The sequence below is a fragment of the Chitinophaga sedimenti genome, from assembly GCF_023156195.1.
In the GTDB taxonomy this organism is placed as follows: domain Bacteria; phylum Bacteroidota; class Bacteroidia; order Chitinophagales; family Chitinophagaceae; genus Chitinophaga; species Chitinophaga sedimenti.
In genome coordinates, this window is the sequence record NZ_JAKUKA010000001.1 from 4,915,613 (window position 1) to 4,972,472 (window position 56,860).

The 56,860-nt window shown below is 48.1% G+C and carries 58 protein-coding genes and 8 pseudogenes (2 of these 66 cut by a window edge); 26 read left to right on the forward strand and 40 right to left on the reverse strand.

Features of this window, described 5'->3' with window-relative positions; translation table 11 throughout:
• Positions 1-476: the 5' portion of a tRNA uridine-5-carboxymethylaminomethyl(34) synthesis enzyme MnmG gene (gene mnmG, locus MKQ70_RS28175; RefSeq protein WP_248076798.1), read on the reverse strand. It extends 742 nt beyond the left edge of the window; 476 of the gene's 1,218 nt are visible here — the first part of the coding sequence; the start codon lies at positions 474-476; its stop codon lies beyond the left edge, outside the window.
• Positions 477-1,743: 1,267 nt separating this feature from the next.
• Positions 1,744-2,168: pseudogene (ybeY, locus tag MKQ70_RS28185) on the reverse strand (rRNA maturation RNase YbeY).
• Between the two features lie 140 nt (positions 2,169-2,308).
• On the opposite strand from ybeY, the gene MKQ70_RS28190 reads away from it, so the two are divergent.
• Positions 2,309-2,536, forward strand: coding sequence for a FeoA family protein (locus tag MKQ70_RS28190; protein ID WP_248076843.1), 228 nt, complete (start codon positions 2,309-2,311; stop codon positions 2,534-2,536).
• 202 nt (positions 2,537-2,738) lie between these two features.
• On the opposite strand, the pseudogene nadA reads toward MKQ70_RS28190, so the two are convergent.
• Positions 2,739-3,685, reverse strand: a pseudogene (nadA, locus tag MKQ70_RS28195) (quinolinate synthase NadA).
• Between the two features lie 922 nt (positions 3,686-4,607).
• Here nadA and MKQ70_RS28205 point away from each other — a divergent pair.
• The 4 genes and pseudogenes from MKQ70_RS28205 (at position 4,608) to MKQ70_RS28220 (ending at position 7,282) form a co-directional block, all read left to right on the forward strand.
• Positions 4,608-5,408 carry a SurA N-terminal domain-containing protein gene (locus MKQ70_RS28205; RefSeq protein WP_282456840.1) on the forward strand — a complete coding sequence of 267 codons (801 nt, stop codon included), beginning with the start codon at positions 4,608-4,610 and terminating at the stop codon, positions 5,406-5,408.
• Positions 5,409-5,518: 110 nt separating this feature from the next.
• Complete coding sequence (locus MKQ70_RS28210) at positions 5,519-5,911, forward strand: peptidylprolyl isomerase (protein WP_248076886.1); 393 nt, start codon at positions 5,519-5,521, stop codon at positions 5,909-5,911.
• Complete coding sequence (locus tag MKQ70_RS28215) at positions 5,908-6,666, forward strand: hypothetical protein (protein ID WP_248076889.1); 759 nt, start codon at positions 5,908-5,910, stop codon at positions 6,664-6,666. The genes MKQ70_RS28210 and MKQ70_RS28215 overlap by 4 nt, the downstream gene beginning before the upstream one ends.
• Before the next feature lie 113 nt (positions 6,667-6,779).
• Positions 6,780-7,282 (forward strand): annotated as a pseudogene (locus tag MKQ70_RS28220) (DUF2480 family protein).
• 40 nt (positions 7,283-7,322) lie between these two features.
• On the opposite strand, the gene corA reads toward MKQ70_RS28220, so the two are convergent.
• Complete coding sequence (gene corA, locus MKQ70_RS28225) at positions 7,323-8,165, reverse strand: magnesium/cobalt transporter CorA (protein WP_248076892.1); 843 nt, start codon at positions 8,163-8,165, stop codon at positions 7,323-7,325.
• Complete coding sequence (locus tag MKQ70_RS28230) at positions 8,162-8,419, reverse strand: hypothetical protein (RefSeq protein WP_248076895.1); 258 nt, start codon at positions 8,417-8,419, stop codon at positions 8,162-8,164. The genes corA and MKQ70_RS28230 overlap by 4 nt, the downstream gene beginning before the upstream one ends.
• A 143-nt stretch (positions 8,420-8,562) precedes the next feature.
• Between MKQ70_RS28230 and MKQ70_RS28235 the strand changes: the two genes are divergently transcribed.
• Both MKQ70_RS28235 and MKQ70_RS28240 read left to right on the forward strand, forming a co-directional pair.
• A complete protein-coding gene (locus tag MKQ70_RS28235) occupies positions 8,563-9,708 on the forward strand; it encodes a PhoX family protein (RefSeq protein ID WP_248076907.1) in 1,146 nt (381 codons plus the stop codon).
• Positions 9,709-10,127: 419 nt separating this feature from the next.
• The gene (locus MKQ70_RS28240) at positions 10,128-11,936 is read left to right on the forward strand and encodes a cytochrome c peroxidase (protein ID WP_248076909.1); all 1,809 of its coding nucleotides are present in this window, start codon (positions 10,128-10,130) and stop codon (positions 11,934-11,936) included.
• 94 nt (positions 11,937-12,030) lie between these two features.
• On the opposite strand, the gene MKQ70_RS28245 is transcribed toward MKQ70_RS28240, so the two are convergent.
• The 5 genes from MKQ70_RS28245 to MKQ70_RS28265 form a co-directional block, all read right to left on the reverse strand.
• Positions 12,031-13,281 (reverse strand): DUF3472 domain-containing protein, encoded by a 1,251-nt coding sequence (locus MKQ70_RS28245; RefSeq protein WP_248076912.1) that lies wholly within the window; start codon positions 13,279-13,281, stop codon positions 12,031-12,033.
• A gap of 96 nt (positions 13,282-13,377) precedes the next feature.
• On the reverse strand, positions 13,378-13,773 hold the full coding sequence (locus MKQ70_RS28250) for a hypothetical protein (RefSeq protein WP_248076915.1): 396 nt from the start codon (positions 13,771-13,773) through the stop codon (positions 13,378-13,380).
• 391 nt (positions 13,774-14,164) lie between these two features.
• Positions 14,165-14,572, reverse strand: a complete 408-nt coding sequence (locus MKQ70_RS28255; RefSeq protein ID WP_282456841.1) for a septal ring lytic transglycosylase RlpA family protein — start codon at positions 14,570-14,572, stop codon at positions 14,165-14,167.
• A gap of 43 nt (positions 14,573-14,615) precedes the next feature.
• Entirely contained in the window at positions 14,616-15,119 is a 504-nt protein-coding gene (locus tag MKQ70_RS28260) for an SRPBCC family protein (protein ID WP_248076925.1), read from the reverse strand.
• A 31-nt stretch (positions 15,120-15,150) separates the two neighbouring features.
• Positions 15,151-15,645, reverse strand: a complete 495-nt coding sequence (locus tag MKQ70_RS28265; protein ID WP_248076928.1) for a GNAT family N-acetyltransferase — start codon at positions 15,643-15,645, stop codon at positions 15,151-15,153.
• Between the two features lie 99 nt (positions 15,646-15,744).
• Between MKQ70_RS28265 and MKQ70_RS28270 the strand changes: the two genes are divergently transcribed.
• A complete protein-coding gene (locus MKQ70_RS28270) occupies positions 15,745-16,554 on the forward strand; it encodes a lipase family protein (protein WP_248076931.1) in 810 nt (269 codons plus the stop codon).
• Positions 16,555-16,583: 29 nt separating this feature from the next.
• A complete protein-coding gene (locus MKQ70_RS28275) occupies positions 16,584-16,820 on the forward strand; it encodes a hypothetical protein (RefSeq protein ID WP_248076943.1) in 237 nt (78 codons plus the stop codon).
• Positions 16,821-16,869: 49 nt separating this feature from the next.
• Here MKQ70_RS28275 and MKQ70_RS42830 read toward each other — a convergent pair.
• From MKQ70_RS42830 to MKQ70_RS28330, 11 genes and pseudogenes are all read right to left on the reverse strand, one after another.
• A pseudogene (locus tag MKQ70_RS42830) lies at positions 16,870-17,366 on the reverse strand (neutral zinc metallopeptidase).
• 7 nt (positions 17,367-17,373) lie between these two features.
• Positions 17,374-17,748 carry a neutral zinc metallopeptidase gene (locus MKQ70_RS39830; RefSeq protein ID WP_282456842.1) on the reverse strand — a complete coding sequence of 125 codons (375 nt, stop codon included), beginning with the start codon at positions 17,746-17,748 and terminating at the stop codon, positions 17,374-17,376.
• Positions 17,749-17,909: 161 nt separating this feature from the next.
• A complete protein-coding gene (locus tag MKQ70_RS39835; protein ID WP_308199218.1) occupies positions 17,910-18,536 on the reverse strand; it encodes an FAD-dependent oxidoreductase in 627 nt (208 codons plus the stop codon).
• Between the two features lie 4 nt (positions 18,537-18,540).
• Positions 18,541-18,945: an NAD(P)-binding protein gene (locus MKQ70_RS39840; RefSeq protein WP_308199219.1), complete on the reverse strand. Its 405-nt coding sequence runs from the start codon at positions 18,943-18,945 to the stop codon at positions 18,541-18,543.
• A gap of 5 nt (positions 18,946-18,950) precedes the next feature.
• Complete coding sequence (locus tag MKQ70_RS28295) at positions 18,951-19,388, reverse strand: hypothetical protein (RefSeq protein ID WP_248076948.1); 438 nt, start codon at positions 19,386-19,388, stop codon at positions 18,951-18,953.
• Between the two features lie 41 nt (positions 19,389-19,429).
• Entirely contained in the window at positions 19,430-20,116 is a 687-nt protein-coding gene (locus tag MKQ70_RS28300) for a GltB/FmdC/FwdC-like GXGXG domain-containing protein (RefSeq protein ID WP_248076951.1), read from the reverse strand.
• Complete coding sequence (locus tag MKQ70_RS28305; RefSeq protein WP_248076961.1) at positions 20,038-21,666, reverse strand: glutamate synthase-related protein; 1,629 nt, start codon at positions 21,664-21,666, stop codon at positions 20,038-20,040. Before MKQ70_RS28305 ends, MKQ70_RS28300 begins: the two co-directional genes overlap by 79 nt.
• Before the next feature lie 41 nt (positions 21,667-21,707).
• Positions 21,708-23,445, reverse strand: a pseudogene (locus MKQ70_RS42835) (glutamate synthase central domain-containing protein); the annotation flags it as partial.
• The gene (locus tag MKQ70_RS42840; protein ID WP_372490155.1) at positions 23,328-23,696 is read right to left on the reverse strand and encodes a hypothetical protein; all 369 of its coding nucleotides are present in this window, start codon (positions 23,694-23,696) and stop codon (positions 23,328-23,330) included. The pseudogene MKQ70_RS42835 and the gene MKQ70_RS42840, both read right to left, overlap by 118 nt.
• A 16-nt stretch (positions 23,697-23,712) precedes the next feature.
• Positions 23,713-23,982, reverse strand: a complete 270-nt coding sequence (locus MKQ70_RS28325) for a hypothetical protein (RefSeq protein WP_248076976.1) — start codon at positions 23,980-23,982, stop codon at positions 23,713-23,715.
• A gap of 424 nt (positions 23,983-24,406) precedes the next feature.
• Positions 24,407-25,945 (reverse strand): glycoside hydrolase family 10-like protein, encoded by a 1,539-nt coding sequence (locus tag MKQ70_RS28330; RefSeq protein ID WP_248076979.1) that lies wholly within the window; start codon positions 25,943-25,945, stop codon positions 24,407-24,409.
• Positions 25,946-26,113: 168 nt separating this feature from the next.
• Between MKQ70_RS28330 and MKQ70_RS28335 the strand changes: the two genes are divergently transcribed.
• The gene (locus MKQ70_RS28335) at positions 26,114-26,464 is read left to right on the forward strand and encodes a DUF1508 domain-containing protein (RefSeq protein ID WP_248076982.1); all 351 of its coding nucleotides are present in this window, start codon (positions 26,114-26,116) and stop codon (positions 26,462-26,464) included.
• Here the strand turns inward: MKQ70_RS28335 and MKQ70_RS28340 are convergent.
• The 3 genes from MKQ70_RS28340 to MKQ70_RS28350 form a co-directional block, all read right to left on the reverse strand.
• On the reverse strand, positions 26,446-27,186 hold the full coding sequence (locus MKQ70_RS28340) for a DUF72 domain-containing protein (RefSeq protein WP_248076995.1): 741 nt from the start codon (positions 27,184-27,186) through the stop codon (positions 26,446-26,448). The two genes, MKQ70_RS28335 and MKQ70_RS28340, sit on opposite strands and share 19 nt — an antisense overlap.
• A gap of 98 nt (positions 27,187-27,284) precedes the next feature.
• The gene (obgE, locus tag MKQ70_RS28345; RefSeq protein WP_248076999.1) at positions 27,285-28,331 is read right to left on the reverse strand and encodes a GTPase ObgE; all 1,047 of its coding nucleotides are present in this window, start codon (positions 28,329-28,331) and stop codon (positions 27,285-27,287) included.
• A 212-nt stretch (positions 28,332-28,543) separates the two neighbouring features.
• A complete protein-coding gene (locus tag MKQ70_RS28350; protein ID WP_248077014.1) occupies positions 28,544-29,053 on the reverse strand; it encodes an adenylate kinase in 510 nt (169 codons plus the stop codon).
• Between the two features lie 283 nt (positions 29,054-29,336).
• Between MKQ70_RS28350 and MKQ70_RS28355 the strand changes: the two genes are divergently transcribed.
• On the forward strand, positions 29,337-30,620 hold the full coding sequence (locus MKQ70_RS28355) for a glycoside hydrolase family 3 protein (RefSeq protein WP_248077026.1): 1,284 nt from the start codon (positions 29,337-29,339) through the stop codon (positions 30,618-30,620).
• Complete coding sequence (locus MKQ70_RS28360) at positions 30,536-32,320, forward strand: serine hydrolase (protein ID WP_248081700.1); 1,785 nt, start codon at positions 30,536-30,538, stop codon at positions 32,318-32,320. The genes MKQ70_RS28355 and MKQ70_RS28360 overlap by 85 nt, the downstream gene beginning before the upstream one ends.
• A 58-nt stretch (positions 32,321-32,378) precedes the next feature.
• Here MKQ70_RS28360 and MKQ70_RS28365 read toward each other — a convergent pair whose 3' ends face one another.
• The 5 genes and pseudogenes from MKQ70_RS28365 to MKQ70_RS39855 all read right to left on the reverse strand — a co-directional run bounded on the left by MKQ70_RS28365 (position 32,379) and on the right by MKQ70_RS39855 (position 37,933).
• Positions 32,379-32,813: a p24 family protein gene (locus MKQ70_RS28365; protein WP_248077030.1), complete on the reverse strand. Its 435-nt coding sequence runs from the start codon at positions 32,811-32,813 to the stop codon at positions 32,379-32,381.
• A 426-nt stretch (positions 32,814-33,239) separates the two neighbouring features.
• Positions 33,240-34,373 (reverse strand): RagB/SusD family nutrient uptake outer membrane protein, encoded by a 1,134-nt coding sequence (locus tag MKQ70_RS28370; RefSeq protein WP_372490156.1) that lies wholly within the window; start codon positions 34,371-34,373, stop codon positions 33,240-33,242.
• Positions 34,374-34,406: 33 nt separating this feature from the next.
• Positions 34,407-35,005 (reverse strand): annotated as a pseudogene (locus MKQ70_RS28375) (RagB/SusD family nutrient uptake outer membrane protein); the annotation flags it as partial.
• Between the two features lie 11 nt (positions 35,006-35,016).
• Positions 35,017-36,330: pseudogene (locus MKQ70_RS39850) on the reverse strand (SusC/RagA family TonB-linked outer membrane protein); the annotation flags it as partial.
• Positions 36,331-36,394: 64 nt separating this feature from the next.
• Positions 36,395-37,933 (reverse strand): SusC/RagA family TonB-linked outer membrane protein, encoded by a 1,539-nt coding sequence (locus tag MKQ70_RS39855; RefSeq protein WP_308199222.1) that lies wholly within the window; start codon positions 37,931-37,933, stop codon positions 36,395-36,397.
• Between the two features lie 783 nt (positions 37,934-38,716).
• Here MKQ70_RS39855 and MKQ70_RS28385 point away from each other — a divergent pair.
• Positions 38,717-39,145 carry a hypothetical protein gene (locus MKQ70_RS28385; protein ID WP_248077057.1) on the forward strand — a complete coding sequence of 143 codons (429 nt, stop codon included), beginning with the start codon at positions 38,717-38,719 and terminating at the stop codon, positions 39,143-39,145.
• On the opposite strand, the gene MKQ70_RS28390 is transcribed toward MKQ70_RS28385, so the two are convergent.
• From MKQ70_RS28390 to MKQ70_RS28405, 4 genes are all read right to left on the reverse strand, one after another.
• On the reverse strand, positions 39,142-40,527 hold the full coding sequence (locus MKQ70_RS28390) for a D-alanyl-D-alanine carboxypeptidase/D-alanyl-D-alanine-endopeptidase (RefSeq protein WP_308199551.1): 1,386 nt from the start codon (positions 40,525-40,527) through the stop codon (positions 39,142-39,144). The genes MKQ70_RS28385 and MKQ70_RS28390 overlap by 4 nt on opposite strands.
• Positions 40,472-41,491 (reverse strand): Gfo/Idh/MocA family protein, encoded by a 1,020-nt coding sequence (locus MKQ70_RS28395; protein WP_248081704.1) that lies wholly within the window; start codon positions 41,489-41,491, stop codon positions 40,472-40,474. Before MKQ70_RS28395 ends, MKQ70_RS28390 begins: the two co-directional genes overlap by 56 nt.
• Positions 41,485-41,862, reverse strand: a complete 378-nt coding sequence (locus tag MKQ70_RS28400; protein WP_248077059.1) for a hypothetical protein — start codon at positions 41,860-41,862, stop codon at positions 41,485-41,487. The genes MKQ70_RS28395 and MKQ70_RS28400 overlap by 7 nt, the downstream gene beginning before the upstream one ends.
• Before the next feature lie 121 nt (positions 41,863-41,983).
• Entirely contained in the window at positions 41,984-42,946 is a 963-nt protein-coding gene (locus MKQ70_RS28405) for a formylglycine-generating enzyme family protein (RefSeq protein ID WP_248077062.1), read from the reverse strand.
• A 195-nt stretch (positions 42,947-43,141) separates the two neighbouring features.
• Between MKQ70_RS28405 and MKQ70_RS28410 the strand changes: the two genes are divergently transcribed.
• Together MKQ70_RS28410 and MKQ70_RS28415 are read left to right on the forward strand one after the other, a co-directional pair.
• Complete coding sequence (locus tag MKQ70_RS28410) at positions 43,142-44,068, forward strand: hydroxypyruvate isomerase family protein (protein WP_248077098.1); 927 nt, start codon at positions 43,142-43,144, stop codon at positions 44,066-44,068.
• Between the two features lie 51 nt (positions 44,069-44,119).
• On the forward strand, positions 44,120-44,431 hold the full coding sequence (locus MKQ70_RS28415) for an anthrone oxygenase family protein (RefSeq protein WP_248077101.1): 312 nt from the start codon (positions 44,120-44,122) through the stop codon (positions 44,429-44,431).
• A 174-nt stretch (positions 44,432-44,605) separates the two neighbouring features.
• Here MKQ70_RS28415 and MKQ70_RS28420 read toward each other — a convergent pair whose 3' ends face one another.
• The 5 genes from MKQ70_RS28420 to MKQ70_RS28440 all read right to left on the reverse strand — a co-directional run bounded on the left by MKQ70_RS28420 (position 44,606) and on the right by MKQ70_RS28440 (position 48,000).
• Entirely contained in the window at positions 44,606-45,415 is an 810-nt protein-coding gene (locus MKQ70_RS28420) for an alpha/beta hydrolase (protein WP_248077104.1), read from the reverse strand.
• A gap of 141 nt (positions 45,416-45,556) precedes the next feature.
• A complete protein-coding gene (locus MKQ70_RS28425) occupies positions 45,557-46,450 on the reverse strand; it encodes a YitT family protein (protein WP_248077107.1) in 894 nt (297 codons plus the stop codon).
• 18 nt (positions 46,451-46,468) lie between these two features.
• Positions 46,469-46,906 (reverse strand): arginase family protein, encoded by a 438-nt coding sequence (locus tag MKQ70_RS28430; RefSeq protein ID WP_248077109.1) that lies wholly within the window; start codon positions 46,904-46,906, stop codon positions 46,469-46,471.
• Positions 46,891-47,607: an arginase family protein gene (locus MKQ70_RS28435; RefSeq protein ID WP_248077120.1), complete on the reverse strand. Its 717-nt coding sequence runs from the start codon at positions 47,605-47,607 to the stop codon at positions 46,891-46,893. The genes MKQ70_RS28430 and MKQ70_RS28435 overlap by 16 nt, the downstream gene beginning before the upstream one ends.
• Positions 47,608-47,751: 144 nt before the next feature.
• Entirely contained in the window at positions 47,752-48,000 is a 249-nt protein-coding gene (locus tag MKQ70_RS28440; protein ID WP_244836519.1) for a hypothetical protein, read from the reverse strand.
• A gap of 423 nt (positions 48,001-48,423) precedes the next feature.
• On the opposite strand from MKQ70_RS28440, the gene MKQ70_RS39860 reads away from it, so the two are divergent.
• Together MKQ70_RS39860 and MKQ70_RS28445 are read left to right on the forward strand one after the other, a co-directional pair.
• Positions 48,424-48,546 (forward strand): hypothetical protein, encoded by a 123-nt coding sequence (locus MKQ70_RS39860; protein WP_282456845.1) that lies wholly within the window; start codon positions 48,424-48,426, stop codon positions 48,544-48,546.
• A gap of 247 nt (positions 48,547-48,793) precedes the next feature.
• Entirely contained in the window at positions 48,794-49,441 is a 648-nt protein-coding gene (locus tag MKQ70_RS28445) for a glycosyltransferase (RefSeq protein ID WP_248077122.1), read from the forward strand.
• Between the two features lie 20 nt (positions 49,442-49,461).
• Here MKQ70_RS28445 and MKQ70_RS28450 read toward each other — a convergent pair whose 3' ends face one another.
• Positions 49,462-49,818, reverse strand: coding sequence for an arsenate reductase family protein (locus MKQ70_RS28450; protein WP_248077125.1), 357 nt, complete (start codon positions 49,816-49,818; stop codon positions 49,462-49,464).
• A gap of 72 nt (positions 49,819-49,890) precedes the next feature.
• Here MKQ70_RS28450 and polA point away from each other — a divergent pair, with 72 nt between their 5' ends.
• From polA to MKQ70_RS28485, 7 genes are all read left to right on the forward strand, one after another.
• Positions 49,891-52,707, forward strand: a complete 2,817-nt coding sequence (polA, locus tag MKQ70_RS28455; protein ID WP_248077127.1) for a DNA polymerase I — start codon at positions 49,891-49,893, stop codon at positions 52,705-52,707.
• Positions 52,708-52,878: 171 nt separating this feature from the next.
• Positions 52,879-53,325 (forward strand): GNAT family N-acetyltransferase, encoded by a 447-nt coding sequence (locus tag MKQ70_RS28460; protein ID WP_248077139.1) that lies wholly within the window; start codon positions 52,879-52,881, stop codon positions 53,323-53,325.
• Positions 53,326-53,400: 75 nt separating this feature from the next.
• Positions 53,401-53,580 carry a hypothetical protein gene (locus tag MKQ70_RS28465; protein ID WP_248077142.1) on the forward strand — a complete coding sequence of 60 codons (180 nt, stop codon included), beginning with the start codon at positions 53,401-53,403 and terminating at the stop codon, positions 53,578-53,580.
• A 25-nt stretch (positions 53,581-53,605) separates the two neighbouring features.
• Entirely contained in the window at positions 53,606-53,992 is a 387-nt protein-coding gene (locus MKQ70_RS28470) for a hypothetical protein (protein WP_248077145.1), read from the forward strand.
• Positions 53,993-54,006: 14 nt separating this feature from the next.
• On the forward strand, positions 54,007-54,546 hold the full coding sequence (locus MKQ70_RS28475; RefSeq protein WP_248077148.1) for a C1 family peptidase: 540 nt from the start codon (positions 54,007-54,009) through the stop codon (positions 54,544-54,546).
• Between the two features lie 117 nt (positions 54,547-54,663).
• Positions 54,664-55,044 (forward strand): hypothetical protein, encoded by a 381-nt coding sequence (locus MKQ70_RS28480; protein ID WP_248077151.1) that lies wholly within the window; start codon positions 54,664-54,666, stop codon positions 55,042-55,044.
• Complete coding sequence (locus tag MKQ70_RS28485) at positions 55,034-55,261, forward strand: hypothetical protein (RefSeq protein WP_248077154.1); 228 nt, start codon at positions 55,034-55,036, stop codon at positions 55,259-55,261. Before MKQ70_RS28480 ends, MKQ70_RS28485 begins: the two co-directional genes overlap by 11 nt.
• Before the next feature lie 293 nt (positions 55,262-55,554).
• Here the strand turns inward: MKQ70_RS28485 and MKQ70_RS28490 are convergent.
• Positions 55,555-56,171 (reverse strand): annotated as a pseudogene (locus tag MKQ70_RS28490) (L-threonylcarbamoyladenylate synthase).
• Between the two features lie 291 nt (positions 56,172-56,462).
• On the opposite strand from MKQ70_RS28490, the gene MKQ70_RS39865 reads away from it, so the two are divergent.
• Together MKQ70_RS39865 and MKQ70_RS39870 are read left to right on the forward strand one after the other, a co-directional pair.
• Positions 56,463-56,702, forward strand: coding sequence for a transglycosylase domain-containing protein (locus MKQ70_RS39865; RefSeq protein WP_308199224.1), 240 nt, complete (start codon positions 56,463-56,465; stop codon positions 56,700-56,702).
• Positions 56,699-56,860 carry the 5' portion of a transglycosylase domain-containing protein gene (locus MKQ70_RS39870; RefSeq protein ID WP_282456846.1) on the forward strand. 159 nt of this gene lie beyond the right edge of the window, so the window shows 162 of its 321 coding nt (coding positions 1-162); its start codon is at positions 56,699-56,701; its stop codon lies off the right edge, out of view. Before MKQ70_RS39865 ends, MKQ70_RS39870 begins: the two co-directional genes overlap by 4 nt.

Genomic DNA, 56,860 nt, shown 5'->3' on the forward strand with positions numbered 1-56,860 from the left:
CCATTGAGGAAGGTTCCGTTGGTGAGGACTACGGCCTTGGCTTTAATTTCATGTCCCAAACCAGTGATTACCCCGTAACAAACTCCGTCTTTTACGAGAAGGCCCTTAACCATATCCTGGTAAAAATCCAGGTTCGAGGTATTTTCCAATGCTTCACGCCACTTAGCAGCGAAGAGCATGCGGTCATTTTGGGTGCGCGGACTCCACATCGCAGGTCCTTTAGACCGGTTCAGCATACGAAACTGGATCATGGATTGATCGGTAATAATACCGGAATATCCGCCGAGCGCGTCGATCTCTCTAACAATTTGACCTTTGGCAATACCACCCATGGCAGGGTTACAACTCATCTGTGCGATCGTCTGCATATTCATGGTCACAAGTAACACCCGTGACCCCATATTGGCCGCTGCTGCTGCTGCCTCACATCCGGCATGACCAGCACCAACTACAATAACATCGTAAGAAGGGAACATACTTTAAATTTGAAAGTGCAAAGTTAGGCAAGATTTGCTTAGGGTAAGCAGGAAAGATTAATGGTATGTTCCACGTGGAACATTATAAGTACCCTGCATGTAGAGCCGTTAGAAATAGCGCTATAAAAACCTAAATTCTAAGAATGTTCCACGTGGAACATTCTTTAAATAATTAACTTCGTTATAATATTTGCGCCGATATGGAACTAGCACCGCATCACCCCGTTCCAGGGCACACGCATAAAGCAGGTGTTTCTAAATAGTGTTACCAACGTTAGTTATAATACCCAAGCGCATATTTTATCCAGAAATTCTATTTCTGCTTCACTCAAACTATCGGCTGTCTTAACTAGCACGGACAATCAGATCGTAGTATAGTATCGGTGTTTTGCAACGCTAATAACTAAACCTATAAAAGTACACTTAAAGGCATAAATAACATGCTCATGCACTTGACAGATTTATAGACCGATCATCGTTTTATCAATAGTGACTCACAGCTGAGTAGTAAGACAAATCCGCTAGTCAATCGTTAGCAAATTGTAAATATACACGGAACCGGGTCTCAAAGAAGTGTGTAATGTCGGTCACGAAAAATGAAACCGGGCTAAACAGCTCATGTTCCACGTGGAACATGAGCTGAAGAAGTAAACCAACTAATAAACACGACCTCGATAATGCAGCAAGCTTCAAACACCATATCACCTAACACCTCCACGTATTGACTTTGATCCAGCTATCCTTACAAACATCCAACCGCAGAAAGTGTCCGTCGATACTAACGCGCCTTAAATACCCCAACTAGCTTACCTGAAAAAAGACCACGAGCATAAATATAAAACGACGAAAACAAAAACCAGGCAAAATACGACTGTTGAATAGGAGAGGATATCAAAGAAAAAAAGGAGACCTAAATCATATGTACAATTCAATTGGACATAGATGTATATCTTGGGAGAATAACACGCGCTGAACAATTCAACAGCGTAATGGACCCGACTATGAATAAACTACGCTAAATGGAAAAGAAGAGGTACAAGGATCCATCGAAAACTCGGTAGCAAAAACTTCGCTACGTTAATTACCGGAAGACAGCAATCGTGAAGAAGTTTATGGCAACCGGCTATGTGCTAACTTTAAAAGCGCAGGATATAGAAGAAAGACAAATTCAACTGAAATATGATCGTGAATTTTAACAAGCTATCATGATGGCGTTGAGATGTTCAAAAAAGGCCTGCCGTAGCAAGCCCATATAAAAATTGTGAATCTATGCCTCGAAGTACAAATGCAGATACTCATTTTCTTTCGCCCGCATCTTATCCTCCTCCTTCTTCGTCTTATCTTTAAAACCACAAAGATGCAACGCCCCATGAAAAATTACGCGGTGCAGCTCATGTTCAAATGACACCTCGAAGTTTTTGCATTTTCGGCAACCCGATCAACGCTGATGTATATCTCGCCGATGGTAACTCCCGGGGTGGGAGAGAGCTCAAAGGTCACAATATCTGTATAGGTGTCGTGCTGCAAAAACTGTTGGTTGATACCGAGCAAGTATTCATCCGAACAAAAAACATATTGCAGGTCCTCGAGTCCCTGCTCCTCCCGCGCAAAAAGTTCTTCAATAAAATGCTTCAGCTGGTTTCTATTTTTGAGGTTTACCTTCACCTCATGCAACGCAAATTTTACTGCCATATTCAATCTTAAATCTTGATTGTAAAATTATGGTGAAAATTCGGATACATGCCTGCTCTTTTTGCATATTGGTCAGGGTACGGTACTTTTGCTGCGTTATTATATTTCAGGACAGCTCACCCAGACAAATGAGAAACGGCATGATCAAATTATCTTCCCTATCGATCGGAAAAAGCGCGGTTATCCGGGAATTCGAAAAAGATGAAATTCACATCAAACTGATGGAAATGGGATGCGTCCCAGGTGAAACAGTGAAGATTGAAAAAGTGGCGCCGCTAGGTGATCCAATTTCTATCATCGTAGCCGGCTACAATTTATCGCTTCGCAGAACCGAAGCCGATTTTATCTGGGTAGAAGAACTTTCCTAATAAACTGATTTATTTCGTCAAATCATATAAAAGCTGCTCTTCAACGAGCGGCTTTTTTGTGATTTCCTATCCTAAAACAGCATAATAAATCCAACCAAAAGAATAATTATCACTTATTCTAAAACACCAAAAACGAAAAATATAATATATAAAATATTTATTAACAAATAAATATACATTCAGACAATACAGAACATAAAAATTAAAAAGGCCCGGTGCATTTAATCACCGGGCCTTTAATATTCTTTATGTAATTACAATTACAAACCTGCTTTTGCGCTAATCTCCAACATCCGATCAATAGGTTTTTGGCCGCGAGACGTAAATTTTCCTCCATTACGATTTCTGGCTGCTCGTACTCCATACACAGGTACAATTTCTCCAGTGTGTTCAATTTCATATGCGGACAGTCATTACATGCGCAAGCGTTGTTCGGCGGTGCCGGGATAAAAGTTTTACCCGGGTTTTCTTTTTGCATCTGGTGAAGAATGCCCGTCTCCGTCACCACAATGTATTCCTGTGCTTCATCCCGCTGCGAATATTTCAGGATGCCTGTAGTAGATCCCACAAAATCAGCCACTTCCAATACTGCCGCCTCACACTCAGGATGCGCCAGGATTTTCGCCTTTGGATGACGCACTTTCAGTTTTAAAATTTTCTCAAGCGAAAAAATCTCGTGCACCATGCAGGCGCCATTCCACAACACCATATCGCGCCCCGTTTTCTTAATCAAATAAGACCCCAGGTTTCGATCCGGCGCAAAAATGATCGGCTGATCCTTCGGAACGCTTTCGATGATTTTTTCGGCATTAGAGGAAGTACAAATGATATCGCTGAGGGCTTTGATACCTGCAGAACAGTTAATGTAGGATATCACCAGGTGATCGGGATACTTTTCGCGGAACTTGCGGAATAACTCCGGGGCGCACTATCGGCCAGCGAACAACCTGCTTTCAGATCCGGCAGCAACACCTTTTTCTGTGGACTTAAAATTTTCGCGGTCTCCGCCATGAAGTGAACACCGGCAAATACAATAATATCTGCATCCGTTTTAGCCGCCTGCTGACTCAGTCCCGGCTGTCGCCAATATAGTCCGCCACATCCACGGATATCCGGCTCCCCGGTAGTAGTGCGCGAGGATAATCGCATTCTTTTCTTTCTTCAATCGCTCGATCTCCGCAAACAGGTCCATGTTTACATCGACCGGTATATCTAAAAATCCCGATTTTTGCAAATTTTTTTTTCGCTTCCGTAATCTCCTTATTCATAATTATAGATCTAATTTTTTTTTTTAAAAGAGAAAATCCCACTACTACTAGGGAGGTGGATATGTGGAAACCGCATTTTTCTCCTTTTTACAAATAGTTGTTATTATCTTTTTGAGAACTATACACATGTAATTAACACAGCAGTTCCGCACCACTATTGAATTTCAGCTCCTTTATCCACACTGTGGAAATAATTGAGCGTGTATAACCCCTCTCGTGAGTTTCGGGTGGGAAAGTGTGGACAGTTGTTCGTTATTCACCGGCCTTTTTACCCAAACTATTCCCAGGTATAAAGACAAATTTAGTTTTCCCGGGAAAACGTGGGGTGTTTTCCCAGGATTTTCGTGCTTATACCATGTTTTTTAACACCTGATGTGGAAAAATGGGGGTAGAAAACTGAAACCGTGCCGAGAAAAATAATTTCAGAAAAAGGTGGGTTATATCCACTTTTTCACAAAAATCTGTGGATTAACTGGCTTCGATTTTTAAAATGTGAATATCAACACAGCTGTTAAATTTTTGAAAAAAGGCCACCACATTGTATAAAAAGGAGATTATTAATTACTATTTTGTTCATCCTGTTGCCAGCAAAATGTGGATAACCTGTGAAAGAAGAGGTAAAACGGTCGTTTCCCGAATGCCTGAAACCCTTACCAGTATTGGTTTTAAGCCGATAAAAACCTATTTTGCAGTTACAGTAATTTTATTCTATTTTTGCTGTCCTTAAATTTTTATACCATATAATATATGTCAGTAATTCAGAAAATCCGGGATAAAGGCGCGATCGTGATCATCGTCGTGATTTGCGTTGCTATCGTTTCGTTCCTGTTGCAGGATGCCTTTTTGGGAAAAGTTCTATGATCAGCCAGCAGACCGCCGTTGGTAAAGTAAACGGTGAAAGTCTTGAAGCCGCTGACTTCGAACGCCGCGTGTCCGATCAGGAAGCTATGATGAGTCAAAACATGCCTGGTAACACACTGGACGCGGAATCTAAGCAATACATCCGCGAGCAGGTTTGGAACTCCTTTATTAATGAACAGATTACTAAAGTAGAATACGCCAAACTGGGCATCGTAGTAACGGAAGCTGAACTGGCCGATCAGTATTATGGTAAACACCCTCACCCAATGGTGTTGCAGCAATTTGGTAATCCCCAAACCGGCGAATACAATCCGGAAGCGGTTCGTGCCATTCCTCAGCAAATCAGGCAAAGCGGTGCGCAGGGCGAAGAGCTGCGCAGGCAACTGATCAGGTTTGAACAAGGTTTGACCGAATCACTGCTCGACGAAAAATATAAATCGCTGCTGAAGCAAGGCGTTTATTATCCTAAATGGTTAGCCGCCCAGCAGGAAACTGAAGGTAAAGAGCTTGCGAACATCTCTTATGTAAATGTTCCCTACGCTACTGTTGCCGACAGCACCGTTAAAGTAAGTGCAAGTGAAATCAATGATTATATACAGAAGCACAAATCTGCTTTTGAAATGGAAGAAGGCCGCAACATCGAGTATATTACTTTTGATGCATTGCCTTCCGCCGCTGATTCCGCTGCTGCACTGGCTGAGCTGAACTCGCTGAAAGCAGAACTGGATACTATGAAAATGTAGAGGCCTTCGTTAATAATAACTCTACTACTAAATATTTCGACTTCTTCATTCCCAACTCTGCCAGCAGACATCCTTATAAAGATTCTATCAAGAATCTGCCGGTAGGTACGGTGTATGGTCCCTACATCGATCAGAACACCATTGCTTATGCAAAAGTGATCGATCGTAAAGTAATGCCCGATACGGTGAAGTTCCGTCACATCTTTATCGCGATTAAACAGGGTGAATCTGACAGCGCTGCGAAAGCTAAAGCTGACAGCCTTTCCGGCGCTATTGCAAAAGGTGCTGATTTCGCGCAGCTCGTAGCTACTTTCTCTGACGACCAGGAAAGCAAAGCGAAAAACGGCGAATACGAAATGACGCCGAACATGCAGTTTGTACCGGAAATTAAAGACTTTGTTTTTGCAGAAGGCAGCAAAGCTGCTGGTACTAAAGTGCTGAAACTTCCTGTAGGTTACTCTGTACTCCAGGTAATGGAGCAGAAGAATTTGGTCCCGCTATGAAAGTTGCTTATCTGACCAAAACGGTAGATCCAAGTGCTGAAACAACAAACAAAGCTTACTCCGCGGCCGGAGAGTTTGCTGCGAAATATAAAGACAAGGCCGCTTTCGACAAAGCTGTTCAGGAAGCTGGTTTGACTAAGCGCATTGCCAACGACATTCGTTCAACCGACCTGATTGTTCGCGGCTTAGGTGAATCTCAGGAACTGGTGAAATGGGCTTACAAATCCAGCAAAGGTGCTGTGAGCGATGTAATTTCCCTGGACGACCGTTACCTTGTAGCTGCACTGACAGGCATCCGTACCGCGGGTGTTGCTACCGCGGCTGAAGCTGGTCCGCAGGTTGAACCCATCGTTCGCCAGATTAAAAAAGCGGGTATCATTGCTGAGAAATTTAAAAATCCCGCAAACCTGCAGGCTGCTGCTGATGCAACCAAACAGCCGATCATGCAGGCAAAAGACATCACTTTCGTAAACGCTTACATCCCAACCCTGGGCTTTGAGCCGCGGGTAGCAGGTGCTTCATTTGATAAGTCCCTGACCAGCAAAGTATCTGCACCGATCCACGGTCAGGCTGGTGTGTACGTGATTAAAGTGGACGGTTATGTTGCCAACCCGAACAACCAAACTGATTACGCAATGTTGAAAAATGCTTTTGAGCAGGGCTTCCGTGGTATCATTGATCAAACGTTATTCACCGTATTGAAAAAACAGGCGAATGTAACAGACGATCGTGGTAAAATTGCACTGTCTCGCTAGGTATATTAAATTACTGATATACAAGGCCGGCTCCCGAACAGGGGGCCGGTTTTTTTTTATGGAGATAGGCGAAATCTGTTTTTTCGTAAATTTGTTTATCAGAAAGAAATACTATGGAAGAGATAGTTAATAAAGTAGCGCAGAGTGGCATCATCACAATTGACCTCGAAGACTTTTATCCCGAAGGAGAAATTGTGGTATTTGATCTGAAGGATTACCTGTTTATGGAACTGATCCTGAAAGAAAAGGATTTTCGTGCGGCGTTGCAGGGATTGGATTGGGAAGTTTACCGCGGTAAAAATGTAGCGATTACCTGTACGGCCGATGCTATTATTCCAGCATGGGCGTATATGTTGGTGATGACTTACCTGGAGCCGCTGGCGCGATATGCTGCATTCAGCGATGCGGAGTATTTACAACGCAGTCTCTATCTTCAAAAATTATCAGCAATTGATGTGAATGAATACCGGATAAACGTGTAGTGATAAAAGGTTGCGGCGACAAAACCGTTACCGAAGCGGCTTACGTGGAAATCACCAGGCTACTGCGGCCGGTGGCAAAGAGTATTATGTATGGTGAGCCTTGCTCTACTGTACCCGTGTATAAAAAGAAATAAAACTATCGCGCATCAATAAAGGTGCGCGATGCTTATAAATTTAAAACCACCCGCGCTTCCTGAAAAAGGCGATCATCCCCACTAACATTACGCCCATCACCCCTAACGTAATAAAATAACCATTCTTCGTATGCAGCTCCGGAATGTTATCGAAATTCATTCCATAAATACCGGCAATTACCGTGAGTGGCGCCATCAGCGTGGTTACCACGGCGAGCACCTTCATTACCTCGTTCATTTTAAGGCTGGTTTGTGTATGATATAATTCCAGCAGATTTGTTACCATATCGCGATAGTTTTCTGCAAGCTCCGTTGCCTGCACTATATGGTCGTACACATCCTTGAAATATTTCTCCGTTCTTTCCTGCAGCAATTCGTTATCACTTTTCAGCAGGCCGTTTATGAGTTCGCGCACCGGTGAAATGGCGCGTTTAAACAAAAGCATTTCTTTACGGAGATAGTTGATGCGCGCAAGCGTACGTTTGTTCGCCTGGTGCGGGATCACATCTTCCATAATTTCGATACGCTCGCCCAGCTTGTCCATCACAATAAAATAATTGTCGACAATAATATCCAGCAGGGAATAGAAAAGATAGTCGGCTCCCATGTTGCGCAGTTTGGAGCCCTGTATACGCAACCGCTCTCGGATTGGGTCAAACACATCGCGCGCCGGATCTTCCTGGAAAGAAATCACAAAGTTGGGGCCCATCACCAGGCTCACCTGTTCCTGTTCCACAATAGAAGATTCAGGTTTGAAAAATACCATTGGCAGCAGGCAAAACAGGCGGTTTTCTATTTCGTCCATTTTTGCGCGCTGACCTATACTTAAAATATCTTCCTCGAGTAGGTAGTGTATGCCGTACTCTTGGCAGATGTAATTCACTTCTTCCTTCCGGAGTCCGTCGACATTAATCCATTTGATCTTTTGCTATGCCGGTAGGTGGTACATTCCTGCAAACTGGCCATCTGATCTTCCCGCAGTTCTTGCCCATCGTATTCGAACACGGTGATTTTTACCTGCTCGGGTACCGGTCGGGTAAGCACACTCGTTACCGGGTTAAAATTCATGATGCGGGGTTTTCGCGCCTTGAAAGGATTTAATACATCGGGTAGTGGTAACATAGCACGTTTGAGCATTGAACCAATTTTATCCTAAAAATAAGCATTACACCAATTCCGGGCCGCAATCACGTATCTCCATATTTGTCAATTATTTAAAGTTGGATTAACAGGCCGGTAACAAGCGGGCGGTAGCTTCATGTTACCAAAAACACTACGACATGACTCCATTATCTAAGCAATTGCTCCCGGTGATCGGCTTTGGCCTGTTCGCGGGAATCGCTTTTAGCGCGTGTAAAGATTCCGAAAAACCGACCCCGCCGGCTAACGCTGACATCGTACTCAAAAACCACTCTGCAACGCCTGCATTTGTGACGAAGAAAACTGGTTTTGAAAATCTGGAAGTGTACTCGCTCATCGGAAGCGACGATGTTTTGCCTGAAAGCAACTCTTTTGTTTTTGGTGGATCGGCCGATGGTGCCGCACTGCTGAAGCAGAACGACAGGTACCTGATGCTTGTTAATCACGAGGACAATTTCGCTGTAAGCCGCATTACGCTGGACAAAACTTTTAAACCGGTAAAAGGAGAATATATCCTTAATTCCGATGGTGGACAGTGGCGCCTTTGTTCCGCAACACTCGCAATGCCCGCCGAACACGGCTTTGGTCCTATTTATCTCACCTGCGGCGAAAGCAGTGTTGAATCGTTTACTAATGGACTGGATCCGTTTGCCGGTACAACTGATGCGGGCGCCAAACACGAATTGCCCGCACTCGGCCACTGGAGCGCGGAAAACGCAGTACCCCTGCCGAAAAAAGCATACACCGGCAAAACCGTTATTCTTATCGGCGACGATGACAGCGGCGTTTCCGGTGGACAGCTGGCCATGTACGTCGGAAATGGTGTAGGCGATCTGTCGAAAGGTTCGCTGTACATGTTGAAACGTAAAGACGGCAACCAGGTAGAAATGGATATGAAAGCCGGGCAGATGCATGATGTGGAATTCGTAAAAGTAGATGGTTATGAAACCAAGACCGGCGCCGAAATCAACAACCAGGTAGATGTGCTGAAAGCGATCAAATTTGGTCGCGTGGAAGACATCGATTATCGCAAAGGCACTGCTGCTACTGGTCGCGACGTATACTTCAACGTAACGGGCCAGGATAAAAGTGGTGTAAATGCCGATGGTTCGCGTACGAAATATGGCCGTACGTATCATCTCACCATGGATGCAAATGATCCCCTGAAAGGAAAGCTGGAAGTGATTCTCGATGGCGACGATAAAACTGGTCCCGCGAAAGATTTCCAGAATGTGGACAATATTTGTGTAACCGAGAACTACGTATACATCCGGGGAAGATGCTAACACTTATGGTGATGAAACGCATGATGGATACATTTATCAGTACGACATCAAATCGAAAAACCTGAAAGTGGTTTTGAACTGGACCATCACCGCAATGCCACCGATGCCGCAAAATATGGCAGCGACCCTACTACGAAAAAAGGCAGCTGGGAATATGGGGCGCTGGTAGATGTAAGCGATATCACCGGTGTGCCCGATATGTTTACGCTGTGCGTACAACCGCACTCCTGGACTGGCGCTAAATACGCCGGTGTGGACGGCGGAAAAAAACGCCCGACAGAAAATCAGGCGAGCCAGATCCTCGTGATTAAAGGTTTGCCGAGATAATATTTAGCCCCAGAAACATTCCGGTTAACCAATCCCCTGCTCCATTTTAGGAGGGGGATTTTTTCCTTTTATGATGACTAAATTTTAATAAAATGCGTGTAATCGTAATTGTTATGGTGCTTTATGCAGTCGGGATTGCCAGTATTACCGCAGGCAAACGTCCCGAAGGTATTTCCGCGCAGGGCAGGAGAGTAAAAACATGGTACCGGTTACAGATCGACGAATTGAAATCCGATGCAACCGCGCTGCTGAAGCGGATTTCTAACGGTGAAAACAGCCGGGACGTACAAACAGCCTTCGCAAATGCCCGCCGCAGTTACAAACGGCTCGAAACCCTGGCGGAGTATTTCACACCCGTTACGGCAAAAGCATTGAACGGTCCCGCGCTGGATGAGGTAGATGCCAATGAACGCGACGTAGTGGAATTGCCTGAAGGTTTCCAGGTGATGGAAGCAATGATCTTTCCGCAGCTGAATGTGGCAGACACTGCGACTTTAAGAATGGAAGCCGCACGTATGGTATCGAACGTGAAGCGGCTGGAACGTACGGCTGAACTGCTCGCGATCACCGATGTACAACTTTTCGACGCGCTTCGTCACGAACTGATTCGCATTACCGCATTAGGCATCAGCGGATTTGATTCGCCCATAGCCGCCGCCAGTGTGCCCGAAACAGTGGCAGCGCTCGAAGGTTGTAAGGCCATCTGGCAATTTTATAAGGAAGACATCGATGACGCGGATAAAAAGTTATCCGCCCAAATCCAACAACAGCTCGATAAAGCAATGGCTTCGCTGAGGGGCAGCTTTAACGAATTTGACCGCCTCACGTTTATCCGTGATCACATTAATCCGTTAAGTGAAAGTATTTTAGCCTGCCGCAAAGTGTTGGCGATTTCTGCACCGGCCGGCCCTTCCTTTTTGCAACCGGAGGCGGCGAATTTTTTTTTCGAAAACGGCGTACAACGCGAGTGTATACGCTGCGAATCAAACCGAAAAAATACTGAAGCACAGGCCGAACTTGGCAAAAAGTTGTTTTACGATCCAGTACTGTCGTTCAATAGCCAACGTTCCTGCGCCAGTTGCCATAAACCAGGAATGGCTTTTACTGATGGCTTGCCAGTGGCGGCTTCGCTGAATGGCAGTGCGGTAATGCGCAATACGCCCACGTTATTGAATGCGGCTTTGCAGTCCAGCCAGTTTTATGATTTGCGCGTGGCCTATCTCGAAGACCAGGTAGCGGATGTTGTGAATAATCCCGCGGAGATGCATGGCTCGCTGGAGCAGGCAGTGAAAAAGCTGCAGGGGGATGAGGCATATAGAAAGTTATTTAACCGGGCCTTCGGCGATATGGCGAACATGCATAGTAAGCAGCTGAAAGTAGCCATAGCTGCATATATCCGGTCGCTTGTCGTGATGGACAGTCGCTTCGACCGCTACATGCGCGGCGAAGAGCAGACTTTGGCAGCCAGCGAAGTGCGCGGCTTTAATTTGTTTATGGGGAAAGCAAAATGCGGCACCTGTCACTTTGCACCGTTGTTTAACGGTAACGTACCACCGAGGTATGAAAAAACAGAAGCTGAAGTATTGGGTGTACCAACATCGGCGGATTCGCACGAAGTGGACACAGATGAAGGCAAATTCAATTTATATAAAGTGGCGCTGCACCGCCATGCGTTTAAAACACCGACGCTGCGTAACATTGCGCTCACAGCGCCTTACATGCACAATGGTATTTACCGTACACTTGATGAAGTGATGGAGTTTTATAATAATGGCGGCGGTGCGGGCTTAGGCATCACGCTGGATAATCAGACCTTGCCAACGGATTCTCTGCATCTTACTAAAGAAGAGAAAGAAGATATTATTGCCTTCCTGGAAACATTGACAGACGAGCCAAAATAGAAACGGAAACCGCCGTGCCAATAGCGCCGGTGTTTTTAGATTGCGCATCCCGGCCATTAAGCCATGATGCGCAATCTATATAGATCATCAGCAGTTAGAACCTAGGCAGCTTGATGTCTGGTTGCCTGCCAGTAGCTGGCCGCTCGAAACCGTCGCCCAGCTTGGCATTCGCGGGTTTAAATCCGCTGGTCCACAAGTAAAACCAGCCATTTTCGGCACCGCCACCAAAGTCGAGGCGATCACCTGCTTTGGCAGTAGCATCATTGGTGAAACGCGCTTTCGTCAGCTCGATCCATTCGCCCTCCGGGGTTTTGATCCAATGATTGCCAAAGTAACCTTTGCGGTGCTGGTGGCCATTTTCAAAACTAAAATTTTCTAAAAAGGAGTAGAGGTGGCCCATGTACTTTCCATCTTTTGGCGCGCGAAAGCTGGCAATTAGTTTCCACTCGTTGTGTTCGGGCACGTAAAAATAAGCGGTGTATAAAGTGGTGGTACCGTCTGGCACGCTGTGCATGAGGAAGCGATAAGTTTCACCGGCTTTCCAGTTGTAAATCCAGTGGCTATGTCCGCCCGTGCCTTCGCCGCCAAACCCGCTTGCCACAACGCTGTCACCTTTGGCCTGTAGCGTTACCTGGTCTTCCCAGCGCACCTTTGAGCGATCGTCAGGCTCCTTGCCGGAATCCCAAACCGAGAAAATAATGCGGCGCTCCGTTGCCGAATTCACCTGCATTCCAAAATAACCGCGATGGAAACCGCATGACATAAAGTAGGTGCCGATTTTATCCTCACCAGCCGGCACTTTGATCTCACCATAAAAGTATTCTACGTTTTTTCCTTCGGGCGGCGTGTAATTCAGGTGCACGGATGCAGAACGCCTCCAGCTTTTCGGATTAAACTGGATTCCTTTTGTAGCCGGACCTTCCAGCGTTACGTCCTTTACATCCGCATATATTTTCCCCTGTTTTTCTATTCCTTTTAAAGTGATGTCATAAAAACCGGGTGTTTTGATTTTCGTTTGTAACGCCGGAATGCTCGCAAAACCGCCGCTGGCTACGGACACGATTTTAGTAACGCCGTTCATCGTAACGCTTACTTTGCTGGGGGCGTCTGACTTTGCATTCAATGCAAGTTTGAGTGTGCCGGGTGTGCTGATGTGGCAATAGAATTGGATAGTCGTGGCACTGTCTGTCCAGTTTACCACACCGTTGCGGCCGGAAATGTCCACACCGTTTTCATTGGGACTGGCGTAGGCGGTAAAGCCGGGAATGGCAGCCGGTGCCGATTCTTGGGCAACGGCACGACCTGCTGCCAGCGATAGCAGCAGTAGAAACATAGATCTCCTCATGTAGGTAATAATTGTGTTTGTACAAATTATGCTGTCGCGCGGCGGGATGCAAGCGGGTGAGGAAAATCTGACAATTGAGTGATAAGTTGATGGGTATTAGGGCAACAGAATATTACAACTACACCATTCCACAAACACCAAATTAAATGCTTTCTTCACCCGTTCCATTTCCCGCGTTGCCGCATCGTTAAAAGCGTGCATGCACAATGTTTTCACCACCCCGTTTTCTTCAATGCCATAAAATTGTGCATTAGGCGTGTTGATAGCGAAGCCGTTACGCACAAATCCAACATGCCCGGAAAACGCCAGACTGCCTACGTCGCTGGTTTTCAGCAGGTTCTTCAATTCGTAAAGGGCAATGAATAACTGCGGTTCCCCGATTCGCTCGCGGACATGTATCTTTTTAAAGATACGCATGCCGTCGTCGTATTCGCGGCCCTCATGAATGCAAACAGCTTTCACTTCCTCCATCTCCGAACCAATAACGCTCAATTTATCAATGTTGATGAATTCCGTTTGCCTCCAGTCATCGTCTGTAAGGTAGGTGACGAAAGCAGGGTAGGGTTGCCACTTTTCTACAGCAGGGAGTTCGTTGGAGATCGTTGGCAGCGAAAAAAAAGCTCATTCACGTTAACGGATTCCAGTCGTTTAAGTGTGAGTGTCAATAACTTGGTTTTTAGAAATATGTCGGCGTGCTCAGGATCGGCTTCCTGTACCTACCAGTTATGGCCGCCTATTTTCAGGGTGGTGGGTATTTCAAAGGATTCGGGTAACTGCTCCTGTGAAAGATCTGATGTACCAAGGGGTTGCCCGGTATCTGCGTCTATAAACATCACCCTGACTTTGTTAGTTTCCTGGTCATTCATTGTTTATAAAGCATAGGTTACCTTAAATATATGATGATTTTTTCTAAAATCGTCATGGAGCTGTTTAAAATAACCGTTAAAAAAAAGCGCCGGTCAGCGCTTTTTTTTTTATACTTAATTTCTACGTTAGCGACGCCCGCCTGAACGAGCCCGATTTTCTTTGCTGCTTTTTTAGAGAGATCGATGATGCGGCCGGCTACAAAAGGGCCACGGTCGTTGATCCGGACCTTTACGGTGCGGCCATTGTCTTTGTTCACCACCTTTACTTTAGTGCCAAACGGCAGCGTTTTGTGGGCGGCGGTAAGTTTTGTTTGCCGGAATGTTTCTCCGTTTGCAGTTTTACGGCCAACGAATTTATCGGCGTAATACGATGCTTTTCCCGCTTCGGTCACTTTACGACTGCACGAGCTCGCGAAAATCAACATAAAAAAGCAGTAAATGATTGGTTTTCATTCGCTAATAATCTGTTTATGAACTGATAACATTTTTGATGTGCTCATTCTTGTTCCGCAAATCGATACCGCCTTCGAGGTATGATTTGAGGTTGGCCAGGTAAAAGGTCCAGCCACCATGGCAGTTTACGTGAATGCCAGACATGCTCTTTTCATCCGTAGGAATGTTGGATTGCACCAGTTGCACCACGGTTTCGTCAGCCTCATTCTGGATGTACACCGATACAATGCAGCTGCCTGCAAACGTAAAGCTGAAGTAATCTTTACCGTTAGACTCACGCACTTCGCCGGTTTGATGAGCATCGTTTCCGTACCCAAACCAGCGCCAGGTGTACTGATCGCCTTTTTGTACCGCACCGCTGCGGGCATGGCCGTCCGGCGTTACAAATTCAGCGCTGCGTAAAAACCATTTTTCCAGGCCTTCGCGGGTGGTCCAGGCGTTGTAAATATCGCGCATGGAAGCCTTGATCGGAATTCTTGTACGAAACTGCGTCCAGTCGTAAGGTTTGGGAGATGTCATAATAAGTGGAATTTTATTAAGTCTGGATAAGTTACAATGGCATACGCATAATAACATCATTCATGAAATATCCATTGCCGATGTCTATGTCTTCTTCACCAATAACCGCAAAGCCCATACGTTCGTAAAACTGTATGGCTTTGTTATGGCGGTTTACGTTAAGTAACAGTCCCTGCTGAGCGGCCGCGCGACCAATCGTCGCTACTTCTCGGATCAGGTGCTGCCCTATCTTCTTCCCCTGCATTTCGGGCAGGATATAAATTTTATGCAACTTCACATCCGGCGAACCTTTATAATTCAGTTCATAACTGGCAAAGCCTACGGTTTCATTATTGTACCTGGCCAGCAGAAACACATGTCCGGCTTTCATTTGCCGTAACAGCGCCTGCTCATCGTACATCATGAACAGCATATAGTTAATCTGCTCCGCAGAAAGAATCTCGCCGAAAGTTTCCGGCCAGGTATTATTAGCGATGTGTTGTATAAACGGAATCCCGTTTTCGTTCGTCTGGTTAATGTTGATCATGAGTCGGACACGGCTTATTGCTAAAATACGAACTTTAGCTTTAGAAGTCTGTACAAACAATACACATCTATTTTTGTTAGTTTTAAGAAAAAAGTGCCCATGCGTCGTTTACTGTTGCTTCTTTTATTGTCCCTACCCATACATTCATTCGCCCAACAACTCAAAGCCGGTTTCGATCCGGAAGAATATTTGTCATTGTTAGGACTGCCACAGCAAAACGATAGTTCGGCCAAAGCCTTCTCCAGTAAGGACTTTGAGTTATTGCACATTTCACCGGAAGTTGGGCTTTTCAATAAATGGTTTTTGTGGAAAAGAAAAGACGGCGTTGGCGTAATTGTCATCCGCGGAACAGTGGGCCGGATGGAAAGCTGGCTGGCAAACTTTTATGCGGCCATGATTCCCGCCAGGGGAAGTATGCAGTTGAACGACAGCACCCGCTTCGATTATCAGCTGGCCGCCGATACTGCAAAAGCGTATGTGCATGCCGGCTGGACAGTTTCACTCGGCCATCTCGCCCCATCAATGTTGGAAAAGATAAAAGAGATGTATGCGCAGGGGACCCGCGAATTCATCATCATGGGGCACAGCCAGGGTGGTGCAATTGCATTCCTCGCCCGGTCTTATTTTCAATATAATAAAGAGCTGCCGAAAGATATTGTATATAAAACCTACTGCAGCGCGGCACCCAAGCCGGGCAATTTGTTTTACGCCTACGACTTTGACTTTATTACCCGCATGGGTTGGGGCTTTCGCGTAGTGAACAGTGAAGACTGGGTACCGGAAACGCCCTTTTCCCTGCAAACCCTTAAGGACTTCAACAATGTGAACGCGTTTATGAACGTGCCCGGCATGCTTAAAAACAGAAATTCTTCGTGCGACTCTATGGCAAATCTGTTTATAATAAATTAGACCGCTCCAGCCATAAAGCTATGAAGCGGATGCGGAAAACGTTGGGAACGAGGGTGGGAATGCTTGTAAGGCGCAAGACGCTGAAACAGTTGCAGATGCCGGAATATGTGTACAGTAATAATTACATGACGGCGGGCACACCTATCATTTTATTGGCCGATGCAGACTATCATGAGCAGTATAAGTTTGATGGGAAAAATGTGTTCGTGCACCACATGTTTGAGCCATATATTTATTTACTGAAGAAGTATTATTTCGCGAAATAAAAAACGGCCGGATGAACTCCGGCCGTTTTCGTTATGATATGAATTATTTTTAGTGAGATGCCATTGCCAGCTGTTGATATTCCCGTTGGAACAAAGCGGCCAGTTCTTTAAAGGTATCTCCTTTACTCACATCCCCGGTTTCGTAACCACGCTTAAACCAGTACATGCGTTGCTCGGAAGTACCGTGGGTAAAAGCGTCAGGCACCACATAGCCCTGCGACTGCTTCTGCAACCGATCATCACCGATTGCGTTTGCCGCGTTAAGCGCTTCTTCAATATCGCCAGCCTCCAGGATGTTTTTCATTTTTGTGCGTGATGCGCCCAAACGCCTGCCAGGAAATCGGCCTGCAATTCCAGCATCACAGATTGTTTGTTGTACTCGGATTCACTTACACGGCCGCGCATGTTATGTAGACGGTCGGAAATGCCAAGCAGGTTTTGCACATGATGCCCCACTTCGTGCGCCACCACGTAAGCCATGGCAAAGTCGCCCGGCGCACCAAAGCGCTGTCCTAGTTCATCATAAAAAGAAAGATCGATGTACACTTTCTGATCAGACGGGCAATAGAACGGTCCGGATGCTCACTTGCGCGCCGCCACAGGCCGACTGAACGGTACCGGTAAACAATACCAGCTTAGGCTCTGCGTATTGTTTGCCACTCTCAGAGAAGATTTTATTCCACACATCTTCCGTATCTGCCAGTACCACTTTTACAAAACTGGCCGCCTGGTCTTCCGCTGCCTGCTTTTCGGGTGTTTGCTGTGTTGAAGATTGTTGTGTATTAATCACTTGTGACGGATCACCGCCAAGGAAGTAAATAATGATGGCGATGACGATACCGCCGATGCCGCCACCCACGAGGGTTCCACCGCTCATGCCGCGGCGATCTTCCACGTTGCCGCTTTCGCGCCTGCCTGACCAACGCATAGTATAAAGGTTTTAGGAGTTAGTTGATACTAAAGTACAAGATATATGCCGTGTGCAAAAAATTTATCTGGCACATAAAGAAAAGGCCGGGTAAAAACCCGGCCCGGCTGAAGGTTACAACAAAATCTAAACCTGCTTATGAGAAAGTTTTGAAATCAAGATTATCCGAGCATCATCGCCATCAGGGAGGCGTCTTTGCTCTCCAGCTGTGAGGAGCCCATAAGGAACTCGTCTACTTTGCGGGCACACTCGCGGCCTTCGCTGATGGCCCAAACCACCAGGGATTGTCCGCGGCGCATATCGCCAGCTGCAAATACTTTAGGAATCGAAGTCTGGTAAGCCTTTTCGGTGGCTTTCACATTTCCACGCTCGTCCAGTTCTACTGCCGGGTCTTCCACCATACCGCTGTGCTGCGGATGTACGAAGCCCATGGCCAGGAAGGCCAGTTCGCAAGGCACTTCTCTTTCAGAACCAGCAACTTCGGTAAAGCGTGCAGGCCTGCCGTCTGCAGAAGCGGTCCATTGCAGGTCCACCAATTTCAACGCTTTCAGGTTACCGTTGCCGTCGCCGATAAATTCCTTGGTGGCAATCGCCCATTTTCTGTCTGCTCCTTCTTCGTGCGAAGTAGAAGTTTTCAGTATCATGGGATAGGTAGGCAGGGGCATATAGCTAGTGCGTTCTGTAGGAGGTTTTGGTAATAATTCCAATTGGGTGATGCTGATCGCACCATGGCGGTTAGATGTACCTACACAGTCGGAACCGGTGTCGCCACCCCCAATTACCACCACATTTTTACCGGTTGCCGGGGATGTCTTCACCGATCACAGGACGTTCGCTCACGCGTTTGTTCTGTTGTTTCAGGAAATCCATCGCAAAGTGAACACCCTTCAACTCGCGGCCGGGAATTGCCAGGTCGCGGGGAATGGTGGAGCCGCCCGCCAGCACAATCGCATGGTATTCGCGCAACAGGTCATTCACTTTAACATCCACGCCAATATTGGTATTACACTGAAACACCACACCTTCTTCTTCCATCACCTTTACACGGCGATCAATTACCCATTTTTCCAGTTTGAAATCCGGGATGCCGTAGCGGAGCAGACCGCCGGGCGCATCGTCGCGCTCAAACAGGGTAACCTGGTGACCAGCGTAGTTCAGCTGTGCAGCCGCCGCCAGTCCCGCAGGACCAGACCCCACCACCGCTACTTTTTGCCGGTGCGTAAACGCGGCGTGCGCGGTTGTACCAGGCCTTTGTCGAAGGCAATCTCAATAATATGTTTTTCAATTTCCTCGATGGCTACCGGGGGCTGATTAATGCCCAGTACGCAAGCGCTTTCGCACGGCGCGGGACAGATACGCCCGGTAAATTCAGGAAAATTATTGGTCGAAGATAAAACCTCGTATGCTTCCTGCCAGTCCTTGCGGTACACGGCATCGTTAAACTCAGGGATTACGTTGCCCAGGGGACAGCCGCTATGGCAGAAGGGTACGCCGCAATTCATGCAACGGGCCGACTGTTGGTTCAGTTTCTGTTCAGGAAGGCGCTCTACAAACTCGTTGTAGTGCTTTTTCCTGTCCGCAACCGGCGCTTTGCCAGGCAGTTCCCTTGTAAATTCTAAAAATCCTGTTGGTTTACCCATAACGCACTCCGTCTGTCGACGGCACTTTTACAGTTTAAAAATTATTTACCGCTCTTTTCGCTGCCTTGCTTCACAGATTCGGAAGTGATGAGGCCTTTCGCTTTCAGTACCGCCTTGTACTCTTTCGGGAATACTTTCACGAAGTGTGCAAGTTGATTGTCAAGGTCTTTTAATATGAACTTGGCAACCGTACTGTTGGTGTAAGCGTGGTGCTTGGTCAGCAGGTCCTGGAGCATCGCTGCATCTTCTTCTGTCAGCGGATCGAGGTCGATCATTTCCTTGTTGCAACGGCCGGCGAAAGTTCCTTTCAGGTCGTACACAAAGGCGATACCGCCACTCATGCCCGCACCAAAATTGCGGCCTGTTTCACCGAGAATTACCGCCTTGCCGCCGGTCATGTATTCGCAACCGTGGTCGCCGATACCTTCTACCACAACGGTAGCACCGGAGTTGCGTACGCAGAAGCGTTCGCCGGCTTTACCACGGATGTAAGCCTCACCGGAAGTTGCGCCGTAGAAGGCAACGTTGCCCGCGATGATGTTTTCTTCCGCTTTAAAACCACTCACGTCGTTGGATGGGTAGAGAATGAGTTTTGCGCCGCTCAGGCCCTTGCCAAAAGTGTCATTTGCTTCGCCTTCCAGTTCCAGTGTCATGCCTTTGGTTGTAAATGCACCAAAGCTCTGGCCTGCGGAACCGCTGAATTTGAAGTGAAGGGTATCTTCGGGCAAACCTTCGCTCTTGTATTTTTAGATACTTCGTTGGAAACGATGGCGCCAATGGTACGGTCGGTATTTTTAACAGTAAACTGTTTAAACACGCGTGTTTTGTTGTCAAGCGCAGGCTGAGCTGCTTTAAGCAACTGCCAGTCGATCACTTCCGCCAGACCATGGTCTTGTTCTTCCTGTTTGTACAGGCCAACTTCCGGTGTAGACGGTTCGCGGTACAGGATCGGGGAGAGATCCAGGTTTTTGTATTTCCAGTGATCAATGCCTTCACGCACCTGCAGGTTTTCTACCTGGCCAACCATCTCGTTGATGGTGGCGTAACCCAGGTCCGCCATGATCTCACGCAGTTCTTCTACCATAAAGTGGAAGAAGTTTACCACGTGCTGCGGGTCACCGGTAAAGCGTTTGCGCAGTTCGGGATCCTGGGTGGCAACGCCAACAGGACAAGTGTTCACATGGCACTTACGCATCATGATACAACCCTCTACCACGAGGGCTGCAGTAGCTACACCCCATTCTTCCGCACCCAGCAGGGTGGCGATAGCGATGTCACGGCCGGTTTTCATCTGGCCGTCGGCTTGTACCGTTACACGGCTGCGCAGTTTATTTTTTACCAGCGTCTGGTGCGTTTCCGCCAGACCGAGCTCCCATGGGAGACCAGCATGTTTAATAGAGCTGATGGGAGATGCTCCTGTACCGCCATCATAACCGGCGATCAGTACCACGTCCGCATGTGCTTTGGTTACACCGGCAGCAATCGTACCTACGCCCGCTTTAGATACCAGTTTTACGCTGATGCGGGCGGCGCGGTTGGCATTTTTCAGGTCAAAGATCAACTGTGCGAGGTCTTCGATAGAGTAGATGTCGTGATGTGGAGGCGGTGAAATCAAACCAACACCTGGTGTGGAGTGACGCACTTTACCGATCCATTCGTCTACCTTGTGGCCAGGCAGCTGTCCGCCTTCACCAGGTTTCGCACCCTGTGCCATTTTAATCTGCAGTTCGTCCGCATTAGTCAGGTAATAGCTGGTTACGCCGAAACGCGCAGAGGCCACCTGTTTGATCGCTGAACGCATAGAGTCGCCATTCGGCATCTCTTCATAACGCATTTCATCTTCACCACCCTCACCGGTATTGCTCTTGGCGCCAATGCGGTTCATCGCGATAGCCAGGGTAGAGTGGGCCTCGTGCGAGATAGAGCCAAAGCTCATTGCACCCGTGGCGAAGCGCTTAAATATAGCCGTAGCGGGTTCCACTTCTTCAATAGGAATGGATTTACGGGTACGTTTGAACGTAAACATGCTGCGAAGCGTTGCCGCTTTTTCTGCCTGGTCGTTTACGGTTTTTGAGTACTTTTTAAAGGTCGCGTAGTCATTCTGTTTCGTTGCGTATTGCAGCAGGTGAATTGTTTGCGGATTAAACAGGTGGAACTCGCCTTTACGTTTCCACTGGTAAATACCACCCACTGTCAGGCGCTGGATCGGCGTTTCTTTACGACCGTATCCCTGCCAGTGTTTAGCCAGCGTTTCTTTGGCGATTTCGTCGAGGCCCATACCCTGTATGCGGGATACTGCGCCAACGAAATATTTATCTACTACAGATTTATTAATACCGAGTATTTCAAAATCTGCGCGCCCTGGTAAGATTGCAGGGTAGAGATGCCCATTTTGGAGAACACTTTCAGCAGTCCGTCACAAACCGCTTTCACATAGTTCTTTTTCAGTTTATCTACATCCAGGTCTGTTTGCAGTTTGCCCGTGAGGCGCATGTCGCGGATAGTGCTCAGTGCCGGTATGGGTTGATGGCAGTTACGCCGAAGCCCAGCAGCGCTGCAAAGTGATGCACTTCCCAAACGTCGCCCGCTTCTACGATTAAGCCAACCTGGCCGCGATATCCTTTGCGGATCAGGTGGTGGTGAACAGCAGAAGCAGCCAGCAGCGAAGGAATGGCAGCATGCTCGGAGTCAATCGCCCTGTCCGACAGGATGATCACTTCAAACCCGTCTTCCACCGCATCTACCGCGTAACGGCAAAGGCGTTGCAGGCCTTTTTCCATGGAGCCGGGTTTACCGTCGGCACGGAAATAAGTATGTAAAGTCTTAGCCTGGAAAATACCGGTATCAATACTGCGGATTTTTTCCAGTTCGTAGTTGTTCAGAATCGGGTGATTCAGCGCCACGCTATGGCAGTGCAGCGGATCCTCGTCCAGCAGGTTACCGTTGTTACCCACAAAAGTAGCGAGTGACATTACGAGTCTTTCGCGAATAGGATCGATGGGAGGGTTGGTTACCTGGGCGAAAAGCTGTTTGAAATAGCTGGTCAGGTGCTGCGGCTGATCGCTTAAAACGGCCAGAGGAGCATCCGTGCCCATAGAACCAATCGGCTCTTTACCATCTATCGCCATTGGAGCAATGATGGTATCCAGGTCTTCGGTAGAATAACCGAATGCGCGCTGGTATTTAAAGATTTGATCGTGCTCGAGGTGTGTAAAGGTTACCCTTGGCTCAGGCAGCTCGGCCAAACGAATCTTATATTTATTAAGCCATTCCGCATAAGGTTGTTGGGAGCAGATCGCTTTTTTCAGTTCCGTATCTTCAATAATACGGCCCTGTTCCATATCTACTACGAACATTTTACCCGGTTGCAGGCGGCCTTTCTCTTTAACATTTGAAGGATCGATCGGCAGCACGCCAGCTTCAGAAGCCATAATCACACGATCGTCTTTGGTTACCACGAAGCGGGAGGGACGAAGACCGTTCCTGTCCAGGGTGGCGCCAATCATTTTACCGTCGGTGAAGGAAATGGAGGCGGGGCCGTCCCAAGGTTCCATCAGCGAAGCGTGATATTCGTAGAATGCTTTTTCTCAGGGTCCATGTCCTCATTGCCGTCCCAGGCTTCGGGGATCATCATCATCATTACATGAGGAAGACTACGGCCGGTGAGCGCCAGCAGTTCGATCACGTTATCGAGACAAGCGGAATCGGACTGGCCTTCTTCTACCAACGGCGTGAGCATTTCCATTTCCTCCGGGGTGAAGTATTTGGAAACGAAGCTCTTTTCGCCCGCGCGCAGCCAGTTCAGGTTACCTTTCAGCGTATTGATTTCACCGTTGTGCGCAATAAAGCGGTTCGGGTGAGCAAGTCTCCAGCTGGGGAAAGTGTTGGTGGCGAAACGGGAGTGGATCAGGCCAAAGGCAGATACCATGCGCTCATCGCTCAGGTCAGGATAATAATGACGCACCTGGTAAGTGGTAAGCTGGCCTTTATACACGATCGTTTTGTGAGAAAGCGATGCAATGTAAAAAGATGCTTTTTCCGGTGCGATAGAATTACGGACAGTTTTAGAAACGTAGTTGCGGAGCACAAACAGCTTACGCTCAAACTCTTCCGGATCGGAGATATGGAAGGGGAGGCGATAAATACCTGTTCAATTTCCGGCTCTACAGAAAGCGCGCCTTCGCCAATACCGTCCGGGCGAACGGGTACTTTACGAAAACCGAGGATATCGAGGCCCAGTTTTTCCGCGCAGCGCTGCATGATTTCGCGACACTCCTCGCGCCAGCGTGGCTCTTTCGGGAAAAATATCTGTCCTACGCCATATTTACCAAAGCCCGGGCAGTTTGATGCCGAGCTTTAAACATTCATCATAGAAAAATTCGTGCGGCATCTGGATAAGAATACCTGCACCGTCGCCGGTATTTACTTCACAACCGCAGGCGCCACGGTGTTCCATGTTCTCGAGCATTGTGAGTGCATCGCGGATGATCTGGTGAGACTTACGGCCTTTAATATGGGCTGCGAAACCGATACCACAGGCATCGGATTCAAATTCCGGACGGTACAAACCTTGCAACTTGCTTCCTTCACGCATTGGCTTAGATTTTATTCAACATTAATTCAAGTACACTTTTCCCATGAGACTGAAAGGCGCCTTTTTGGAACTTTATACTGCATTGTTACGGGAACGGTTTAAAGATACTAATAGAATGCGGTATTTTTATATAAACATTTGTTTAACCGCTAAAATTTAGAAATTATCAAAAATGGGCCATGCTTTATTTAAAATGGATATAGTTGGCGCAGACAAAATGAGTTAATTCGGGGATATTTAAAGATAAGAAATTTTTAGCGTGGCCGGAGCGGAGTATTGCATCTTATCCTTTTCTAGTAGAATGTTAACACGAGCGGCTTCTAATCAACCATTTATATTGGCATTATTTCTAATTTATAGAAACGATTGTATATAAGAAGGCCCGGTTTGCTGCCGGGCCTTGTATAATATTATATAGATGTAATTATTCGAAAAGGAATTTTGTACGTCCGTTGACGGTTTGCATTCTGAGCGCATCGCTCGCGAGGCTTTCGTTCTGCAGCCTGTCCAACGCGGTAACAAAATAAACGAAATGTGTGCCCGGTACATATTTAGGATCCACCCACATGGGATCAGGCATTTGTGGAACGATCGCCGCAATTTTCGTGGGGTCGTTCAGGTTAACAACCTCTTTTTCACCGAAGCGGTAAATAACGTAGCGGGTAGTCTGACCCGTGGTGTCGTCATCCGCCCAATGCAGTTCCAGGCCACTGGACTTTTCGAACGCATCGATAAAATACGGCGGCATCGGTGGCGTATTGTCCAGCCACGGCATGGTGGGGATCAGCGCCGGGTATTTATAAAGATGGTTGCGTAAACTATCGCGGATGCCTAACGGATTACTATCGAACGAGCGGGCGCGGAAAAACACGCTGCCCTGCACGGTGGGAAGCGACCGGTTCGCATTGATCTGGTTCAGCATTTCCCGGGGATTACGCCAGGCGCCGCTTTCACCTATTTTGTAAACAGCGAGGCCCGGGTACATATGTCGGCCATATGCATGCTGCGACCACCAGTTTACCAGTACTTCATAGCCAACCAGACGGTGACCGAACTCCCAATACAGCTGCGGCGTGGCGTAATCGATCCAGCCGCTGCGGCTCCATTTAAGAATATCTGCGTAGAGATCATCGTAGTTGGTCATACCACCGCGCGTGTTCGACCCTTCCGGATCGCGGTCGCGGTTTCGCCAAACGCCGAACGGACTAATCCCGAACTTTACCCATGGCTTTTCGGCTTTGATAGCGATGCTTACCTGGTGCATTAACGTGTCGACGTTCCACCGGCGCCAGTCATCCTTGTTCATGTTGCGGCCGTAGATGCGATAGGAGGGATTGTCCGGAAATTCTTTTCCGGCAATACGATATGGGTAGAAGTAATCGTCGAAGTGGATGCCATCTACGTCGTAGCGTTTCACCACATCACGGATGATTTGGGTAAAATAGTCGCGCACTTCGGGCAGCCCCGGATCAAAGAGTTTTTGATCGCCATATTGCAGGAACCACTGTGGGCGCAGCCGGCTGATGTGGTTAGGGGCCAGTACGTTACTGCGTGTATTCATTACCGCGCGGTAGGGATTGAACCAGGCGTGGAGCTCGAGGCCCCGTTTATGTGATTCTTCGATCGCGAACTGCAGCGGATCATAATATGGTTCCGGCGGACGCCCCTGGCTGCCGCTGAGGTATTCGGACCAGGGCTCGTAGGACGAAGCGTACAGGGCATCGGCAGCAGGCCGCACCTGGAAGAACACGGCGTTCATGCCATCGCGGACGATGTCGTCCAGCATGTTCATCAGTTCCTGCTTTTGCTGGCCGGCGGGTAAACCCTTGCGCGAAGGCCAGTCTATATTTCCAACCGAGGCAATCCATACCGCGCGCATTTCGCGCTTCGGGGGCAGCTGTGCATAACATTGCGTAGCAAGGCCACCGCACAACATGATCCCCGCTAAAAGTTTCTTCAACATTCAGCCGTCTTTATATCCCTGAAAAATTGCGAAAATAACTAAACATGCAATGGATTCAAATTTCAGGCCCAAATTGAAATGAAAATCAGCGTTTTGATTGCCTGTAGCGCAAATTGCGAGAATCAAAATAATAGGAGGCCGTAGATTTATCTGCGTAAAGCAAACGTGATGAGTACCTTTTATATTGCTACCAATCCAATTGATAATTACTGGTTTACGCTAAGGTCAGATAGCGGAGAAAAGCTGTTGCACGCTGCGGGATTTTATACAAAGGCAGCCTGTCTGCAAGGGATTACACAAATAAAAGCCGCGGCGGTATTGCCCGAGCGGTACGTCCGTAAAGGCATGGAACAGCATCGCCACTTTTTTGTGCTGCTATCTGAAAAAGGAAAGTCCATCGCCGTAAGTGAAATTTTTAAAACAGATACGGAAATGGAAAGGGCTTTAACCGAAATAATCGAAACGGTAATGACCGCCAACCTGGTCTTTGAAAGGAAAATTCAAACGTCGGATAAGTAACGGCGGAGCATTTGTGCATCTTTAAGTGCATAGCCGTTGATATCATTATTGAAAAAAGCCCAAACCTGGTGTCCCCCGTTCAGCCACCGCCGGCACTTTTTCGCGTAGGCGCGCAACGTATTCGGATGGTAGGCAGAGGCGTACAATTTGCCCGGACCATGAAACCGCAGATATACATGTTTCGCCGTTAACACTTCGTCAGATGGGAAAAGGCCGCCGGAATCCGCGATGACGAGCCCGATGTCGTATTTGCGCATCAGCGACAAACTTTCCTCGGTATACCAGCTTTCGTGCCGCACTTCCATTGAAAACTGGTATTGCCGGTACGTGTTATGCAATAAGGCGTAAAAATGCGCGGTTACTTCCGGGTTAAAAGTCGCATTGGCCGGCAATTGTATCAGAATAGGTCCAAGATGTTTGCGTACCGGGTCGAACACGTCAAAGAATCGCTGGAGCGGTTGCTCAGGATCGTGCAGCTTTTTCATATGCGAAAGAAAGCGGTTCATTTTTGGACAGAATATAAAACCATCTGGCACGGTGGTAACCCATTGCTGCACGGTTTCGGGCTTAGGCAGGCGGTAAAAGCTATTGTTAATTTCTATACAGTCAAAGTCTTTGGCAAAAAAGGAAAGCCAATCGGCAGACTTTACCGTGGCGGGGTAATAAATTTCTTTCCAATGTTTATAGCTCCACCCGGAAGTACCAATGTGCGCCTTTTGCATGATGCTTTTTAAGAAGAACATCAATATTAGTACCACGGCGGCGAAGCGAACTATTCCCAAAAAAGAAAAAGGCGACCGTTAGTGGACGCCTTTCCATATTATATTTCTTCTTCCTCCTCTTCATCCTCCTCGTCCCACGCAACGCCATCTTTCACATCCGAAAGTGCCGTCCACAAAACATCTTTCAGTTCTGTTAAGCCCATATTGGTTACGGAAGAAATGAATACATGTGGTACATTTTCCGGCAGTTCTGCGGAGATGGCCTCTTTCAGCTCATCGTCCAGCATGTCGCTTTTACTGATGGCCAGCAAAAACTGTTTGTCCAGCAGCTCGGGGTTGTATTGTTCCAGCTCATTCAACAGCACATCAAATTCTTTCCGGTGGTCTGCACTGTCCGCCGGGATTAAGAACAGTAACACCGCGTTACGCTCAATATGGCGCAGGAAGCGATGTCCCAAACCACGACCTTCGTGCGCGCCCTCAATGATACCAGGTAAATCGGCCATGATAAAGGACTTGCCATCACGGTATGGCACCACGCCCAGGTTGGGCGTAAGGGTGGTGAACGCGTAATTCGCAATTTTCGGCTTCGCGGCGGAAATACTTGAAAGCAGGGTTGATTTGCCCGCGTTGGGGAAACCTACCAGTCCGACATCCGCTAACACTTTCAGTTCCAGCTGCTTCCAACCTTCCACACCAGGCATACCGGGTTGTGAATACTCCGGTGTTTGGTTGGTTGGCGATTTGAAATAAGCGTTGCCGCGACCGCCCTGTCCGCCAGGCAGCCAGATAATTTCCTGGCCATCTTCAAGGATTTCAGCTTCCAGTTCGCCGGTTTCTTCGTCTCGGGCAATAGTGCCGAGCGGCACTTCTATAATAATGTCCTCGCCATAACGGCCGGTACAGTTGTCGCCGCTACCGTTTTCTCCGTTTTCGGCTACCAGGTTTTTATGCCAGCGCAAGTGCAGCAAAGTCCACAGCTGCGAGTTGCCGCGCAGGATGATGTGTCCGCCGCGACCGCCATCACCGCCATCAGGACCAGCCTGGGCGTTAAACTTGGTTCGCATGAAGTGCATGGAGCCGGCGCCACCTTTGCCCGACTTACAAAACACCCTGATATAATCTACAAAGTTTCCTCTTTCCATGTTGTTGTTGCCGGAACGGCTTGTCCGCGCCGGCTGTATTTTTAAAAAAGCAAAACGCAAAGATCGTAAAGTTTAGCCAAACGGCATCCCTTAATGATCTTTGCGTTTATATAATGTACCGGCGGTACGTTTTGTTTAAACTTTTTCGCTTGTCAGTGCGTCGAGTTCTTTAGCAAGCAGGATGAAGGTTTCATCTACGCTGCCATCACCTTTTACTTTTTGAACTTGCCGAATTTAGCGTAGTGGTCCGCGACAGGAGCCGTTTTGTTATGATATTCCACAATACGCGCTTTCACTACATCTTCGCTTGCATCGTCTGTACGACCAGAGGTTAGACCACGGTTCAACAGGCGGCGCACCAGTTCATCTTCAGGAACTTCCAGGGAAAGTACCATGGAGATGGCGGTTTTCTTTAACAGGAGCAGTTTGTCCAGAGCCTCGGCCTGGGCCGTGGTACGGGGAAAACCGTCGAAAATAAAACCGCGGGCTTCCGGGTTCGCGTCCAGCTTAGAGCTGATCATACCAATCACCACCTCATCAGGAACCAGCAGGCCCTGATCGATGAACTTCTGCGCCTCCAAACCTAATGGGGTTTTGGCGCCAAGTTCGCTACGCAGCATGTCGCCGGTAGACAGGTGGATCAGTCCGTACTTCTCAATGATATTCGCGCTCTGTGTGCCTTTTCCGCTTCCCGGAGGGCCAAATAAAATAAGATTGACCATGTTTTAACTAATAAAGTTGCGTACTCGTGTAAGTTGCAAATATAACAAACAATTGAAAAGAATCATACTTTAAATTACAATTGATGAAATAATGCCAAAAAAGTACGGTTATTAATAAACAGTTTTCAACAAAAACTGCGAAATGCTAAATGTTATTAAAACTTTAGGTTGATAAATGGGAATGAGCAATATTTATATATCGATATGGTTTAATGTGTTCTGGCTCAATCCCTTCTATGTAATTTAAGAAGTTTCCCTGCACAAAACGTTGTATGTTTATGAAATGAGGAAGATATTTTTAGCAATGGGATTTACCGGGTTGCTAATGTCTAATTACGCATCCCCGGGCCACGTACATGTTTCTGAGAAAGAAAAGAAAAAAAAGGAAACCACCCAACGCCAAACATCAAAAAGTGCGGCAGACCGCTGGGTAGACAGCGTCTTTAATTCACTTACACACGAAGAACGCATTGCGCAGCTGATTATGATCCGCGCGCATTCTAACTTTGGACAGGATCACATTAACGCTGTAATGCGCGACATCCGCACCAACAAAGTGGGCGGACTCGTATTTTTCCAGGGCGGCCCTGCGCGGCAGGCGAACCTGCTGAATGCTTACCAGAACATCAGCAAAGTACCACTGCTCGTGGCTATTGACGGTGAGTGGGGATTGGGGATGCGGCTGGACAGCGCCATTTCGTTCCCTCGCAACCTGATGCTGGGCGCCGTGCAGGACAGCGGTCTGATTTATGAAATTGGCCAGGCCATCGGTGAGCAGTGTAAACGTGTAGGGGTAAACGTGAACTTTGCACCCGTAGTGGATGTGAACAACAATCCAAACAACCCCGTTATTAATGATCGCTCCTTTGGGGAAGATAAATACCAGGTAGCGCGTATGGGCGTTGCCATGATCAAAGGTATGCAGGATGCCGGCGTAATGGCCTGCGCCAAGCACTTTCCCGGCCATGGCGATACCGATACCGACTCGCATTTCGATCTTCCTCTGATTAAAAAATCGCTGGCGGAACTGGATTCGCTGGAAATATATCCGTTTAAACGTGCCATTGAGGCGGGCGTTGGTATGATGATGGTGGCGCACCTGAACATACCCGCGCTGGACAAACGCGCCAACACGCCAAGCTCTATTTCGCCGAATGTGGTAACCAAGTTGCTGCAAAAGGATTTAGGGTTTGATGGGCTGATCGTAACCGATGCCCTTGAAATGCAGGGTATTGCGAAGTATTACACGAAAGGGCAGGAGTCGCTGCAGTCGTTGCTGGCTGGCAACCACCTCATGGAACTGCCCTCTACCTCCAAAGGCAGCATCGACGCCATTGCGGCCGCGATCAAGAAAGGTCAAATCAGCAGAGACGAAGTTTATAAGCGCGTGAAAAAGTGTTGCGCGCGAAATACGATCTTGGTCTGGCTAACTGGCAGCCCATCAACACCACCAATATTTCTGAAGATATTAACGCAAAAACAATGGCTTTACGGAAACGTGTTTCCGAAGCGGCCATCACGCTTTTGCGCAATGATAACAAACTGGTGCCTTTTGCGCCGACCGTGAACAACCGGAGCAAAGTGGCCGTGCTCGCCGTTGGGGCAGACGGTAACAACACCTTCCTTACAGCGGTAAAAGAAATGAAATCCGATGTGGACACATACATATTTTCATCTCGTATGACGGAGGCGCAAATTGCGCCGCTGGTTCAACGACTGAAAAATGAATACGCGTCCGTAATCGTGAGCCTGCATAATTACAGTCGTCGCCCGGCAAATAATTTCGGCATCAGCCGCAGCCAGCGACAGATGATCAACCAGCTGCAGCAGGAAATGCCTACCGCAACTGTGTTGTTCGGTAATCCTTATGCAGCTAAGTTTTTCTGTGATGCATCGACGATCATTGCCGCCTACGAAGATGATTCTACCACGCAACGCGCCGCTGCGGAAGTGCTGTTCGGCCGCCTCATCCCGAAAGGTAAACTTCCTGTAACGGTATGTCCCAACTTTCATTTTGGTGACGGCATCACCGAATATGCACGCCCCGTAACCGTGCTTGACGAAGTAACGCCCGAAACCGTAGGCATGAACAGCCACACGCTGCTCCGCATCGATTCGCTTGCAAACGACATGATCGCTAAAGGTGCGGCCCCAGGCTGCGTTATTGTAGCACTGAAGGACGGAAAACTGGTATACAATAAGGCTTTCGGTCATTATGATTACAGCCAGCGCGAAGCCGTCACGCCTCAATCTATTTACGATCTGGCCTCTGTGACAAAAATTTGCGCGACCACCATTTCCGTAATGCGCTTGTACGATGAAGGTCGCTTGTCGCTCGACAGTACATTGGGCGCATACCTGCCATGGACGCGCGGAACAGATAAGGAAAAGCTGCGTATCCGGGATGTGCTGTTACACCAGGCAGGACTGGTATCGTACATTCCTTTTTATAAAGAAACAATTGCTCCGAACGGTTACCCGGATACGTTATTATATCGTCCAGAACAGGATTCTACGCACACGTTGCGCGTCGCGGAACATTTATACATGGAGCCGAGTTTTGTAGATACCATGTATAAACGCATCCTCACCAGCAGGCTGGGCGGGCGTTCTTACGTTTACAGCGACAATGATTTCATCTTTTTAGGAAAAGTAGTGGAGCAGATCACAGGTAAAAGCCTCGATCATTATGTGAAAGAAGCATTTTACGATCAGTTGGGTATGACCACAACCGGTTTTCAACCGCGTGAACGTTTTCCGCTAACGCAGATAGTGCCTACCGAGTTCGAACAAAATTTTCGCATCCAGTGGATCCGTGGTGATGTGCACGATCCGGGTGCGGCGATGTTCGGCGGAGTGGCCGGTCACGCCGGGTTATTTTCCGACGCATATGATCTCGGTATCCTTATGCAGATGCTGGCAAGCGGTGGATCGTTTAATGGTGTGCAATACATCAAACCGGAAACGATCAAATTGTTTTCGTCGTATAATAGCGACATCAGCCGCCGCGGACTTGGTTTTGACAAACCGGAAAAAGATAATGCCACGCGCAAAGATCCGTATCCCAGCAAGTATGCTTCGCCGGAAGTATTCGGGCATACAGGGTTTACAGGCACCTGTGTTTGGGTAGATCCTAAATACAACCTGGTATTTGTATACCTCAGCAACCGCGTAACGCCGAATGGTGGCGCCAATACTAAAATATCTTCGCTCAATGTACGGGCGAATATAATGGACGTGTTGTACGATGCGATGGCATCAAGATAGAAAAAGAAAAAGAGGTATAAAAAAGGAGATAGTCGTTAGCGGCTATCTCCTTTTTTTTTTATTCTATTTCCACTTTGCGGTTGGAATAAACTTCTGTTTTAATGTCCACCATCTTTTCGATTTTGTTACGACCGTTGCGGAACTCAAAGTAGTATGCACCGTCTTCGAGCGACTGCAGGTTGTAGCGGCCGGTGATCTGCGGATCAGCGTCCAGTACTTCGCGGTGCAGGATGTTATTGTTACCATCTTTGATGAACATGGTGATTTTTTCACCAGTTGTGTTATTGATGGTTACGCGGAACAGCAGCGGGTTTTCTGCCTCAGACGCTACATTTACCCGAACGGCTTTTTTAGCGCTGCCGGTGGTTTTTTCAACAGGCGTATTGTTGTAAGCCATTACCGGGTTTTGGGCAAACATTGGAGCGGTAGTACCCAGGATGAGCAGGGCGGTTACCAATTGTTTTTTGGGGGAAAACATAAGATTGCATTTCATGGTTTTGTATTTAATACGTTAACTTTTAGAGTTTGTAAGCAGGCTGCTTTTTGCGCCCCAAAGGTCAGATAGCCGCATTAACGGAACATTACCACCACATTAAGGAAATGTGAGCAGTTGGTTGCCGGAATGTTACCGCGATGCAAATATATGCAGGGATATATGGGCCGAACCCCGGTTAAAAAAGCATAATAATCAATTGGTTAAATCGTAACAAGGTGTGGTATTAATCCATGCTGCTGCTAAGGCGCATTTTGTCGTAACTGTTTTTTTTTAGGGTCCAAACCTTGTCTTAAGCTGTTAATTAATCTTCTTACGTGGCTGTTATTTGTTTTTTTATTGGAAGATGAATTTACGAAGCAATATTATCTCACCCAAAAAATTAACAAAAAGGGTGCGTAAATGATACGCACCCTTTTTCTACGATTAGTTGATATATCCGGGGTTTTGTTTTAGTAAAGTGTCTCTCCGCATTTCATCTGATTGAAGCGGCAGCAGATAATGTTTATCAAGGAAAGTGCGCATCTGCACGTCGTTGGCGATCACGGTGTAGGTGAAGGTTTGTGTTACGTGATCGGCGCCCAGCTTTGCATATACGTCAATTGCTTTGGCAGGACCGGTAAACCACGTGGTAGCCATGAGCCAGCGGCGGGCATCGAAGTAACGATGCTCCTCGAATGCCAGCTCGTAGCGGCGTTCATAACGATACATATCAATCAAAGCCTGGCCGGTAACAGTGGCAAGGAGTGCAGGCATGCCGGCGCGGGTGCGCACTTTATTGATGTAGGTACGCGCCTCATCTTCCTGGCCCAATGCGATGCAGGCCTCCGCATAGTTCAACACCGTTTCTGCATAACGGAAAAACTGCCAGGGCTTATCTCCTTTAAAGAACTGCGCATCGAGCGTAATGTCCATAAACTTACGCAGGTAATAACCGGTGTACGTACCGTTCCAGTTTTCCAGCGGACTTTGACGGGTGTCTAATCCATTACGAACTTCCACGGCGCCACGGGCAGCATTCCATACTTCATAACGCCCGGTTTGTATTTTGCCAACTGGATCAAGATCGATGCCGTCTGATGCCCGTTTTTTCCAGGGAGCTCCGTCGTACAAGATGGTTGCATAAAAGCGCGGATCGCGGTTTTCGTAAGGTTTAGCGGCATGTGTTGGATTACTGCGATCGAACGGGGTGCCGTCTGCCATCTGGTATCCTTCCACAAAGTTTTCGATGGGTACATTGCCGCCCCAGTTGTGATAACCGTTGGGACCATTGAATTTGTCGTGGTCGGTGCCCAGCAGTTCTTTATGGAAATACTTCACGAAAATCGCTTCTATATTATCCTTATCCATAAAGATGCGCGTGTAGTTCTCCACGGGATTCGCCGTAGGTTTATACAGATCGAATTTATTCGCATCGATGATTGCTTTCGCAGCATCACGGGCTGCCGTCCAACGGGCAACGCGGTCGCCGCCAACATAACCGAATGAAGGGTTGGTTGTACCTGGGCGATTAAACAAATCACTCGCCGCATACAACAGCATGCGCGACTTCAATGCCATGGCAGCGTACTTCGTTGCGCGTCCTTTATTGGCGCCGGTTTGCGTTTCGGGTAAAAGATTCGCGGCGCTGTCGCAGTCGGTAACAATTTGTTTGATGCAATCTTCAAAACTGGCCCGCGGCAACAACATATCTTTATCTTTCAACCCGAATGATTTAGTAATCAGCGGCACACCGCCCCAATATTTCACCAGGATGTGATAGAAGTAAGCGCGCATAAAAATACCTCGCCACGCAGGCGTGTCCGCTGTGCTTCATCTTTAAAAGGTACTTCTGCAATTTTTTCCATGAAGAGATTGGTATTGCGAATACCGGTGTAATGCTTGCTCCATTCACCAAACAGGTTGAACGCTCCGATATCATCCGGCGACATGGCCCCACCAACACTTTGCGTGGTGCCGTAGTTGTGAATGAAACGACTTTCGTCAGACATGGAGCTGAGCATCACCTCGTTATATCCATGCCGCATCTGGTTGTACAAATCGTTTACAAAAGCCTGCACCAGCGCAGGATCACGCCATACATCCAGGTCGCTGTATGCGTTCAGCGGTTTCTTTTCCAGGAAATCTTTGTTGCAGGCGAATACACCCATCAACAATAAAACCGGTAAAAGTCTTTTTATATTGGTAATCATGTTGCGCAGTTTTAGAGGGTTAGGTTAATGCCAATGTTGTAAATCTTGGTTTGTGGATAGTATTGGCCGCTGCCCGACGGTAATTCCGGGTCAAAGATTTTTACTCTGTCCGCGGTAAGCAGGTTCTGGCCACTTACGTAAATACGGAGATCGTCCAGCCCGGCGCGTTTCCGCCATTTTTCGGGAAGTGTGTAACCCAGCTCCAGCGTTTTCAATCGGAAGTAATCGGTATCCCAATACCAGAAGGTATTTGCGCGGCTTACCCAATATTCGCGGTCGCGGTCGTATGGACGTGGCCACGAACCATTGATGTTGTCTTTGGTCCAGCGGTCTTTTACAAATTCCATTGGGAAGTTGCCTATCAGGCCGGATTCTGTGCGCAGGTATTGTTTTGCGCCGGCGGCACCCTGCCACAACATGGTAAAGTCAAATCCTTTGAAACTGGCCGCCATCGTAAGACCAAAAATCCAGGTGGGTGTTGCCGTCTGGTTGTCGCGTACGCGGTCGAGGTCGTTGATGATGGAGTCTTTGTTCACATCTTTAAATATCACGTCTCCGGGGCGGGCATCGGCCAGATGTGGATAATCATCGATCGCTTTCTGGTCTTTGAAGATGCCGATGGCCTGGTAGTAAAGCGGTGCGCCAATCTGTCTGCCGGTAGACTTTTGCCAGGCGGGCACATTCGGTTCTTCGTCCCAGAACAGGATTTTGTTGTTACCATGGTACACGTTACCAAGAATTTCATAGGTGAATTTTCCTACGGTACGTTTATGTCCCAGCTGGAAGTCGAATCCTTTATTTTCTACACTGCCGATATTTTCGTCCGGCAGCACAAGACCGGTGTAAGCGGGAATAGAAGCTCTTCTTTTCGCCAGGATGTTCGAGCGTTTTTCGTAGAAGATATCACCTTCGAAAGTGATCAGGCCTTTCAGGAATTTGGCTTCAAGCCCCAGGTCGTATTTGTTGGCTACTTCCCAGGTAATATCCGGGTTGGGTGTGCGGGTTTGGTAGATGGCTTTATTCAGCTCATCGCCGAAAATAACGCCGGTGCCGCTCAATCCATATGTGGTGAGGTACTGGAAGTTATCGATCTGGTCGTTACCCAGTTGTCCCCACGAGAAACGCAGCTTCATATAATCGGACACATTAGGGCCAATGTTGTTTTTCCAGAAGCCTTCGTTACTGAGCACCCAGCCTGCCGATACGCCGGGGAAAAAGCCGAAACGCTTGTCGCTCGGGAAGTTCTGGGAGCCGTCGTAGCGCCAGTTAAAGTCGAACAGGTATTTTTCGCTGAAGTTGTAAGATACGCGGCCGAAGTAGTTGAGGCGTGCGTATTCATACCCCCGCCGCCATTATTCTTTTCGCGATCGGCGCCGGCAAAAATCTGGTCTACCTGGTCCGAAATAAAGTATTTGCGGATGGCGTACAGGTCATCACCTTTGTTCTCGCTTTTTCTACGGCAACAAATGTGCTTAAGTAATGTTTGCCGAATGTTTTCGAGTAATTGATCTTACCGTTTATGGTGATCGTTTGTCCCTGGTTATACCATTCCTCCAGCTCCGGTGCACTGACGCCTCGCTGCGAACCGTTCAGAATAGGCTGATTGTTCGCATCGTAGCCAGCGAACGAATACAATGTCCAGGGTTTGGTGAATTTCTTATTGAAATTGAAGTTGTTGTCCAGCGCAAAGTTGCCGTCGATGAACAGGCCTTCTACTCCGGGAACGTAGAACAGCAGGCCCAGGTTGTTATTCAGGACGTAATTGCGATCACGCTGGTAGCCAATTTGGTTCGTGCTGGTTACAACCGGGTTGTCGCCATATTCGATATCCGGGCCAGGCAATCCATTGGGCCAGATAGCGGCCTCTGTGGGGCGCCCCCTCAACAATGCGCGGAAAATGGAGCCGGCGCTGCGGGGCGGAAAATTGCGGTCTTCCAGGCGGCCGGAGAGGTCTAGCCGCAATGTCAGGTAGCGATTAATGTTCGCATCTATATTAGCACGGATGTTGTGCTGCTTGTACTTGGTGGCGCTCGTTTTGTAGATGCCATCCTGGTACAGTGTTCCCATCGAGACGAAATATAGTATCTTCTCATTACCCCCGCGAATCGAAAGGTCGTGGCGGTTTTGCAAAGACAGGGGTTTGATGACCGCATCCAGCCAATCCGTGTTAGGATATCCCCATGGATCGGAGCCGTTGCGGTATTTTTCAATTTCTTCGGGCGTGTTGGTAATGGGCGAGCCACCCGCTTCGTTGATCTCGTTTTGCACCTGCGCATATGTAGCTGCATCGGCCATTTCGGGTAGACGGGTAAGCGTGGTAAAGCCCTGGTTAAAGCTGTAGCTCAACATGGGTTTACTGGTTTTACCTCTTTTTGTAGTAATGAGGATAACGCCATTAGCCGCGCGTGAGCCGTAGATAGCGGCAGAGGCATCTTTCAATACCGAAATGTTCTCAATATCATTTGGGTTGATGCGCTGCAGGCCGTCGCGGGGAATACCATCGATCACCGTGAGCGGATTGGCGTTGCCGAGCGTGGAGCGACCGCGGATGAGCAGGGTAGAACCATCGTAACCCGGTTCACCGCTGGAGTTGATAGCTACCAGACCGGCCACACGTCCAACGAGCGCATTAGAAACGTTGACGGTTGGGGCCTGTTTAATTTCGGAGCCTTTTACCGTAGCTACCGCGCCTGTTTTGGTGACCTTCTTTTGTGTTCCGTAGGCTACTACTACGTATTCGTCCAGCTGTTTTTCGCTTTCCTTGAGTAAAATGCTAAACGAGTTCTGCCCTTTAATGGGAATTTCCTGCGACTCGTAGCCGATGAACTGCACAACGAGCGTGGCGTCCGGATTAACGGCATTCAGGGTAAAATTCCCTTTGTCGTCTGTGGTGGCGCCTTTTGTGGTGCCTAATGATGACGGTAACACCTGGTAGCGAGGAGTTTTTGGCGTCGCGGACCTTTCCTTTAACGGAAATGTCGCGGGAGGCATTAACTGTTCCCTGGGAGCGGACTTGGGGCGGCGCCAGGGTCACAAATGCAGCGGCCAGCAGCAGCGTGGCGCTGAAAAGGCGTGGAATTGCAATCATGATCAGGGTTTTGGGTGATAAATTGATATACCTTCTTAGTTTCGATTTAGTCGATTAAAAACGAGTGAATAGAAAACGGGTCACGGGTACTAGTGCACGTGGATCAGATATGGTTACCAGTTTAGGTTTTATGTGTGCGTTTAGAATGGCGTCTTAAGATTAAACGAGCTTCCGGGTCACATTGACGATCTAGATTTTTTGGCGTAATTTGATAATAAATGGAAACAGTTTAACGTCGTCGGAGTTTACGTGGAATCATATGCATGTTAAAGGCGTTTTAGTAGTGATAAGCGTCGATATGTAAACAAAGTAGATAAATTAACGTTAAACGTTTTCTAAATATAAGTGTCGATTAGACACATCCGTTTAAAAATCTCAAAACAAACCCTGCATCACCATGAGGACCAGGACCATGTTGACCGCCATCTGTGGCCTTACACTCGCTGTATTTGCGTGTAAAAAAGAAACAAGCCAGGAAGGAACGCCTAAGGAAACCCTTTGCGGTTATGCCCCGTATTACAAAGGCTCTGCTTTTACTATACACAAACCTCAATTAATGGCGATGTTACCGACTACACCTTAACCACCACCGGTGATTCTATGATCGATGGTAAAAAATACCGGTGCTCGAAACCGATCTCGACGGAAGCGTGTCGTTCCAGCGCTGTGATAATGGAGTGTATACGCAGGTGGCTACTGACGTGTCTTTGCAGGGATATGAAGCGGACCTCATCATCAGTACTTACTTAAAGGATAATGTGCGCGCGGGTTCTTCCTGGGAAGATACATTGTCGGTAGATACGCCACTGGGTTACGCGAAACTCACCTTAACCTACACGGTTACCGAAAAGAACATATCTAAAACCGTACTGGTAGAAACGTTTAAAAATGTAATCGCAGTGCGCATGGACGCAAAGGCTACCATCATGGGTTTCCCGGTTGACCTTGGTACGCTGGCAACGAATTACTATGCAGAAGGCGTTGGCCTCATTCAGGTAGATACCGATAGCGACACTACCCGCATCTTTAACTACGATATTAAAAAACCTTAATACGTAGCGCGTACGTTCATCAGGAACTTTTCCGTTTCGCGGCGCACATTGGTGGAAGTGGTGTGATGATTGTTTACAAGAATACTGAAGATCAATGTTTTTCCTTTTTCTGTAAGCAGGTAGCCGCTTAGCGCCACTACGCCATTTAAGGTGCCCGTTTTCGCGAATACCGTTCCCGGATGTTCCCGGAAATATGCGCGCAGTGTACCTTTGCCGCCGGTTGCAAAAAGTGGGAACAGCTTTTCGCGGGAATAGGTTTTGTACATCTTCTCCAACACACTTACAAAATCGCGCGGCGTAAATAAATCAAATCGCGAAAGACCGGAACCATCGACCCATTGCGGCGTGTCGGGCAAATCTTTCAGCGAAGTGTTCAACATCATGTTGATCGTTTTATGCGTGCTGATGGTATCCCAGTGCTTCGCCGCCACCATCATCAATATTTGTTCGGCAAAGAAGTTGTCGCTACGGTGCATCATGGGTTGCAGCAGTGTATCCGCTGGCAAACTATACATAGTGCGGATGCTGGCGTTTGCTGGGAACGAGACCCCTGTCCACACCGGCTTCCCAAGCGTGTCCTGCAGACGTGCCGCAATATCTTTCAACTGCCCTGTAATATAGGGAACCTCTCCCTCCAGTTTTGCGGTATCGCCCGGCCGGTAACGCAAGTAAAAGAAATTGCGCCGTTCGTCGCGGCCGGCTACTGGCGAGCCTGCGCTGGCATCCGGTTGTAATTGAAAATAATCGGGGTGATGATAAAACGAAGGCGCCACGCTGTAACCGCGTTTATCATAATTGATCCAGGCAACGTTTCCGTAAAGTGGAAATTCATTTCGCTCCGGCTGATAGTAGTCCGCATAGTCACCCCAGCCCCAGCCCGGGCCATAACGCTCGTTATCATTTACAGCAGGCAACAGGTAAATTCGTTTAGTTGTTTTAGTTAGATGATCAAACACTGGCTGGTAGGTGAAATCCGGGTATAGGAAGGATGGATCGCCCATGCCTTTAATAAAAATGGCGGTGTCGTTTTCGGCGTAGCGCATTGCGGGCAGCGAATCGCCCAGGTGTTGCAGCGCCGTAAATAAAGTGATGATTTTAGTGTTGGATGCGGGTACAAAGAATTTGTCTGATTGATATTGGTATAAGAATTTGCCGGTTGACGGATCGTATAGCGCAATGCCAGCATGGGCGTTTTTAAGGGCGGGAGACTGAAGAACGTCATTTGCCCAACCTGCTATTTTTTTCGTTTGTGCGTTGATGTTGGTTAGACAGAGGTGAGCAAAACAGCAGGAAGCAAGTAGCGGAAACTCATAAACAATTTCATCATCAGAATAAAGAACCCCGTGCAGGCTGGCTGCACAGGGTGATATAAAGGTGTGAATAACTAGCTGAAATACTTAGTGGAACCGGGTTTCGCGTAAGCGTAAAACCATCGGCGTCCGGAACGATCGGGGGCGCCGCATCGAACGAGTAAGTAGCAGGCTGCAGGTTAATGTTGCTCGCCAGCGCTTTATCATACGGAATGGTTTGACCACTGTAAGTTGCCATGCGGCCAATGATCGCGGTGAGCGTGGTTTCTGCGGCGCGTTTCGTGTCTTCGAACTTGTATTCGCCTTTCGCAATCGCGTCAAACAGTTCGTCGTGCTCAGTTTGGTAAGGTTGGTTTTCCTTGTTCTTTTTATCAAACTGGAAAACAACTTTTCCTTTATGGTCAAGGATCTGCGCACGGTCGCCAATTACCCGGCCTTTCGTACCAACGATCTCTTCGTCAACACGGCTTGTAGAGTCTTTCCAGTGGCGGCATTGGCTGTTCATTACTACGCCGTCCGCATAACGGTATTCTACATAGTGATGGTCGAAAATTTCGCCATATTCTTTACCGTTGCGCCAGGAGCGGCCACCCATACCCACTGCGGATACCGGCACTGCGCCTTTGAACCAGTTGCCCACGTCAATATTGTGGATGTGTTGTTCTACGATATGATCGCCGCAAAGCCAGTTGAAATAGTACCAGTTACGCATCTGGTACTCCATTTCAGAGTATTCAGGTTTACGTGGTTTCACCCACAGCGCGCCCTGGTTCCACCAAACCTGTACAGAAAGGATATCGCCGATAGCGCCGTCCTGCACACGTTTGTACAGCTCGCGGTAGGAGTTTTGATAGCGGCGTTGCAGGCCGACTACCACGTTTAGTTTTTTAGATTTCGCGATTTCGGCGGCAGCCAGCACGCGTTGGATACCTGCTGGGTCGGTCGCCACGGGTTCCATGAAGATGTGTTTGCCCTGTTTAACCGCTTCTTCGAAGTGCAGCGGACGGAAGCCCGGAGGCGTGGTGAGGATCACCACATCGGCCAAAGCGATCGCTTTTTGTAACCATCGAAGCCTACGAATTTGTTAGACTCAGGTACGGCTACGCGGCTTGCGGCCTCCCCGAGGTCTTCTTTAATATTGGTATAAGCACCGTCCAGGCGATCGCGGAAAGCATCGGCCATAGCAACGAGCTGAACGTTTTGTTTAGTGCGCAGGGCTTGTACGGCGGCACCGGAACCCCGGCCACCACAGCCTATGAGAGCTATTTTGATAACGCCGGCCGAACCGGAAAAATAGTTCGCCTGCGATAGGAGCGGGGCGGCCAGCATACCTCCGGCGAGAAGGGAGCCTTGTTTCATAAAGTCTCTGCGGCCTTCGTGGAATTTTAGATCTTTTTCGTTTTGCATTGATGTTTATTTTGTGGACCTGCGGGAACAAGCCCGTGGTGTTTAAAAAGATAAGCGTTGGGAATAAGACGTGTTAGCAACCAGTAAAAGTTACAAAATCGATTACACTTTTTTCAAAATTCTATCTTGAGCCCTTGTACTGCTCCACAATTTCTTCGAAAAACTGCTCGGCCTCTTCTTTTGTGGGTTGTTTTACCGGGCGAACCAGGCGGAAACCAATAAACGGCGAATCGGCATTCCACCAGTAGCTGCGTGGAATTTGCGGGTCGCGGCGGTTCCATTCCATATCTGATTTAAGACGGGCCGCCGGGCGCAGGTTTACAGCAGGATCGCCAAAGTGACCGCCTTTAATGGTGCGCGGATTCTTAGCTGTGGGCTTGTTCCAGGGATCCGTGGCACTTATTTTAGAAAGATATTGCGGATCGTATTGGTCCATCGTCCACTCGGCTACATTGCCCGGGATGTCGTAAAGGCCCCAGGCGTTGGGTTTCAGCTGTCCAACTTTATGATATTTGATATCGCTGTTGCCGGAAGACCAGGCGTACTGCGCCAGTTGAGCAGTATCTTTTCCAAATGGATAAGCGGTGGTGGAGCCGGCACGGGCTGCATATTCCCATTCAGCCTCGGTGGGCAGGCGGTAAAACACGCCGGTTTTTTTATAGAGCCACTGGCAGTACATCAGTGCACCGTATTGGCTCATACTGTTGGCGGGGAAGCCGCCGGATTTGCCCATACCCAGGGTCAGATCGATGTAGGGAGGGCTTGGGCGTGTCATGCCGTCAGGCAGTTCTTTTTCTTTATCAGGATCGGCGTAGAAGTCATAGGCGTCGAAAGTTACCTCGGTGGCGCCCATCCAAAAGGCATCTATCTTTACCTTTTTCTGTGGCCCCTCGTCTGCGCCGCGGCCTTTTTCTGAGGCGGGGCTGCCGATCATAAACTCGCCGGCCGGGATAGGTACCATTTTAAAGGTGATATCGGAGCCCGGAATTTTCTGGTCGTAAGCCGTAAAGTCCGGTTTGTTTTGAGCAAAGGCTGCGCTGCCAAGTAGTGCGGGCAGCAGGAGAGCCATGGTTTTTTTCGTCATCAATAGAATTTATAAAAGAAAGAACAAGATCGGGGCTTGAATTTATCAAATTGTTCCGGCGAATGCAATCAGTTTTTGATGAGCATTAACCAATCATGTAAAAACTTGCATTTTTTTTAGGATTACCGGCAATTAGCTGAAAAAAGCTATTAAATTTAATGGCATATCACGAACCCTTATCTAACTATTATTAATATGGAAAGAAGAAAGTTCCTTCAGCATGGTACGCTGGCGGGTATTGGCTCCCTCACGTTTGGTGCCGCCGCCGCAAGTGTGTTACCGGCTGAGTCCACGTTACAAGACAAAGGAAAACCGTTTAACCTTGATTACGCCCCGCACGCAGGCATGTTTAAAAACAGTGCCGGCGAAAGCTTCCTGGACCAGATCAAATTCATGTACGACCGGGGCTTCCGTAGCCTGGAAGACAATGGGATGATGGGCCGCAGCAAAGAAGAGCAGGAAAAGGTTGCGCAGCTGATGAGCAAGCTGGGCATGAAGATGGGTGTATTTGTTATAGACGCCGGCGACAACTGGAAAGTGTCCCTGGCTACTGGAAAACAGGAATTTAAAGATCGTTTTGTAGATGTGTGCACCAGAGCCGTGGAAGTGGCTAAGCGTGTAAACGCCAAATGGATGACGGTGGTGCCCGGCTATTTCGAGCGTAACCTGCCCATAGGCGTACAAACCGGTAACGTAATCGACGCGTTGCGCCTTGGTTCAGACATCCTGGCGAAACACGATCTTACAATGGTACTGGAGCCGCTGAGCGATAATCCGGATCTTTTCCTGCGTACAGCCGATCAAACGTATATGATTTGCCGCGCGGTTAACAGCCCGGCCTGTAAGATCCTGTACGACATTTATCACATGCAGCGTAACACCGGGCAGCTGATTCCCAACATCGACTGGTGCTGGAGCGAAATTGCCTATATCCAGATCGGGGACAACCCTGGCCGTAAGGAACCTACGTCCGGCGAAATCAATTATAAAAATATCTTCAAACACCTGCATAAAAAAGGATATAAAGGCATCCCGGGTATGGAGCATGGTAATGCACAACCCGGAAAAGATGGCGAAACCGCCCTCATTAAAGCCTACCGCGAAAGCGACAGTTTCCTGTAAATATACCAGGGCCGCGGTTTTGCGGCCCTTTATTTTTTTAAGTTGAACCCCATGACACTCCTGAAAATTGTGCTGCTCTGCCAGCTGATCGGCTTTGGCGTAATCGCCGGCCAGTCGTTTTATTATCTCGTTTGCTTTTCCAAAGTTTTGCAGGAACTGCCTGCCCGCGAATACATCCTGATGCGCCAGGCCATCAACCGGCACATTAGCGCCCCCTTCCGATTCGTGTATTTGTTCCTGTTAGTGAGTTGTGTGCCCGTGATCGTCCTGGCCGCTCGTAACTATTGGTGGTACGCGGCTATGCTGCTTTTCCTGCTGGATTTGTTATTAGCATTGAAGGCAATAATACGATCAACAAAATAATTGCCGGCTGGAATGCCGATGCCCCACCAGCTGACTGGACCGTTTACCGCGACCATTGGGCAAAGATTTTTGCAGGACGCCGGTGTTGGCAATCGGCTCATTTATATTGATGATGATCATGTTGGTGGAGCGGATGGCATAAAAAAGCGCCTGGTTAAAGGCGCTTCTTTCGTTTTACAATCCAAGTTTTTCTCTCACCCACAGCACTGCAACGCCGGGCCAGGTATTAATAACCGGGTCTTTCGGCGCCATGCCGTATCCATGTCCGCCATGATCAAAAATGTGTAGGCTGGCTGGAATTTTATTGGCTTTGAGTGCATTATAGAACAGCAGGCTGTTTTCTACCGGTACGGTTTTGTCGTCCGTAGAGTGGATCAGCAGGGTGGGAGGCGTATTCGCATCCACCGAATGCTGTGTAGATAATTTATACACGAGGTCGGCAGGAGGATTATCGCCGAGGAGGTTGCGGGCGCTGCCTGCATGTTTAAACTCGCCCTCCAACGTAATTACCGGGTATACGAGAATAGAAAACGCCGGGCGGGAGCTGTATTGCTCCAGTGAATCCTTCGAGCCGGGATTGGCCGCTTTGTGAATCGTGGTCAGCATAGAAGCGAGGTGGCCACCAGCAGAAAAACCGATCACGCCGATTTTGTCCGGGTTTACTTTCCAGCCGGCTGCTTTTGATTTCACGATGCGCATGGCGGCGGTAACATCGTTGTACTGATCGGGGTAACGCGATCCGCTCTGCGCAGCATCGTTCAGCCGATAGTGGAGTACGATGGCGTCGAAACCCTCGTTGTTAAAGAATTTGGCAACGTCCGAGCCTTCGTGGCCCACAGCCAGGTGGCCATAACCACCACCGGGACATATTAAAATGGCCGCTCCATTGCGTTTGTCGCCATTGGCAGCAAAGTGTTCGATGTACGGAGCTTCCGTGTCTTTGGAAGTGCCGCCGATCTTCAACCCTTTTTTATCCGGATACAAATAAAATTTTTCCTGAGAATAAACGGATGCGGCGCTGATCATAATAAGTACTGATAAAAAGAATTTTTTCATGTTGGGCCCTACGCGTGGTTTTAAATAACGGGGAACGCTGTCAGAAAGATATAAAAAATTATACCGCTTTTATAGATGTGTTGCCCTGCGTTTGATCATTCCGCCCTTGGTGTCGTTAATATTGTGCTGGATGATGAACGCCTTTTCATCGATCTTTTCAATCTCGTCAATAATTTTATGCACTTCCAGCCGGGTAACCACGGTATAAATGATATCAATTTCATTATCTACCTCTCCTCGTTTCCCGTAACCACTTTTGCCTTTAAATACCGTAACGCCTTTGCGCAACTTGAGTGTCAGTGTTTTGCGTACCAGATCGGCCTGGTTGGAAATAATCGTGAGTGCAATATATTCCTCGAAACCGCTGATCACAAAATCGACTGTTTTAGAGGCGCTCAGGTAGGTGAGCATGGCATAAAGCGCGGTTTCCACGTTAATAAGAATGGCAGCCACCGCAAAAATCACCACGTTAAAGTACATGATTACCTCCCCAACAGACAAAACCGTTTTTCGGTTGATGAATAGCGCGAGTACCTCTGTTCCGTCGAGTACGGCGCCGCCGCGAACGCTCATACCGATGCCCGCACCCAGAAAGAATCCACCAAAGATGGCGATCAGCAGTTTGTCGTGCGTGAGCACCGGCGCCTCGATAAAAATAAGGCTGGCCGCTAATCCAAGAATAGCGGCCAGCGTTTTAATGGTGAATGTTTTAGAAAGCTGTTTGTATGCCAGTAAAATGAATGGCACGTTCAGTATGATGAGCAGCACCGATACTGAAATGCCCGTTAACCGGTTAATGAGCAGTGAGATGCCCGTTACTCCACCGTCCAGGAAACCATTCGGCAATAGAAAACATTTAAGGCCGATGGCAGCCAGCATTACGCCGATGGCGATCAGAAACACGTCCTGCGCGTTCTGGATCACGCTGAGACGGGCAATTCGTTCTCTACGGGTAGTGTTCATGGGGCACCGTTTTTAGGATTACATCCTTTCCTGGGAACGCAGCCAGCGCTCCGGAATCTCATTGTTACTGGCAATAAGATAATCGCTGTACGCGCAGGGTATAAATTGTTTGTCCGGCAACTGCATCCACCAGCGGCCGGTTTTTTTGCTCTTTAAAAAAGTAGTGTTGATTTCCGACGCCACATGAAACTCCGGGAAGGCTTCGCGCTCATGCAACATGGATTCCTTTGCCTTTACAGACCGGCCGTCCATAAAGTACCAGAGCATCTGCGCTACCTGTTTGGCGGTAATGCGGTCCTTATCTTTGGCTGGATTGTAACCGTAAAGACCATACGTACTTAACTGGGAGCTCATGCCTGCGTAGCGGGAGAGGGCACAGGCCTCTTCGCCGCTAAAACCGTTCGGCGAAAGTGTGTTGGACGGCGAATCGGAATGTTTAATCATGCACAGGTCCACGCTGAACATATCTGTAGTACGTAATACCGGCTCAATTTCCTCCAGGTTTTCGCGGACTTTACCCAGGCGGAAGCAGTCGAACCGCAGTTTGTCGGGGTTTCGAGCATACGCGGTTGTACAAAGTAGCTCTGGAAGCCAATGTGGTTGTAATGACGAATGTAGTTTGGCTGTTCGGTAAACAGCTGCATAAGAAAACCGGTATCCGCGGTAGACGACTCTTCCATCAGGTCGATGAGTGCGTCGGCGACGGATATTTCAATAATATATTTTTTATCCGCGTAGGCACGATACTGCGCATACGTCAGGTCGTGCGAGCCGCCGAGTATGATCACCGTTTTATTAGCGTCGATAAATTCGGTAAGTACCGCGCGCATGGCAGCGTAGGCATCGATCAGCGTATTGCCGGCCAACAGGTTTCCTGCATCGGCGATTTTGAGATCGCGATGCCAGTGATACAGGCGGTAAAACTCACTACGGATGTTATCGGGGCCATTGGTGGATGTGGTACGGGCAAAGCCGCCCCGTTGTTCGCCTACTCCTAAAAGGATAATATGCGCGGCTTCAAAATCAGGAATTTGTTCCTCGTCCTCATAAAGGTCCACGAAGTGCCCTATCTGGAAGTCGTCATATTCGTTCTCATCATTCAGAAATGATTTGGAAACGGGCGATAAGAAATCTTGCAGGTGCGAAAAGTCAATCATTCACAACGGATTTAATTGCTCGCAAACCTAACAAGAAAAAAAAGAAATTGAGTGGTAGATTTAAAAAACGGGAGGAAAAAGTATCTGCGCCGGATATGGTATCTACGATGTTACTTTTTAATAACGTTTCTCTGCTCTGCGTAATCAGTTCTTGTGGATAATAAATTCGAATGCGCGTGGCTCCTTACGGAAGAATGCCTTCTCCAGTACGCTGCGCTTGCTGCTAACGCGATGTTTGTTACAATCTGCTACTTCCGCTGCCGTGGAAATGTAATCCATTGTCTCGATCAATGAAAGCATATCGCTCAGTTGTTTCACTTCGTTCTGAATCTGCTGTTCATTGTAGCGGTCTTCATGAAGCAAGATCAATAAGTCTCTTTCTACAGGCTTCATCTGAATAAAATTTGAGTGTTCTCTGATTAGTTGACATTTGCTTTTAGCATTTTCTAGGATAGAGGTTCATTAGGCTAAATGGCTCAATGCATCCGTTTTTATTCATCGTGGGACAGCCGCAATCATTTTTCTTTAAGACCCCGCAACCCTGTGACAGCAAACCAACAGATAACAGTAACAACAAAATCCAATGTACTTTTTTCATTCTTTTAGTCTTCGTTTAAACTTCCAGCCGCATGAAGTTTACTGTTTCTTAACAATGAGCATTTCTAAATTAAACTATTTTCGTAAAAAAAAACATAATTATTTGTTCAAACCTTCTCCTGTTCCAAAAAAATCCTCATAGTTCCACTGGACTGGGGGCTGGGCCATGCCACGCGGGACATTCCGCTCATTGCTGAACTATTAAACGCCGGTTGCGATGTGCTTATTGCGGCGGAAGGGAAGCATGCGGCGCTGCTCGCCCGGGAGTTCCCACAGCTCACCATTTTGCCGCTGGCAGGGTATAAAATTACCTATGCCAAACGCGGGGTGTTTTTGGGCTGAAGATCGTGCAACAAATCCCCAAAATCCGCCGTGCCATTGCCAATGAGCAGGCCTGGCTCAAAAAGCGGTACGGGAACACGGGATCGATGCCGTAATTTCCGATAACCGGTTCGGGCTCCATCATCCCGGTATTCCCTGCGTTTTTATTTCCCACCAGTTGCTGATCAAGACGCCTTTTGGTGGTATTACAGAACGTATCTTGAAGAGAATCAACTACTTCTACATAAAAAAATACACTGAGTGCTGGGTGCCCGACTTTAAAGGTGAACCCAATCTTAGTGGCGAACTGGCCCACCCGTCCGACCTTCCGGACAATGTTACTTTCCTGGGTTGCCTGTCCCGTTTCGAGAAAAAGCCCGGAGTGCCCCAACGTTATGACCTGCTCGTGCTCATATCTGGTCCCGAGCCGCAGCGTACACGTTTGGAAGAGCTGGTGATCTCCCAGATAAAACCACTGCCTGTTAAGGCCTTGATTGTCAGTGGAATACCGGATCAGGTATTTAAAAATGAAGTGGCGCCCGGTATTACGCACGTAAGCCACCTCAATGCCAAAGAACTGAATGAAGCCATGTTGGCCTCGGGACTGGTGCTCAGCCGCTCGGGCTATACCACGCTCATGGACCTCGCGAAGCTTGACAAAAAGGCCATCCTCGTACCAACACCGGGACAAACCGAACAGGAATACCTTGGTAAATGGTTGATGGAGAAAGGTTATTTCTATAATGTAATGCAGCAGGACTTCGACCTGGCGAAAGTGCTGAAGGCGGTAAAAAACTTCCCCTTCCGCTCGTTTAGTCAGGAGCAGGATATGCACGCTTACCGGTCAATTGTGCGCCGTTTCGCCGAATCTTTGCAGGCCAAAGGCCAGGTTCCGGAAAAACAGGCTCATGTATAGAAGGCCTAAACTTTTACTGGTTAACCGGCCAGCTCGTTTTTGAGTGCTTCGACCGTTTTCTTATCGTTCCCCACAAAAATTTTCTTTCCGATTATCGCTACCGGGCGTTTAAGGAACGTGTATTCCTGTAAAATCAGGTCGCGGTAGTCGTTTTCGGTCAATGTTTTTTCGTGCAGACCCATGGGACGATATTTCATGGAGCGACGGCTGAACAAAGATTCGTAAGTGCCGGAAAGCGCTTTCATCTCGTCGAGCTGCGCGGGCATAATAGGTTCTGATTTTATATCCTGCAGTTTTACACCTTTTTCAACGGCGCCCACTTCGCCTAAAATGCGCTGACAAGTGGAGCAGGACGACAAATGATAGATTTTTTTCATGCCGGCAAATTTAAAGAAATCACATCATCATCAACATTAATTTAGAAACAGGTATTTGCTTACTTTTACCCAATGAGTAAGAAATTGTTTTTATTAGATGCAATGGCGCTGATCTATCGCGCCTATTATGCATTGATTCGCAGTCCGCGCATTACCAGCAAGGGCCGCAATACCAATGCACAATTTGGTTTTACTTCCACCTTGTTCGACCTCATCAACAAAGAAAAACCTACCCACATAGCCGTTGCTTTTGACACAGCGGCGCCTACCGAAAGGCATACCGAATTCGTTGAATACAAAGCCAATCGCGAAGAAGCTCCGGAAGATCTGCTGGACGCGCTTCCCGATATCAAAAAAATAATTGAAGGATTTAATATTCCGGTGCTGGAGCTGGACGGCTATGAGGCCGATGATATTATCGGCACTATTGCCTGGCAGGCAGCCGCGCAGGGATATGAAGTATACATGGTAACCCCGGATAAAGATTATGGCCAGCTGGTAAAAGATAATGTATTTATCTGGAAGCCTCCATACCAGGGTAATAAAGAAGAAATTATGGGGCCGAAAGAGATCTGTGCCAAATGGCAGATCCAGGATGTGCACCAGGTGATAGATATTTTAGGCATGATGGGCGACGCTGTGGATAACATTCCCGGTATCCCCGGCGTAGGCGAAAAAACGGCCATGAAACTGCTGGCCGAATATCATTCGCTGGAAAATGTGCTGGCGAACGCAGACAAAATCGGGGGAAAGATGGGCGAAAAAATTAAGGCTGGCGCCGAAAGCGCGATTCTTTCGAAAAAGCTCGCCACTATTATTACCGACGTTCCCGTGGAGTTTCATGAAGAAAACTTCTGCATCAAAGAAATGCAGAAAGAGTCGCTCAGCGAGATTTTCACCGAACTGGAATTTAAATCGCTTGGCAAACGCATATTGGGCGAAGGTTTTAACGCTATAGCCGGTTCAGATAAGCCCGTGCAGCAGGATTTGTTCGGTAATGCGGTGGAAACTGTGGCTGTTCCTTTAGTTGCAGCGTCCGATGACAACGAGGTGCCGCAATTTGGTTTGCAGGCAGATAAGAATATTGAAAATACTCCGCACGAATACCATCTAGCCGACACTGTTGAAAAGCAACAGGAACTGGTAGCACTCCTGCTCCAACAAAAAGAAGTTTGTTTTGATACGGAAACTACCGGTACCGACGCCAACAACGTTGAACTGGTGGGCATGAGCTTCGCCTGCAAAGCCGGGGAAGCCTGGTACGTGCCCGTTCCCACTGGACGCGATGCTGCGCTGGCCGTCCTGTCTGTATTCAAACCCCTGTTCGACGAAGCGGAAATCACTTTTATCGGCCAGAACCTGAAGTACGATATGTTGGTGCTGAAGTGGTACGACTATCAAATTAAGGGAAAGATATTCGATACCATGTTAGCGCATTACCTTATTGAGCCGGAAGGCCGCCGTAGCATGGATATGCTGAGTGCGCAATACCTGCAGTACGCACCTGTTTCCATCGAAACGCTCATCGGTAAAAAAGGTAAAAACCAGGGCAACATGCGCGATGTGGAAATTGAAAAAATTAAGGACTACGCCGCGGAAGACGCCGACATCACCTTACAGCTGAAGGAAAAATTTCAGCCCATCGTGGATGCCCGCGAGGTGAGCAAAGTGTTTTATGAAGTGGAGAACCCACTTGTGAAAGTACTGGTGGATATGGAGTTCGAAGGTATAGCGATCGATCACAATACGCTAGCCGATTACTCGAAACAACTGGAAACGGATATTCGTCGCGCCGAAGAAAGCGTGTACGAACAGGCCGGCGTGCGCTTTAACCTTGGTTCACCAAAGCAACTGGGTGAAGTGCTGTTCGAAAAACTGCAACTCGACCCCAAGGCGAAGAAAACCCGCACCGGGCAATATGCGACAGGCGAGGAAGTGCTGGCAAAGCTGGCAAATAAAAGCAAAATCGTAGAAGATATTTTGATTTACCGCGAGCTGACCAAACTGAAATCTACTTATGTCGATGCGTTGCCTACTATGGTGAATGCGCGTACGGGCCGCGTCCATACGTCGTACAACCAGGCCGTAGCGGTGACGGGCCGCCTGTCCTCCAACAATCCAAACTTACAAAACATCCCTATCCGCACAGAACGTGGCCGCGAAGTCCGCAAGGCATTTGTACCACGCAATGCGGAATACACGCTGCTCTCTGCCGATTACTCCCAGATAGAACTGCGCATCATTGCCGCCATCAGCGAGGATGAAAGTATGATCGCCGCATTTAAAAACGACATTGATATTCACACCGCTACTGCATCCAAGGTTTATGGCGTTGATCTGGGCGATGTAACTTCCGATATGCGCCGCGCCGCCAAAAGCGTGAACTTTGGTATCATCTACGGACAAAGCGCATTCGGCCTCAGTGAAAACCTGGGTATCTCGCGCACCGAAGCCAAAACGTTGATCGACAACTACTTCGCGCAATATCCGTCCATTAAAAATTATATGGAAAAACAGGTGACCTTTGCACAAACGACAGGTTATGTACAAACGTTGCTCGGCCGCAAGCGCTGGCTGAAAGACATTAACTCTTCCAATGCGGTAGTGCGCGGTTACGCCGAACGAAATGCGATCAACATGCCGATACAGGGAACTGCGGCAGATATGATCAAACTGGCGATGATCAGCATTCATAAGGAGCTGAAGCAACAGAATTTTAAATCAAAGATGTTGCTGCAGGTGCATGACGAGTTGGTGTTTGATGCACACCTCGAAGAACTTGACCGATTGAAACCCATGATCCGCGACTGTATGGAACGCGCACTGCCTATGGCCGTAAAAGTGGCAGTAGAAATAGGTACTGGCGCCAACTGGCTCGAAGCACATTGATTATAAATGTTTTAAGGGTGGTTAGTGAGTGCTCCTAACCATCCATTTTTTTATTAACCCCATTGGAAAATTCAATTTCCTTTACTAGTTTTCTCCCATGATCGAAACCTCAAGGTTACAATTGTTGCCCTGCACCCTCCACCACTTTGAAGCGCTGTTCAGGGCGAAGAAGTGCTGGCGGACCTGTTGGATATAACCGTACCGGATGACTGGACCGAATACCCCGAAATGGTATTACTCGCCTACGATAAACTTCGGAACGATCCCTCTATGCTTGGCTGGTTCTTTTACCTTGTTATTCATAAAGAGGATAAGCAACTGATCGGCACCGGCGGCTTTAAGGGTAAGCCGGGCGAAAGCGGCGTGGTGGAAATCGGCTACGAAATTGCACCCGCTTACCGCGAACAGGGCTACGCCACTGAAATGGTTAAGGCGCTGATCGATTTTTCCTTTAGTCATACCTATATTGATAAGGTAAGGGCGCATACGCTCGAGGAATACAATGCGGCTGTAAAAGTGCTGCAAAAGGCGGGAATGCATTTTGCCGGGGCGTTTACGAGCGAGGATGAGGACGAATTGTGGCGCTGGGAGATCTCGCGCAGCGATTATAAGCCCTAAACCGCTCTTCCCAAACTTTGCCGCGGTGTTGAACGGGTTTCGTTATATTTGGTCCGTTTAAAAAAATCAATCATTATGAAGAAATGGATAATGTTCGCTGCGGTGCTGAGCACTACTGCGGCATTTGCTCAAACCAACACCAACAAAGAAGGTAGCAAATACGAGTTTACCACTATTAAAGATCTGGAAGCCACCGGCGTTCAAAACCAGGGGCAAACCGGCACCTGCTGGTCTTTTCCGGTCTTTCTTTTTTGAATCTGAAGTATTGAAAGCGGGTAAAGTGAAAAACGCTAACCTGAACCTGAGCGAAATGTTCGTGGTGCGTAACATGTATCCGTTAAAAGCGGAGAATTATGTGCGTATGCATGGTAAAGCCAACTTCGCAGAAGGTGGTGGCTTCCCGGACGATCTGCTGTGTCTGAAAAGATTCGGTATGGTGCCCCAGAGCGTGTACGATGGTAACCGCAACAAAACATATAACCATGCCGAAATGGTAACACTGTTAGAGGGTATCGTTAAGCCGCTGGGCGACGCGAAAGCGGTTAATCCGGCCTGGAAGAAAGCATTCAATGGCGTGGTAGATGCTTATATGGGCACTGCTCCCGAGAAATTCGAATACGAAGGCAAAACCTATACGCCGCAATCTTTTGCAAAATACCGGGCCTGAACGCCGATGATTATGTGGTGATTTCTTCTTTTACTCATCATCCATTCTATAACCAGTTTGTACTGGAAGTACCCGATAATTGGAACTGGGAAAGTGTATACAATGTGCCCCTGGCCGATTTCACTAAGATTGCCGAAACTGCCGTAACCAATGGTTACTCGATTGCCTGGGCTGCGGATGTAAGTGAAAAAACTTTCGCTTACCGCGACGGTCTGGCCATCATTCCGGAAAAAGAACTTGCGGATATGAGCCAGCAGGAGCGTGCTTCCCTCTACACACAACCGGGTAAAGAAAAGGTAATTACCCGGGAACTGCGCCAGGAGGCGTTCGACAACTTCGAAACGCAGGACGACCATGGCATGCACATCACTGGTATCTACAAAGACCAGAACGGCACCAAATATTTTAAAGTGAAGAACTCATGGGGTACCGAAAATCCTTGCGGTGGCTACTTCTACGCTTCAATGCCATACTTCGCCTACAAAACCACCTGCTACATGGTGAATAAGAAGGCGATCCCCGCGGATATTGCCAAAAAAATGGGCATCAAGTAATTGCACAGCATTTATTATACAGAAAAGCCGCCTTTACTACAGGGCGGCTTTTTTTATGTTGAATATTGTATCTTTAAAAAGCAGCATCTCCCTATTCATAACCTCAAAATTCAACATATGCCTGCAGCAGTCCCCAATTCCAAGCCCCGCTTGTCATCCGACCGGTTGAGGGAGCTTATTTCGCCGTTTATGCTCAACCGCGACCAGCACCCATTGCTGGTAATCGGCATCCGCGGTTATTACCTCAATACTTTAGGAGAAGCCAACCAGAACGACCGCAGTATTTACGACGATGCGTTGTTCATTGATTCCCCATTTGTGACCGCGGCTTTTAACGCTAATACAGATCCGTCTACTTTCCGTAAGGGCAGTGGCACCGGCGCGGCTAAAGGCATGGCCTGTCTTCGCCCGGGCTTGTGGAAGGCGCACCAGTTTGGATTGCACAAAGGGCAGTACGGCGCTGGTGCAGACAAAAGGTGCCGTCACCGTGGTTCGTGATGGTTCGCCGGATTACGAGGACACCGGTATGTTTGGTATCAATATCCACCGCGGCGGGTATAACACTACATCAAGCCTCGGTTGCCAAACGATTCACCCCACGCAGTGGGACAGTTTCATCAACCTGGCGAAAGATCAGGCGTCCCGCATCTGGGGGCAGCGATGGAATAAGGAAGTGGTGCCTTACATCTTAATCGACAATAAGGGACAGGTTTAGTGTTTGCCCTCGCGGCGATCGGTTTGTTCCAGTGATCCCAGCCGGAACCGGAATGGTATGTTCGTTTTTTCTCAAGCATCCATTCCTGTTTGCAGAAAAAACCAAAGTGCTGCTGGTAGTTGTTGGCAGGTGATAACCGGAAGTAACCAGCCGCGCGTTGCAGCGTATCGGTAGTTGGGCGAATGCGGAAAGCGTTGATAGGTGCGGGTTTTAACGCCACGGTTTGCGCACGGCTTTGCGCAGCGAGTAATAACATCAGTATAAAAAAGAAACCTTTTTTCATATGTTGATATTTAAAGCACGGCATCGTAGCTGCCTACTCCTTCACGTACCAGTTCCGGCTCCCCGCTGGTGCAGTCGATCACGGTAGAAAAACGCATGCCGCCCGGACCGCCATCCACAACGATATCCACCAGTTTGCCGAATTTATCATGGATGATTTCCGGATCGGTATATTCTTCCACGTATTCTTCCACCGGCAGCGAAGTGCTCATTACCGGGTTCCCTAATTCCTTAACGATAGTGCGGCAAATGTTATTGTCGGGTACACGAATACCCACGGTATCGCGTTTGGTTTTCAGGAGCTTGGGCACTTCCCGGCTGGCGTTCAGTATAAATGTATACGGACCGGGCAGCGCTTTTTCAGCACACGAAAAATAGGCGTGTCCACACTTTTTGCATAATCCGATAAATGGCTCAGATCGTAACAAATAAAGGAGAAATGGGCTTTTTTAGGGTCGATCTGCTTGATACGGCATATGCGTTCCACGGCCTTATGCTGAAAGATATCGCAGCCCATACCATACACGGTATCAGTAGGATAGATGATGATCCCGCCATCTTTCAGGCACTCGATAATGGTTTTCAGGTGCCTCGGATTCGGGTTCTGCGGATGGAGCTCTAGTAACATACTTAAACTTACTGCATTATTCTCATTTAACAATTCAATCAACAGAATGTTACAAATCTGTTTTTAAAATAATCTTTATAACTTTCCGCCGATTTAGAAAAACCGTGAATGAAAACAAAAGGAATTGTTCCCCAGGATCTGGCGCAAACTGAAAATCGTTCTGCTCGTTCTGTTTGTTGCGCATCTGGTTTATATAGTAATGTTGAAATGGGTTAATCCGCCTACAACTTTAACCATCATTGGCGCGCGCTTCAGTTTGATTGGCTCCGACAAAAGTTTAAACGCGACTGGGTGGATTATGCAGAAATCTCGGCTACAGCAAAGCTGGCCGTTATTTCCAGCGAAGACCAGTTGTTCCCCGATCATGAGGGATTCGATTATAAGTCCATCGAAAAAGCGATGGAGGAAAGTAAGAAGGGCAAACGCAGGAGAGGCGCCAGCACGATCAGCCAGCAGGTAGCCAAAAACGTGTTCCTCTGGCAGGGGGCGGGTGGTTCCGCAAGGGCCTGGAAGTGTATTTCACTTTCATGATTGAAAAATTATGGGGTAAAAAGCGCATCCTCGAAGTATATCTGAACGTGGCGGAAATGGGTGAGGGTATTTTTGGGATAGAGGCCGCAGCGCAGACTTATTATAAAAAGAAGGCTTCTCAACTGAACCGCGAAGAAGCGGCCATGATTGCCGCATGC

Excerpts from the sequence above, each read along its gene's own strand:
- MKQ70_RS28360 (WP_248081700.1), top strand. The coding sequence starts at position 30,536 with ATGGCTTTACGGAAACGTGTTTCCGAAGCGGCCATCACGCTTTTGCGC.
- MKQ70_RS28215 (WP_248076889.1), top strand. The coding sequence starts at position 5,908 with ATGAAAGTTGCTTATCTGACCAAAACGGTAGATCCAAGTGCTGAAACA.
- MKQ70_RS28440 (WP_244836519.1), bottom strand. The coding sequence starts at position 48,000 with ATGAAGCCTGTAGAAAGAGACTTATTGATCTTGCTTCATGAAGACCGC.
- MKQ70_RS39830 (WP_282456842.1), bottom strand. The coding sequence starts at position 17,748 with ATGCGTTGGTCAGGCAGGCGCGAAAGCGGCAACGTGGAAGATCGCCGC.
- MKQ70_RS28340 (WP_248076995.1), bottom strand. The coding sequence starts at position 27,186 with ATGCAAAAGGCGCACATTGGTACTTCCGGGTGGAGCTATAAACATTGG.
- MKQ70_RS28305 (WP_248076961.1), bottom strand. The coding sequence starts at position 21,666 with ATGGGCCTCGACGAAATCGCCAAAGAAACGCTGGCTAAACACTGGCAG.
- MKQ70_RS28350 (WP_248077014.1), bottom strand. The coding sequence starts at position 29,053 with ATGGTCAATCTTATTTTATTTGGCCCTCCGGGAAGCGGAAAAGGCACA.
- MKQ70_RS28370 (WP_372490156.1), bottom strand. The coding sequence starts at position 34,373 with ATGGCATTGAAGTCGCGCATGCTGTTGTATGCGGCGAGTGATTTGTTT.
- MKQ70_RS28330 (WP_248076979.1), bottom strand. The coding sequence starts at position 25,945 with ATGTTGAAGAAACTTTTAGCGGGGATCATGTTGTGCGGTGGCCTTGCT.
- MKQ70_RS28450 (WP_248077125.1), bottom strand. The coding sequence starts at position 49,818 with ATGAAAAAAATCTATCATTTGTCGTCCTGCTCCACTTGTCAGCGCATT.
- MKQ70_RS28240 (WP_248076909.1), top strand. The coding sequence starts at position 10,128 with ATGCGTGTAATCGTAATTGTTATGGTGCTTTATGCAGTCGGGATTGCC.
- MKQ70_RS28255 (WP_282456841.1), bottom strand. The coding sequence starts at position 14,572 with ATGTTGATTTTCGCGAGCTCGTGCAGTCGTAAAGTGACCGAAGCGGGA.
- MKQ70_RS28355 (WP_248077026.1), top strand. The coding sequence starts at position 29,337 with ATGAGGAAGATATTTTTAGCAATGGGATTTACCGGGTTGCTAATGTCT.
- MKQ70_RS28400 (WP_248077059.1), bottom strand. The coding sequence starts at position 41,862 with ATGCAAAACGAAAAAGATCTAAAATTCCACGAAGGCCGCAGAGACTTT.
- MKQ70_RS28335 (WP_248076982.1), top strand. The coding sequence starts at position 26,114 with ATGAGTACCTTTTATATTGCTACCAATCCAATTGATAATTACTGGTTT.
- MKQ70_RS28465 (WP_248077142.1), top strand. The coding sequence starts at position 53,401 with ATGAAGAAATGGATAATGTTCGCTGCGGTGCTGAGCACTACTGCGGCA.
- polA (WP_248077127.1), top strand. The coding sequence starts at position 49,891 with ATGAGTAAGAAATTGTTTTTATTAGATGCAATGGCGCTGATCTATCGC.
- MKQ70_RS28270 (WP_248076931.1), top strand. The coding sequence starts at position 15,745 with ATGCGTCGTTTACTGTTGCTTCTTTTATTGTCCCTACCCATACATTCA.
- MKQ70_RS28275 (WP_248076943.1), top strand. The coding sequence starts at position 16,584 with ATGCGGAAAACGTTGGGAACGAGGGTGGGAATGCTTGTAAGGCGCAAG.
- MKQ70_RS28245 (WP_248076912.1), bottom strand. The coding sequence starts at position 13,281 with ATGAGGAGATCTATGTTTCTACTGCTGCTATCGCTGGCAGCAGGTCGT.
- MKQ70_RS28405 (WP_248077062.1), bottom strand. The coding sequence starts at position 42,946 with ATGACGAAAAAAACCATGGCTCTCCTGCTGCCCGCACTACTTGGCAGC.
- MKQ70_RS28325 (WP_248076976.1), bottom strand. The coding sequence starts at position 23,982 with ATGCGTGAAGGAAGCAAGTTGCAAGGTTTGTACCGTCCGGAATTTGAA.
- MKQ70_RS28410 (WP_248077098.1), top strand. The coding sequence starts at position 43,142 with ATGGAAAGAAGAAAGTTCCTTCAGCATGGTACGCTGGCGGGTATTGGC.
- MKQ70_RS28480 (WP_248077151.1), top strand. The coding sequence starts at position 54,664 with ATGCCTGCAGCAGTCCCCAATTCCAAGCCCCGCTTGTCATCCGACCGG.
- MKQ70_RS28435 (WP_248077120.1), bottom strand. The coding sequence starts at position 47,607 with ATGATTGACTTTTCGCACCTGCAAGATTTCTTATCGCCCGTTTCCAAA.
- MKQ70_RS28265 (WP_248076928.1), bottom strand. The coding sequence starts at position 15,645 with ATGATCAACATTAACCAGACGAACGAAAACGGGATTCCGTTTATACAA.
- MKQ70_RS28230 (WP_248076895.1), bottom strand. The coding sequence starts at position 8,419 with ATGCTCAAACGTGCTATGTTACCACTACCCGATGTATTAAATCCTTTC.
- MKQ70_RS28425 (WP_248077107.1), bottom strand. The coding sequence starts at position 46,450 with ATGAACACTACCCGTAGAGAACGAATTGCCCGTCTCAGCGTGATCCAG.
- MKQ70_RS28260 (WP_248076925.1), bottom strand. The coding sequence starts at position 15,119 with ATGACATCTCCCAAACCTTACGACTGGACGCAGTTTCGTACAAGAATT.
- MKQ70_RS28295 (WP_248076948.1), bottom strand. The coding sequence starts at position 19,388 with ATGGGTAAACCAACAGGATTTTTAGAATTTACAAGGGAACTGCCTGGC.
- MKQ70_RS28235 (WP_248076907.1), top strand. The coding sequence starts at position 8,563 with ATGACTCCATTATCTAAGCAATTGCTCCCGGTGATCGGCTTTGGCCTG.
- MKQ70_RS28415 (WP_248077101.1), top strand. The coding sequence starts at position 44,120 with ATGACACTCCTGAAAATTGTGCTGCTCTGCCAGCTGATCGGCTTTGGC.
- obgE (WP_248076999.1), bottom strand. The coding sequence starts at position 28,331 with ATGGAAAGAGGAAACTTTGTAGATTATATCAGGGTGTTTTGTAAGTCG.
- MKQ70_RS28190 (WP_248076843.1), top strand. The coding sequence starts at position 2,309 with ATGATCAAATTATCTTCCCTATCGATCGGAAAAAGCGCGGTTATCCGG.
- MKQ70_RS28365 (WP_248077030.1), bottom strand. The coding sequence starts at position 32,813 with ATGAAATGCAATCTTATGTTTTCCCCCAAAAAACAATTGGTAACCGCC.